The organism is Oceanimonas marisflavi, from assembly GCF_003049725.1.
Classification (GTDB): domain Bacteria; phylum Pseudomonadota; class Gammaproteobacteria; order Enterobacterales; family Aeromonadaceae; genus Oceanimonas; species Oceanimonas marisflavi.
On the sequence record NZ_QAGM01000009.1, the window covers coordinates 1 to 56252 of the forward strand.

Consider the following 56252-nt stretch of genomic DNA (forward strand, 5'->3'; position numbering starts at 1 on the left):
TGATTGCGCAGGTCGCCACGCTGATGCTGTGGCTGGTGGGATTCGAAGCGGAGCACCAAGGATGGCACCGGCGCTACCAAGCCAATACGGCGCAACGCCGGGTGCTGTCCTTTTTGACCTTGGGCAAGCAAATGTTGTTTCATGAACCCCGGCGAATAACAGGCTCGCTCCTGGAGCGAGCCCTGGCAGGACTGAGCCGGCTTTATGTACTTTCATTGGGTGTTTCGGCATGATCCCAAAAAACTGGGGAGCCCTCAGCGCGAAGGCGGGAGTCCATGATGGTTGCACAGGTTTAAACCTGTGCAGCATTCACTGGATGCCCGCCTTCGCGGGCATGACGGAAAAATGAAACATCGGCCCCGGATAACGGGGCTTTTTTGTGCCTGCAAACGTTGTCAGTTCATTTCATTTGTTGTTTAGCTACAGTTTTTTTGGTCTTTTTTTCACCCATCGAATCATTTTTTCATGTTATCGTCATACTTTGGTATGGCAGGACTCTCACGCCAAGCGCTTGTGCTGTATAGTATCTCCCGTTGTTTCCCATCTCCCGGTGCCCAGGCCGGGCAACCTCACTGAGCCGGAAGTTCAGATGAATACATTGGAAAAAATTACCAAAAATCTCGACAGTTTCAGCAAGTCTGAACGCAAGGTGGCAGAAGTGATCCTCGCTTCACCCCAGACCGCCATTCATTCCAGCATTGCCGCCCTGGCCAAGCTGGCGGACGTCAGCGAGCCCACTGTCAACCGTTTCTGCCGCCGCCTTGACACCAAGGGCTTTCCCGACTTCAAGCTGCACCTGGCCCAGAGCCTGGCCAATGGCACTCCCTATGTGAACCGCCATGTGGAAGAAGACGACGGCCCCGAGTCCTACACCGCCAAGATTTTCGAATCCAGCATGGCCTGCCTCGACTCGGCCCGCCAGAGCCTGGATCCCCAGGCGGTGAACCGCTGCGTGGATATTCTCACTCAGGCCCGCAAGCTGTCGTTCTTTGGTCTGGGCGCATCCTCCGCCGTGGCTCACGACGCCATGAACAAGTTCTTTCGCTTCAATGTGCCGGTACAGTGCTTTGACGATGTGGTGATGATGCGCATGAGCTGCATTGCCAGCGCCGAAGGTGACGTGGTGGTGCTGATCTCCCATACCGGCCGCACCAAGGCACTGGTAGAAGTGGCCCAGCTGGCCCGCCAGAACGATGCCGTGGTCATTGGTCTGACCGCCAAGGACTCTCCCCTGGCGAAGGAATGCAACGTGGTGCTGTCGATGGACGTGCCGGAAGACACCGATGTCTACCTGCCCATGGCCTCACGCCTGGCGCAGATGGTGCTGATCGATGTACTCGCCACCGGCTTTATTCTGCGCCGTGGCAGCCGTTTCCGGGAGAACCTGAAAAAAGTCAAGGAAGGCATCAAGAACTCCCGTTTTGACAGCCCGGGTTTCTGACCTTCACTGCTGCAATCAGCCGGGTGCCCATACACCCGGCCGATGTTAATTCGCTCCGAGAAATGTTAAAGCGACAACAGCACAATAAACCAGATGAATTGAGCACAAAAATCATCATCATCGTATCAGAACCTGAACAGAAACCTCTGAACGACCTTTGAAAACAAGGTGATTTAATAAAGTTTTTCTTTTTGTTTCATCATGTTGTCATCATCCTTCAGATTCACACCCAGACTTTCTGCGGCTGTCCTTGACCTTGATCAAGCTCATACGAAAACCCCTGCCTTTTTGTGATCCCGTCTACACTTTTCCTATGGCTTCGGTTATCATCGATAACAATTTCATAAACCAAGGACGAAGCGTCAGACCGTGAGTACACCATGGCCTTTCCAAAATTTGTCAGTTTCGGCTGAGGACGGAGCCGTATCACCTTTGACTGCCGACACTTTTCAAGCACTTTCATACCCAGACCCGTCTGGTCTGGTGCACAACTCTGTTTTATTCGTCGTACTCATTATTTCTTCCAACCGGAGTCTCTCATGTTAAGACGCACCAAGATTGTTACCACTTTGGGTCCGGCCACCGACCGCGACAACAACCTCGAAGGGATTATTGCCGCCGGCGCCAACGTGGTTCGTATGAACTTCTCCCACGGTACCCCGGAAGATCACATGAACCGTGCCAACCAGGTGCGGGAAATTGCCCGCAAGCTGGGCAAGCACGTGGCCATTCTGGGTGATCTGCAGGGCCCCAAGATCCGTGTTTCGACCTTCAAGGACGGCAAAATTCAGCTGAACATCGGTGACAAGTTTGTGCTCGACGCCGATCTGCCCAAGGGCGAAGGCAACCAGCAGAGCGTGGGCATCGACTATAAAGAGCTGCCCAGAGACGTGAAAAACGGCGACATTCTGCTGCTCGACGATGGCCGGGTACAGCTGCGGGTAGAAGGCGTGGACGGCAACAAGGTACTGACCGAAGTCACCGTGGCCGGCCCCCTGTCCAACAACAAGGGCATCAACAAGAAGGGCGGCGGCCTGTCTGCTCCGGCCCTGACCGACAAGGACAAGGAAGACATCAAGACCGCCGCCAAGATCGGCGTGGATTATCTGGCCGTGTCCTTCCCCCGTACCGGTGAAGACATGCGCATTGCCCGCGAACTGGCCCGTGCCGCCGGCAGCAATGCCAAGCTGGTGGCCAAGGTAGAGCGTGCCGAAGCCGTGGCCACCGACGCCGCCATGGAAGACGTGGTACTGGCGTCCGACGCCGTGATGGTGGCCCGGGGCGACCTGGGTGTTGAAATCGGTGATCCCGAGCTGGTGGGCGTACAGAAGAAGCTGATCCGCACCAGCCGCCGCCTGAACCGGGTGGTGATCACCGCCACCCAGATGATGGAGTCCATGATCACTGCCCCCCTGCCCACCCGGGCCGAGGTCATGGACGTGGCCAACGCCGTGCTCGACGGCACCGATGCGGTGATGCTGTCTGCAGAAACCGCCGCCGGTGACTTCCCGGTGGAAACCGTCAAGGCCATGGCCGAGGTGTGTCTGGGCGCCGAAAAGCACCCCAGCATCAATGTGTCCAACCACCGCATGAACTTCACTTTCACCTCGGTGGAAGAAACCGTGGCCATGTCCACCATGTATGCCGCCAACCACCTGCAGGGTGTGAAGGCCATCGTGGCCCTGACCCACTCCGGCACCACCCCGCTGCTGCTGTCCCGCATCAGCTCCGGCCTGCCGATCTTCGCCCTGTCTCAGGAAGAAAAAACCCTGTCCTGGGCCAACCTGTACCGCGGCGTGACCCCGGTCTATTTCAAGGCCGAAGAGAGCAAGAACATCTCCGAAATCTGCCGGGATGCCATCGCCACCCTGAAAGCATCCGGTCACGTCAGCAGCGGCGATCTGGTACTGCTGACCCACGGTGACATGATGGAAGTGGTAGGCAGCACCAACACCTGCAAGATCCTTACCGTCGAGTAAGACGCTTTCCCGCGGGAACGATGTAAAAAGGCCGGGCAAATTGCCCGGCCTTTTTTATTTGCCTGAAATTACCCTGCTTATTGCACCAGGGCCACGGCCTCCCGGGTCAGTCGGGCAATTTCGTCCCAGTTGCCGGCATTCACCAGCTTCTTGTCCACCATCCAGGAGCCGCCGCAGGCGATCACGCCGGGAATGGCCAGGTAGTCCTTGATGTTGTTCACGCCGATGCCGCCGGTGGGCATGATGGTGAGCTGGCCAAAGGGACCCAGCAGCGCCTTGATCATCTTGACGCCGCCGGAGGCTTCCGCCGGGAAGAACTTGACCGTGGTCAGGCCCATTTCCAGCGCCGCTTCAATGGTGCTGGGGTTGTTGATGCCGGGAATAATGGGCATGCCCAGCTCCTGACAGGCGCGCACGGTATTGGGATTGAAGCCCGGCGACACCACAAAGCTGGCGCCCGCTTCCTTTGCCGCCAGCACCTGCTCCCGGTTGAGCACGGTGCCGGCACCGATCAGCATGTCGGGCTGAGCTTCGCGCAGCAGGCGAATGGCCTCGGCGGCGGCGTCGGAGCGGAAGGTGATCTCCGCCGCCGGCAGGCCGTTTTCCGCCAGCACCTTGCCCAAAGGCAGAATGTCTTCGGCCTTGTCCACCGCGATCACCGGCAGAATTTTCAATTGCGCGATCTGTTCATTCAAAGAGGTCATGTCACTGTCCTGTTGGAGTAAAGTTCAGCCCTGCGGTGGCAGCGGCGGGAATAATGGCGCCCTTGTGGCGAATGACGAGTCCGGCCAGCGCATTGCCCTGCCGGCAACACTGCTCCGGAGACTGTTCCTGCAGGTAACCGGCCAGAAAACCGGCGTTAAAGGAGTCGCCGGCGGAGGTGGTATCCACCACCTGCTCCACCGGGGTGGTGGCCACGGCCAGCGGTGTGCTGTCGGCACCGGCGCTGTACAGCGCCCCGTCGGCGCCCAGCTTGACCACCACCTCGCGGCAGCCGGCCCGGTGCAATCGGGTCAGGGCCTGAGCCGGGCCGGCGTCCCCCCACAACACCTGTTCGTCGTCCAGGGTCACCAGGGCGAGATCGGTCAGCGCCAGCATGCGCTGATAGGCGCCGCGGGCTTCGTCAGCATCGGCCCACAGCGCGGGCCGGTAGTTGCTGTCAAAGGCGATTTGCACGCCCTGACGCTTGAGTTGCGCCAGCAGGCCAAACAGGACTTCCCGGTCTTCCGGCGGCAGTATCGCCAGGCTGATGCCGCTGAGATAGACCATGTCATAGCCGGCCAGGCGGCTGGCCACACCGTCAAACTCCGGGTGCTGCAGCAGATAACGGGCCGCCGACTGGTTGCGCCAGTAGAGAAAGGTGCGCTCGCCCTGATCATCGAGCTGAATAAGATACAGCCCGGGCTGGCGCTGCGCGTCGGTCAGCACCAGTCCGGTGCCCACCCCTTCCTGCCGCCAGCGTTCAACCATGCCCTGGCTGAGCGCGTCCCGGCCCATGGCGGTGACGTAATCCACCGCCAGGCTGCCCTGAGTGGTACGCGCCAGGTAGACGGCGGTATTGAGACTGTCGCCGCCATAGGCCTGCTCCATGGCGCCAAACGGCGCGCCATTGAGCTCGATCATGCACTCGCCGATGATTGCCAGCCGTTTCATGCGCCCTCTCCCGGCAAGCGGAAATAACGCTGGGCATTGTCAAAGCAGATATTGCGCACCATGGTGCCCAGCAACTCGATGTCATTCGGCACCTCGCCATTCTCCACCCAGTGGCCCAGCATGTTGCACAGAATGCGGCGGAAATACTCGTGGCGGGTAAAGGACAGAAAGCTGCGGGAGTCGGTCAGCATGCCCACAAACTGGCTGAGCAGACCGAGCTGGGATAGCTGCTCCAGCTGGCGCTGCATGCCGTCTTTCTGATCGTTGAACCACCAGCCGGAGCCGAACTGGATCTTGCCGGCCACCCCACCGCCCTGGAAGTTGCCGATCATGGTGGCGATCATCTCGTTGTCCCGCGGATTCAGGCAGTAGAGGATAGTCTTGGGCAACTCGCCGGTCACGTCCATGGCGTCCAGCAGACCGGCCAGCTCGGCGGCAAAGGGCCGGTCACCGATGGAGTCAAAGCCGGCGTCGGCGCCGAGCAGGCGGAACATGCGGCTGTTGTTGTTGCGCTGGGCGCCAATATGCAGCTGCATGGCCCAGCCCAGACGGGCGTATTGCCGGCCCAGCCACACCTGAACGGCGGTAGCGAACTGGGCCACTTCCAGCTCGGACAGGGTCTCGCCTGCCAGCCGGCGGCGCAGCAGTGCGTCCAGCGTGGCTTCGTCCGGTACCGGTGCGAAGCGCACGATCTCGATGCCGTGATCGGCGGCCCGGCAACCGTGAGCGGCAAAGTGCTCAAGGCGGCGGGTCAGGGCGGTGAGCAGATCGTCGAAGCGGCAGATTTCCACGTCGGCGGCCTGACCCAGCTCCTGCATATAATCGGCAAAGCCGTCCAGCTCGATCTTGAAGGCCCGGTCGGGACGCCAGCTCGGGGCCACCTCGATATCGAAGCTCTCATCCTCGGCGATGGCCTTGTGGTGCTCAAGCGTGGACAGGGGGTCGTCGGTGGTGCCCACCATGCGCACCTTCATCTGCCTGAGAATACCCCGGGCGGAAAAGCCCGGCTGGGCCAGCAGCTCATTGCCCTGCTGCCAGATGGTGTCGGCGGTGTCCGGGTTGAGTACGGTGCCGGTAATGCCAAAGGGCCGGCGCAGCTCAAGGTGGGTCCAGTGGTACAGGGGGTTGCCCAGGCACTGGGGCACGGTGCGGGCCCAGGCCTGAAATTTTTCATAATCCGACGCGTCACCGGTGATCAGCCGCTCTTCCACGCCGGCGGCGCGCATGCCGCGCCACTTGTAGTGATCCCCGTCCAGCCAGATCCGGGTCAGGTTGTCGAAGCGCTGATCCTCGGCAATGGCACGGGGGTCCAGGTGGCAGTGATAGTCATAAATCGGCTGCTCGCTGGCGTAGTCGTGGTACAACCGCTCTGCGGTGGCCGTATTCAGCAGGAAATCATCATTCAAAAATGCCTTCATCTCGGACTCCTGAAGCTTAAAGGGCCGCCACTGCGGCGCGGGCGCCCAGCGTCAGCAACTGTTGGTAGGCAGCGGTCACCGCCGCCACAAAACGGGGGTTGGCGGCCAGATCGGTGCCAAACACCGGCTCTACCGCCAGCAGCTCGGGCACCACGCTCACGTTCAGGCCATGGCGCTGGCAAATGGCCTGCAGCCGCCCGGCCAGGGGATCTTTCACCTCAATGGGCTGGCCCTGCTCATCGGTGCCGTGCACATAACGCATCCAGCCGGCAATGCCCAGGGCCAGATGACTGAAGTCGGTGCCGGCGGCCAGATGACAGCGGACGGACTGCAAAAAGCGCTGGGGCAGTTTCTGACTGCCGTCCATGGCGATCTGCCAGGTCTTGTGCTTGAGCTCGGGGTTGGCAAAACGCGCCAGCAGCGACTCGGCGTAGGCATTCAGATCCACCCCGGCCGGCATATCAAGCGTGGGCGCCTGCTCCCGGGTCATCAGCGCCAGGGCGGCGCGGCGATAGTGCTCATCGGCCATGGTCTCGTCGATATGCCGGTAGCCGCCCAGGTAACCCAGATAGGCGAGGAAGGAGTGACTGCCGTTGAGCATGCGCAGCTTCATTTCCTCAAACGGACGCACGTCCGCTACCAGCTCGGCGCCGGCCAGCTCCCACTGCGGCCGCCCGGCGACAAAGTGATCTTCGATCACCCACTGACGGAAAGGCTCACAGGCGATGCCGCAAGGGTCGGCCACCCCCAGCAGATCGGCGATTTCCGCCATGGTGTCAGCGGTGGCCGCCGGCACGATGCGATCCACCATGGTAGAAGGGAACGTAACCTGCTCCGCAATCCATGCGGCCAGCTCCTCGTCCAGCCGGCGGGCAAAGTCGAGCACCACCTGCCTGGCGACCCGGCCGTTTTCCGGCACATTGTCGCAGGACAAAATGGAAAAGGGCGCCAGCCCCCGCTCCTTGCGCAGTTTCAGTGCCTGCACCAGGTAGCCGATGGCCGACACCGGCCGGGCCGGACTGGCCAGATCCTGCTGGATCATGGCGTTGCCGGCGTCGAGCCGGCCGCTGGCCGGATCGGCGCAATAGCCCTTTTCGGTAATGGTCAGCGACACAATGGCCACCTGGGGCTCGGCCAGTTTCTCGAGCACGGCGTCGATGCCGTCGAGCCTGGGGTGCATGGCCTCGGTCACCACCCCGATCAGCCGGGAGTGAGTGCCGTCGGCGCCCTTTTCCACCACCGAATAGAGGTGATCCTGGCGGCGCAGGGCCTCGATTTCATCCATGCCGCTGAACAGCTTGACCACACACTGACCCCAGTCGCTGTCGCCCCGCTCGGCCACCAGGTGGGTAAAGAGTGCCTGGTGAGCCCGGTGAAAGGCGCCGAACCCCAGGTGCACCATTCGGGTTTTTAAATGACTACGGTCATAGGAAACCGGTATCACTTGTGAATTGAGCTCGGCATTGGCCACGGTGCTTGCAGGAGTAACCATTTAAAAACCTTTTGAATAGACAAATATTCGAGGAGCCTGCCGAGGCAGGCTCCCATGATGGCTCAGCGGCTGAAGAAAGCGCGCTTGAGAGCCAGCTCCACCCCGCGCACCTCGGCCAGGCCCTTGAGCCGGCCAATGGCGGAATAACCCGGGTTGGTCTTTTTCTTCAGATCGTCCAGCATCTGGTGACCATGATCGGGCCGCATGGGGATCAGCAGCTCGCGTCCTTCCTGCCGGCGGCGCTCTTCCTCTTCCAGAATGGCCTTGACCACTTCATACATGTCGACGTCACCATCAAGGTGCGCCGCCTCATGGAAGGTTTTGGGATTGTCTTCCCGGCAGGTGGCCCGCAGGTGAGTGAAGTAAATACGGTTGCCGAAACGCTTGATCATGTTGACCAGATCGTTGTCGGCGCGCACACCGTAGGAGCCGGTGCACATGGTAAAGCCGTTGGCGATGCTGTCGCTGACGCCCACCAGCCACTCCATGTCATCCACGGTGGAAACGATGCGCGGCAGACCGAGAATCGGCCGGGGCGGATCATCCGGATGCACCGCCAGGCGCACACCCACCTCTTCGGCCACCGGCACGATGTGGCGCAGGAACACGGCGAAGTGTTCCCGCAGCCGGGCCTTGTCGATGCCGTCGTAGTCCGCCAGATGGGCCCGGAACTGCTCCAGGGTGTAGCCTTCTTCGGCGCCCGGCAGACCGGCGATGATGTTGCGGGTCAGGCGCGCCTTGTCGTCATCGGACATGGCCAGGAAGCGCTTTCCGGCCTGTTCGATTTCCTCGCCGGTGTAATCGGCCTCGGCGCCCGGGCGCTTGAGAATGTGCAGCTCAAAGGCGGCGAATTCGATCTGATCGAAACGCAGCGCCCGGGAGCCGTCCGGCAGGGTGTATTCCAGATCGGTGCGGGTCCAGTCGAGTACCGGCATAAAGTTGTAGCACACGGTGTGAATGCCGCACTGGGCCAGATTGCGAATGGACTGCTGATAGTTCTCGATGTACTTCAGGTAATCGCCGCGCTGGGTCTTGATGTCTTCGTGCACCGGAATGCTTTCCACCACCGACCAGGTCAGGCCAGCCTCTTCAATCAGCTGCTTGCGGGCCTGGATTTCGTCGACCGGCCACACCTGGCCATTGGGGATATGATGCAGGGCAGAAACCACGCCGGTTGCCCCGGCCTGCCGGACATCGGCCAGAGAAACCGGATCGTCCGGACCATACCAACGCCATGTCTGTTCCATAATGGATTCCTCAAAGTTTGCAAAGGTATCAACACGCTGCCTCGGCCGGGTCATGACAGGCGGGGAGTACATCGTGTTCAATGTTGTTTTCCGTCGGCTGGACGGCAGCAGGCCTTCAGCCTGACTGAATTCACATTCGTTATTTCTCTGTGCGCCGCCACCGTACCGGAAGCCGGGTTCCGGCAGCGCCACTGCATGGTTATTTATTCACTGACGGGAGCCGGCACGGAATTAAACAGATAACCGTCGAAGTTCGGGTCTTCGATATCGGACAATTCCAGCAGGGTTTCCTTGACATGCTCCAGGTGCTGCCACATGGCCTGACGCGCCGCTTTGGCATTCTTGTGCTGCAGGGCCGCCAGAATTTTCAGGTGATCATCCAGCCAGGAACGGCGAAAACCGGTGTCGCTGATGCGCCGGTGCAGGGTCTGCCACATGGGGCTGTTCTGCCGGCGCAGCCAGAGCTGCTGAACCAGATCGATCAACACACTGTTCTGGGTCGCCTGGGCGATCAACAGATGAAACTGACGATCGCCTTCGCCTTCATCATTGCTGCCCGACTCCAGGGCCTGCCGCTCCAGCTCCAGGGCCTGACGCATCTGGGCGATATCATTCTTGGTGACTTGGGTGGCGGCAAAGGCGGCAATGTCGCTTTCAAGCAACTGCCGGGCCTGCAGCAACTCAAAGGGGCCCACATCATTGAGCACGCCGGCAGACAGGGGGGCATTGTTTCCCGCTGCCGTCTTGTCCGGCATGCGAATGACATACACCCCGGAGCCCTTGCGCACGTCTACCAGGTTCTCCAGCTCCAGCATGATCAGCGCCTCCCGCACCACGGTACGGCTGACCCCCTGCTGCTCGGCAATATCCCGCTCCGGCGGCAGGCGGTCTCCCACCCGGTAGCGACCGGACTCAAGCTCCTGCTTCAGTTTCAGTCCGATTTCCTGGTACAAGCGTTTCGCTTCAAACATGAGCACACCTTCGTGGCAGAATCATCCTGGGCGCCATTCTAGCAGAGCCGGCATGCCAGGCAAGAAATTGGTATACCAATCTCCTGCCCGGGAGTCACCATTACAGTTTGCGCAGTCCTTCCACCAGCTGATACAAGTCGGCGTCTTTCTCTTTCAGCTCGGTGTACATGGGCTCCACCGCCTGCTGGAAGGGGGCCTTGTCCACTTCGACAAACTCGACACCGGTTTTCTCGGCTGACTGACGCTCGGCCACTTCCGCTTCGGCCCAGATGGTTTTCATTTCCTGCATGGACTCGGCCGCAGCCTGGGTCAGGGCCTCACGCTCCATGTCGGACAGCTTGTTCCAGGAGGCGGTGGAGATCACCAGCACGTCCGGTACCATGGTGTGCTCGTCCAGGCTGAAGTACTTCACCACCTCGCTGTGGCGGTTCAGAGTCATGGACGGAATGTTGTTTTCCGCGGCATCCACCACGCCCTGCTGCAGGGCGGTATACAGCTCGCCAAAGGCCAGCGGGGTCGGGTTGCCACCCAGGTTCTTCACCATGGAGACAGCGGTGGGGCTGGGCTGAACCCGGACCTTCATGCCCTTCAGATCATCCGGGCTGGTGATCGGCTTGCTGGAATAAAAACTGCGGGCACCGGCATCATAGTAGGTCACGCCGATAAAGCCGTTATCGGCAGAAGAGTTGAGGATCTCCCGTCCGAGGTCACTTTCCAGCGCCCGGTAGTAATGATCGCGGTCGGTGAACAGGTAAGGCATGTTGAAGGCGCTGTAGGCCTTGGCAAAGGCTTCCAGCTCGGCCGCATTGGACTTGGCCATATCCAGGGCACCGTTCTGCACCAGTTCCAGCGACTCACGCTGGGAGCCGAGCTGGGCATTGGGGTAGATACGGATTTTCAGCTCACCGTCCGACAGCGCCTTGGCCCGCTTGGCCAGCAGCTTCATCGCCTGATGTACCGGCGTCGAGGTATCCTGATTATGACTGAGCTTGAGGGTGGTAGCCTGTACCCCGGCGCTGGCGGCCATGGTGCACCCGATAAGAGCTGCCAGAATTGATTTTTTTCCCATCATGAACTTCTCCTGAAATTGAATATCGCCACCTGGCTGGGCCGGCCTGTTCGCCAGCGGCCCTAAACATGGCCAACCAGAACGCCGATGTCAACCGTTTTTGGCTCAACCAAAACTCAATTGAAACCCTAACCTGTCACACCAATACAGCCTTGATCTGGATCACCATTTTTACTTTCCTTTTACGTACAATCTGCAGCACAATACCGCTCCCAAGCGATCAACACCTGATAAAGCTCAAAATACGTTCATTTTCACTGAGTCAATCAAAGGGCCATGATATGGAAAAACTCACAAAATTGGTCAACCAGACATTGTCATGGCTGATCATTGCGATTTCGGCCACCCTGTTGCTGTGTGTGGTCTGGCAGGTAGTCAGCCGCTACATACTGGGTACCCCCAGTACGGTGACCGACGAGATGGCCCGTTTTCTGTTTATGTGGGTGGGACTGCTGGGGGCGGCCTATGCCACCGGGCAGAAGCGTCATCTGGCCATCGATCTGCTGACCATGCGTCTGCGCGGCCAACGCAAGCTGCTTTCCGAGCTGGTGGTGCTGCTGGCCATGGGCGGTTTTGCCGCTCTGGTGATGGTGTACGGGGGCATGAACCTGGTAAACAAGACGCTGTCGACCGGGCAGATCTCGCCTTCCCTGGGGCTGCCGATGGGCTATGTCTATCTGTGCCTGCCGGTCAGTGGCCTGACCATCGTTTTTTACTGTGTCAGCGACGGACTGAGCAAGGTCGGTCAGCTGATGATGGCAAAAGCCTGATCAGCCATCCGGCTGCCCATTATTCACGAGGACTGTACTATGGAATGGCACCTTATCCTGACGCTGTTCGGATCCTTCTTTATCTTTCTGGCTCTGGGAATACCGGTTTCGTTTGCCATCGGTATTTCCAGCCTGCTGACCATTTTTCTCTCCCTGCCCTTTGATCCGGCCATTGCCGTGATCTCCCAGAAAATGGCCTCGGGCCTGGACAGCTTTACCCTGCTGGCCATCCCCTTTTTCATTCTCGCCGGCAACATCATGAACTCCGGCGGTATCGCCATGCGGCTGATCAACCTGGCCAAGGTCATGGCCGGCCGTCTGCCCGGCTCCCTGTCTCACTGCAATGTGCTGGCCAACATGATGTTCGGCTCCATTTCCGGCTCGGCAGTGGCCTCGGCGGCCGCCGTGGGCGGCACCATGGCGCCGTTGCAGCGCAAGGAAGGCTACAGTCCGGCCTACTCGGCGGCGGTGAATATTGCTTCCTGCCCCAGCGGCCTGCTGATCCCGCCGTCCAACACCCTGATCGTGTATTCCCTGGTGTCGGGCGGCACTTCCATCTCGGCGCTGTTCCTGGCCGGCTACCTGCCGGGCATTCTGATGGCGCTGGGCATCATGGTAGTGGCCGGCCTCATTGCCAAGCGCCGGGGCTACCCGGTGGATCAGCGCTCCAGCTGGCGTGACGTGGTGCGCCTGACCTGGGATGCCCTGCCTTCCCTGGCGCTGATCTTCATTATCATGGGCGGCATCATCTCCGGTATATTCACCGCCACCGAAGCCTCGGCCATCGCCGTGGTCTACACCCTGTTTCTGGCGGTGATCGTGTACCGGGAAGTGAAGGTCCGCGACTTGCCGAAAATCTTCCTCGACTCGGCCATCACCACCTCCATCGTGCTGTTGCTGATCGGCACCTCCATGGGCATGTCCTGGGCCATGGCCAACGCCGACATTCCCTACATGATCAGCGATGCGCTGCTGGCGGTGTCGGAAAACCCGCTGGTGCTGCTGCTGATCATCAACCTGATCCTGCTGCTGGTGGGCATCTTTATGGACATGACCCCGGCGGTGCTGATCTTCACCCCCATTTTCTGGCCCATCGCCATGGAAATGGGGCTGGATCCGGTGCACTTCGGCATCATGATGACCTTCAACCTCTGCATCGGCATCTGTACCCCGCCGGTGGGCAGCGCCCTGTTTATCGGCTGCTCGGTGGGGGATGTGTCCATCGACAAGGTGATCAAGCCCATGCTGCCCTTCTATGCGGTGCTGTTCCTGACGCTGTTGCTGGTGTCCTATGTGCCGGACATCAGTCTGTTCCTGCCCCGGCTGCTGCTGGGTTACTGATACCCCGTGCCGGTGGCCCTGCCACCGGCACCCTGCTCCTTCCGGCGCTCCCTCCGCACCCTGACGCCAACCAACAACGTCACTCGGGACTGAAAAGGACGTGTCCATGCTGGCCGTGATGTCAATTACCGCCCCCATTTTTATGCTGATCGCCCTCGGCTATGGTGCCGTGCGCCTTCGTCTGGTGCCTGGTGAGGCCCTGCCGGGAATGGGTCGTTTTGTGCTCTTCTTTGCCATGCCGGCGCTGATTTTCCATACCCTCTCCGAGCTCAGCGTTCACGAGGTGATCGAGCCCGGCTACCTGCTGGCCTATGCCGGCGGCTCCCTGCTGTTGCTGGCACTGGGGCTGGGGCTGACCATCCGGATCATGAAAAAGAAAGCCGTGTTGGGGGCATTGCAGTCGATGGGCATGGTGGTCCCCAACAGCGCCTTTTTTGGTTATCCGGTGCTGCTGCAGGTATTCGGCGAGGCGCCGGCCCGCGCCTTTGCCCTGGCGCTGCTGGTGGAAAACCTGCTGATCATTCCCCTAGCACTGGCGGTGCTGGAATTCAGTGCGCACCGGGAGCAGGGCGCCAGCCCGGGCAGGGTACTGCGTGCCCTGCCCGCCCGGATACTGAAAAACCCGCTGATCCTGGCCATCATGGCCGGTGCCCTTGCCTCGGCGATCGGGCTCACGCTGCCTGCACCTCTGGTAACCGGCCTGGAGCTGCTGGGCCGGGCTTCGGCGGCAGTGGCCCTGTTTGTGATTGGCGGCTCTCTGGTGGGCAGCACGCTGCGGGACAAGCTGAGCGACATGAGCCTGGTGATGCTGGGTAAGCTGGTGATGCACCCGCTGCTGGTGGCGCTGATGGTGTGGTGGCTGCCGCCGTTCGATCCGGATCTGCAACTGGCGGTGATCCTGATGGCCGCCATGCCGATGATGAGCATGTATCCCATCATCGGCGAGCAGTACGGCCAGCGCCGCTTTGCCGCCGCTACCCTGCTGCTGACCACCTGCGCCGCCTTTGTCAGCCTGTCGGTGATTTTGCTGCTGCGCTGAACAGCAGCGGCGGGCGCTGCGCTCAGGCGACCTCGGCCTTGGCGGCATTCGCCTGCCGCCGGCTCAGCACCCCGGGAGCGAAACTGTCCACCGCAATGGCGCGGCGGCGCAGCTCGTCGGCCTCCCTGAGCTGCTGCGCTTCGGTATCGGTGATCACCTTTGCCTGCCGCGCCTGCTCCAGCAGCGCCGTCAGCGCCGGCTTGCGCGGCAGCACACCGTCCTTTTGCGCCTTCATGATCTTTTTCTCCACGTCCGTCACCCGCACCATGGCCCTGAAGGCCGCCTCCACTTCGCCCAGCCCCGGCTCGTCTGCCGGCGGCAGATAACACAGGGCCGACAGCCGGTCACGCACCCCTCCCGGGGTCATCAGTTGTTTGCAAATGGCGTGAACGTGCTTGTCTGCCGGCATGGGGTAACGGTTGCCCAGGGGAAAGATCAGCGCCTTCAGAGTAAAGGCCACCGCCCGGTTGGGAAAATTCTGCAGAAAACCGCTCAGGGCCTCGCCAATCATATGCAGGTTGCGGCTCACGGCATAATGTACGAAGGGCAGCTCCCCGGCGGAGCGGCCGTTGTCCTCAAAGTACTTGAGGGTGGCGCTGGCCAGATACAGGTGGCTGAGCACGTCTCCCAGCCGGGCCGACAGCATTTCCCTGCGCTTGAGATCCCCCCCCAGCATCAGCATGGACACATCGGCGCACAGGGCCAGGGCCCGGCTCATGCGCCCGAGCTGGCGAAAGTAAACCGCGGTATCCCCGGATACCGGCGAGCCGTTGAAACGCGCGCCGGTCAGCCCCTGCCAGAGCGCCCCCAGGGCATTGCCGGCGGCAAAGCCGATATGCCCGAACAGCAGGCGGTCAAATGCCGCCAAGCCCGCCTCTTCGTCGGGATTGGCGGCGGCTTCCATTTCCTTCAGCACATAGGGGTGACAACGGGTGGCACCCTGACCAAAGATCATCAGGTTGCGGGTAAGAATATTGGCCCCTTCCACGGTAATGGCAATGGGCATGCCCATGTAGTTGTGGGCCAGGTAGTTTTTCGGCCCCATCTGAATGGCCTTGCCCGCATGCACATCCATGGCATCGTTGATCACGGTGCGGGCCATTTCGGTCATATGGTATTTGGAGATGGCGGTGACGATGGCCGGGCTCTCGTTCATGTCCAGGGCCCGGGTGGTCAGCCGCCGGGTGGCCTCCAGCTGGTAGGTCAGGCCACCGATGCGGGCCAGGGCTTCCTGCACCCCTTCAAAACGGCCGATGGACAAACCGAACTGCCTGCGCACCACGGCATAGGCACTGGTGCTGCGGGTGGCCAGGTGGCCGCTGGCAGTGCCCAGCGCCGGCAGTGAAATGCCCCTGCCCGCCGACAGGCACTCCACCAGCATGCGCCAGCCACGACCGGCATACTCGGGGCCGCCGATGATCCAGTCGAGGGGAATAAACACATCCTTGCCCTGAGTGGTGCCGTTAAGAAACGCCAGCCCCATGGGCAGGTGCCGGTCTCCGGTTTCCACCCCCGGGTGGGAGGTGGGGATCAGGGCACAGGTGATGCCGAGCTCTTCGGTGTCGCCCAGCAGGCCGTCGGGATCAAACAGCTTGAACGCCAGTCCCAGCACGGTGGCTCTGGGAGCAAGGGTAATATAGCGTTTGTCCCAGTTCAGCCGCAGGCCCAGCACTTGCTCGCCGTCATGCTCACCCATGCATACCACGCCGCTGTCGGGAATGGAGCCGGCGTCGGAGCCCGCTTCGGGACCGGTCAGGGCAAAACAGGGAATTTCGGTGCCATCGGCCAGCCCCGGCAGCCATCGCTGCTTCTGGGCCTCGGTGCCATAGTGCATCAAGAGCTCCCCCGGCCCCAGGGAGTTGGGCACCATCACGGTGACCGAGGCGCTGGTGCTGCGGCTGGCGATACGCGCCACTATGGTGGAGTTGGCAAAGGCAGAAAACTCAAGGCCGCCGTAAGACTCGGGGATAATAAGGGAAAAGAAGCCATGGCTGCGCAGATAATCCCACACCGGCTCGGGTAATTCTCTTTCTTCACTGACGATTTTATAATCGTCCAGCATGGCCAGCAGGGTTTCCACCTCGTTATCAAGAAAGGCCTGCTCCCGCTTGCTCAGCGTGGCCGGGCCATAGGACAGCAACCTGGACCAGTCGGGCCGGCCGCTGAACAACTCGCCATCCCACCACACGGATCCGGCTTCCATGGCCTCACGCTCGGTTGCCGACAGCGGCGGCAATACCTTTTTGAAGGTGGCAAACGCCGGGCTGCTTATCCATTTCTTGCGTAAACTCATCATGACCTCCTCAAGCGTCAGCTTGTGTCAATCGGTGCGGGCTTCCATGCCACTGGCCAGGTAGGGAATGACCCGGCGAACCAGGCCTTCCACGTCAATATCCTCATTGAAATCGTGCCTGGCGATGTCCCTGAGCGCCTCACTCGATGCCATGGTGAATACCACGGTACCCAGGGTAAAGTGCAGCCGCCAGAACAGTTCGGCGGACGACAAGGCCGGCGCCGCCCGCCGAATACACTGAGTGAAGTGCTCAACCACATCACCATAGTGATTGATGATAAACCAGCGCAAAAAGCCCTGATTGTCCATGTAGCCCCCCCCAGCAGCTGTAAAAAGATTTCCGGGCCGCGTCGGCGTACCCGGGTCAGTCCCATCAGGGGCGCCACAAAACATTCAAAGACCTGCTCCACCCGTATCTGAGACTGAGCCAGCAGCTGTATCAGGGCGTTATTCACTTCCGGCATAAACAGGCTGAGATAACGGTCCATCACCGCCTTGATCAGATCCTTTCTCGAGCCAAAATGATAGTTGACCGAGGCCAGATTCACGCCGGCGGCACGGGTGATCAACCGCAGCGAGGTGCCGTTAAATCCCTTTTCGGCAAAGAGCTCTTCGGCAGTATCCAGTATGTTCTGCTTGGTATCCCTGCGGGCCACCGGCTACCCCACCTCTGTTTAAAACACTTGTTTAAAATCTATGTTTGGTCCCCTTGCCTGTCAAGGCGTCAGCAGGGTGAATATTTTTTGTTCATTTTTTTGCGAGAAGGGGAACCTTTTTACGGTGTAACGTTCATACTTAATGCCACTGCAATTAAGCACTAAGTCTTGGCCCAGCGTTTTCGCTGGGCATTTTTTTTAAGGTACACTGGCACCATCATTCACCAGCCACTCTCACCATGAGCCTTAACGACGCCCCCGCCCATATTCAGCTTGCCGTTGATCTGATTGAACTGCTGGAAGTCAACGAGGTTAAGCCCGAGCTGGCGCTGGCCGCTCTGGCCATCGTTACCCGTGACTTTGAACGCAAGCTGGACGAGCAAACATCGCATGGCAACGACTGACGGCGCTGCCGCCCCCAATAAAAACGCCCCGTTGCGGGGCGTTTTACGTTTTACTTAGTGCTCTTCTTCGAGGTAAGCGTAACCTTCCAGTCCGGCGGAGAGCTCCTTGAGCAGCAGCGCCCGGGTTTCCTCATCCAGATCCGGGTGGCTGGCCTGCAGCTCGTACTGGGCGTTGATCACCGTGGGATCAATGTCCACATAACGCAGCAGCTCGGCCACGTTGCTGCCTTCCTTGATATTGATGATCTGCGGCTGTCCCTGCTCGTCCAGCACGACCTCGGCGCTGTGGGTATCGCCAAAGAGGTTGTGCATGTCACCGAGGATTTCCTGATAGGCGCCCACCAGAAAAAAGCCCAGATACTGGGGCTGGCCGGGTACAAACTCGGGCATGGGCAGCGTGGTTTCCACACCCTGACCGTCCACATACTGATCGATGGCGCCATCGGAATCACAGGTGATGTCCAGGATCACCGCCCGGCGGCTGGGTGGCCGGTCGAGGCCGTCCAGGGGCAGTACCGGGAAGATCTGATCAATACCCCAGGCATCGGGCAGCGACTGGAACAGCGAGAAGTTGACAAAGCACTTGTCCGCCAGCTTTTCGTTGAGCTCGTCCATAATGGGCCTGTGCGCCCGGTTTACCGGATCCAGCCTTTCCTTGATGCCGAGACAGATATTGAGATGCACTTCCTCGGCCCAGGCGCGATCTTCCAGGGTCATCATGCCCATGTTGTACTGCTCATGCACATCGGCCAGCTCCGCCACGGTATCGTGATAGATCTCCAGCAGCGGTGGATCTTCCCGGCACAGATCTTCCCAGGTTTCCCACATGTTGCCGAGCAGGAAAGGCGCATCTTCCGCCGGTGCCGCCGGCCTGGTGCTCTGGGCCGACTCAATGCTGATCACATTGGACACCAGCATGGCGTGATGGGCGGTAATGGCCCGGCCCGATTCACTGATGATGCGCGGATGAGGCAGATCGTATTCCCGGCACACGTTACCGATGCCCCAGACCACGTTATTGGCGTATTCCCGCAGGTTGTAGTTGGCCGAGCAGTAGCTTTGCGAACGGGTGCCTTCATAGTCCACACCCAGGCCGCCACCCACATCCACAATGTTCACCGGCACATCGAGCCGGCGCAGCTCGGCATAAAAACGGCCACACTCACGAATGCCTTTCTGAATGTCGCGAATATTGGCGATCTGGGAGCCCAGGTGAAAATGCAGCAGCTGCAGCCAGTCGATGCAGCCGGCGTCTTTCAGCCGGTTGACCAGCGCCAGCACCTGAGTGGCGCTGAGACCAAACTTGGACTTCTCGCCGCCGCTCGACTGCCACTTGCCGGCGCCCTGGGACGCCAGCCGGGCACGCACGCCCAGACGCGGAGAAACCTTGAGTTTGGCCGCTTCTTCCATCACCAGCGCCAGCTCGGAGAGCTTTTCGATAACGATGTAGACCTGATGGCCCATCTTGGTACCCAGCAGCGCCAGGCGCACGTATTCCTTGTCCTTGTAACCATTACAAACGATCACCGACTCGGTTTCGTGAGTATGGGCCAGTACCGCCAGCAACTCGGGCTTGGATCCGGCTTCCAGCCCCAGACGCGGCTTGTCCTTGTAGGCCTTGGTGACGGCATCGAGCACACCGCGCTGCTGATTCACCTTGATGGGATAGACGGTCAGGTAATCACCCTCGTAACCGTAATCTTCAATGGCACCGTTAAAGGCGTTGAACAGGGCGTCGATGCGGCTCTTGATGATATCGGGAAAGCGCAGCAGCACAGGGGCGGCGTAGCCCTCGGCCTTGAGCTGCTCTACTACCTCTGCCAGTACCACTTTTGCCTCGGGACGGGTCTTGTCGGGCGTGACACAAACACGCCCCTGCTCGTCAAGATGGAAAAAGCCGGCGCCCCAGTAAGGCAGGTTATATACCTTGAGCGCATCGTTTGCGGACCATTCTGCCATGCTCTTTGTCCCCTTTAATGTTCAGGGTCAGTAAAATCCGGGCCATGAGCCCGGTGCGATTTCAATTCGATTTTTCGCCAGTATAAGGCAAGTCGGGCCGGGTAAAAGCAGCTCATTCGACGCCGGCAAAAATCGGGAGGCGAGTGTACAACCCACGCCGGACGCTGACCAGTACTGATCCGGGCCGACGTGCACTTTATTGACGCCCCAGCCGCTCCAGCAAGGGACCGTGCTGATGCAAAAAATGCTGTCCGCAGCTGAACCCAAGCTGATAATCCCGATCCAGCTGGGCACGAGTCGAGCCCAGCACCCGGCTGTGCAAAGGTGCGGGGGGCGCAATTTCAAATACCCGGGCCCTGTCTGGTGGCCGGGTCATAAAACGATGAGCATCGTCGCAGCAACGCTGATAGGCACGCACTATCGCCAGCAGCTCACCGAGCCGGTCCCGTCCGAGCCAGCCTTCCAGCCGCCGGGCCCAGCTCAGACTGAAACGCATATCGCCGGGCTGAGTACGGATCACCACCAGTACACGGGCTCCCCGGCGCCAGGCCTCACGCACCGGAATGGCATCGGCCACACCTCCGTCGAGATAGCGCTCTCCCTGCCATTCCACACCGGCCCGGTACAACAGCGGAATGGCACTGGACGCCTTGAGGCCCAGCAACCAGTCGGTGTCGGCCGGATGAAAATAGTGGGGCAGATGATCCCGGGCCCGGGTGCTGCAAAACAGCAGCTCCCGCGCTCCCAGCCGCCGGTGTCCGGTCACCACATCAAGAGGCAGCTCGTGGCGCAGCACCTCAAAATACCAGTCCAGATCCACCAGGTCTCCCCCGCGGGCAAAGTGCAGCGGACGAAAGAAATCGGAACGGGTGGTGTAGTCGGTAATCACTTCTCTGGCGAAGCCACGACTGTGACAAACATAGGCAGACAGGTTCTGGGCGCCGGCCGAGGAGCCGATAAAGAGATCAAAGGGGTCAAAGTCCGCAGCCATAAAGGCATCGAGCACACCGGCGGTAAAGATGCCGCGCTGCCCTCCTCCTTCACAGATCAGGGCAAGTCGTCCCTGCCCCGCCTGATTGTCGGAGAGCAAGCCGGACAACTTTTTTACCTGTTCCGTTCGCTGCCTGAGCATGGACGACCCTGTCATCAGAGGATTATGCCGGGCCATGGGTGCCCGTTTATCTTGCGACCACCATATCGCTTTTCTTTTATTAAAGCGTACTGATGCAGTGCAGGGGGGATATTCGGCAACAAATACCGCAAAGGGCGGGTAAACAGACTCAGTGGCGGCGGTCGTTATGGCCGAGGTCGCGCTCGGGGGCAATGCGATCGCGAATGCGCTGCTTGATTTCCTTCGCTTCCGGAAAACCCTGGTCAGCCACCCGGCACCAGATAAGCTCTCCGTCCACCAGGATCTGAAACTGGCCCTTGTCACCGGGAATCAGCGCCACCTCACCCACATCATCAGCAAAGGTGGATAATATTTCCTGGGCCAGCCAGCCGGAACGCAACAGCCAGCGACACAGGCTGCAGTAACGAATTTCCACTCTGGGTTTCATGATACTTCCCTTAAACCTGCATGCCGGGCTCGGGCCCGGCATGCAATGAATGGTGTGTCAGCGCGACACGCCGCTCAGAAACTCCTGACGGGTAGCCTGCCGGCTTTTAAAAATACCGCCGAGGGAAGTGGTCGTCGTACTGCTGGTGGCATCCATGACGCCCCGCGCCTTGACGCAATAGTGGGTGGCAGTAATGCTGACGGCCACATCGTCCGACTCCAGCAGGGCCTGCAGCGCCACCAGCACCTGCTGGGTCAGCCGCTCCTGCACCTGAGGCCGGCGGGCAAAGAACTGCACGATGCGGTTGATTTTGGACAGGCCGATCACCTTGCCCCGGGGAATATAGGCCACGGTGGCGGTACCGTCTATGGTGACGAAATGATGTTCACAGGTACTGGTGAGCGTGATGTCACGCACCTGCACCATTTCATCGACCTGCATTTTGTTGTCAATCAGGGTGATCTTGGGAAAGTGGGCATAATCCAGGCCCGAGAAGATTTCCCGTACATACATTTTGGCAATACGCTGCGGGGTTTCGGCCAGGCTGTCGTCTTCCAGATCCAGTCCCAGTACATCCATTACCTGAGTCATCAGACCGGTAATTTGTGCCTGTTGTTCGTCCGTGGTCAGGTTGTTACTGCGCATGGGGGTTTCGAGACCCCGGGCTTCCAGGGCCGAGCGGACCCGGATGGCTGCATCGCTCAATGCGGTCATGATGATCTCCGTAGGATTTACAATCTGTTGGCATGTTAGTGCATTTGGTCTTTGCTGTGAATGATGGATAACACCCATTTTCGTTTGCATCCATATGACAATCACCCTCAGTGTCTGAAATAATAAAGCTCAACAACACATTCAGGGAGCCCGAACATGGCCATTCAAGATTGTTGCAGTCAACCCGGTTTACGCCCTTTTGAAGATGCCAGAGCCGATATGCTGGGCCAGCTGGACGCCGTTGCTGCGGCAGAGCTGGTATCGCTGGAGCAGGCCCTTAACCGTGTGCTGGCGGATGACGTAATATCACCACTGGATGTCCCCGCCTTTGCCAATTCAGCCATGGACGGCTATGCCCTGCGCGCCGAAGATGCCGCTTCTGACGGACTGGAGCTGATCGGCACCAGCCTGGCTGGCCACCCCTTCAATGACCGTGTCGGGCCGGGTCAGTGCGTACGCATCATGACCGGCGCCGCCCTGCCTCTGGGTGCCGACAGCGTGGTGATGCAGGAAAATTGTGAATCGGTTCACAACCGGATACACATTCGGGGCGGAGTGCGGCCAGGCCAGCATGTACGCCAGGCAGCGGAAGATCTGGCCCAGGGCGAAACCGTATTCAGGGCGGGCATGCGCATTAACGCCCGGGTACTGTCGGTGCTGGCGTCACTGGGGCTGGAACAGGTCAACGTACGCCGGCCACTGAAGGTGGCCCTGCTGTCGACCGGCGACGAACTCAAACGCCCGGGCGAGCTGCTGGCACCGGGGGAAATCTACGACTCCAACCGCATTGGTCTGGCCGCCATGCTGACCCGGCTGGGCGTGGACATCACCGATTACGGCATTATTGCCGATGATCCCGACCGTATTCGCGCCACCTTTGTTAAGGCCGCGGCCAGCCACGATGCGGTGATCACCTCCGGCGGCGTGTCGGTGGGTGATGCGGATCACACCAAAACCGTGCTGGAAGAAGTGGGCCGCATCGGTTTCTGGAAGCTGGCCATCAAGCCGGGCAAGCCTTTTGCCTTTGGCCACATTGACCAGTGCGCCTTTTTTGGCCTGCCGGGTAATCCGGTGTCGGCGGCGGTGACCTTTCATCTGCTGGTACGTCCGGCCCTGGCAAAACTGGCCGGTGAGCAGCTCGCCCCCACCGTTACCCTGCAGGCCACCGCCCTGATGCCTTTTAACAAGTCACCCGGACGGATGGACTTTCAGCGTGGCCGGGCAGAGCCTCAGGCCGATGGCAGCCTGGGCGTGGTGCCCGCCGGCTCACAAAGCTCGGCGGTGTTCAGCGCCATGGCCGAGGCCAACTGCCTGCTGCACCTCGAGCAGGACAGAGGCCGGGTGGAAACCGGCGAAACCGTGACTCTGGAGCTGATCGACGGGCTTTACTGGTAAATACAGGCAGGTTGGCTGTCATGCCGGGCTCGACCCGGCATTTTTTTACATCGAGGGGCCCTGTAGGCCCGGATTTATCCGGGCGAATCAGTGGCAGGCTGACAGCCTGTCTCTTGGTCACAAGTTTCCATCGTTTGCAGAACCATGCGCTTTCGTCGGACAAAGCGCACTGCTTCTCCGGCACGCCGTGAATACTTCCATGTAGGCTCCGTCGCGCCATCCCTGGCGCGAAGGGCTCGGCGAAGCAGACACCCTTTGCCCTCCTGGAGGTACTCTGAGCTGACTAGCCGCTTACAGGCAGCGTCGATGTTAACCGAAGCAGCAGTGGGGATTGCCGTAGCCGACCATTAAATGCCATGGATGGCATTTTCGAGCGTTACAGGGAGGTACTTGAAGCGTGTCGGCGGAGTGCAACCGCGCTGATGCTTCGAGCTGCAGCTTCAAGCTCCCGAAGGATTACCACTTGCTCGCCGCTTCGGTGTCGCTGTCTTTGGCATCCACCCAGCGCTCGCCATCGGTGGTGCGCTCCTTTTTCCAGAACGGCGCCCGGGTCTTGAGGTAGTCCATAATGAAATGGCAGGCCTCAAAAGCCGCCTCCCGGTGCTGGCTGGCCACGCCCACAAACACGATCTGATCCCCCAGCTCAAGGGCACTCACCCTGTGGATCACCCGGCAGTCCAGCAGCGGCCAGCGGCGTTTTGCCTCGGCCACAATTTTTTCCAGGGCGTGCTCAGTCATGCCCGGGTAGTGCTCCAGGGTCATGCCACTGACCGCATCGCCCTGATTCATGTCCCGTACCTTGCCCACAAAGGTGACCACGGCGCCGGTCTGATAAGACTGGCTCAGGGCGGCATATTCGGTGGCCAGGCAAAAGTCCTCGGTCTGTACCCGAATCATCTCAGCCTCCGGTGACCGGTGGAAAGAAGGCCACTTCGTCGCCGTCCTTGAGCATGGTGCCGGGGGTGGCCACTTCATGATTCACCGCCACCAGCAGACTATTGTCGGCCAGCACTTTGGCCCAGCTGGCATCGCGCCCGGCCAGGTGCTCCCGCAGGGCGTTCACATCGGCAAACTCCGCCGCCACATCCAGCGCATCCGTGCCCAGTTGTTCCCGCACGCGGGCAAAAAATACTACCTTGATCATTTGGCCTTGAACTCCCCGGACTTGCCGCCCTTTTTCTCCAGCAGACGCACGCCCTCGATCAGCATGTCTTTCTGTACCGCCTTGCACATGTCGTAAATGGTCAGCGCCGCCACCGAGGCGGCGGTCAGGGCTTCCATCTCCACCCCGGTCTGGCCGGCCAGCTTGCAGTAACTCTCAATGCGTACTCCGCTCCGCTCTCGGTCGGCGTCGAGTTTCACTTCCACCTTTGACAGCGCCAGCGGATGGCACAACGGAATAAGATCGGATGTTTTCTTGGCCGCCATAATGCCGGCGATGCGGGCGGTGGCGAACACATCGCCCTTGTGATGCCGGCCTTCCACAATAAGCGCCAGGGTCTCGGGCGCCATCAGCACCCAGGCCTCGGCCCGGGCTTCCCGGCTGGTGACTGCCTTGTCGCTTACATCCACCATGTTGGCCTCACCCGAGGCGTTGATATGAGTCAGCTCACTCATGACTTACACCAGATGCTGTACAAAGTTGCAGGGCTTGTGGCGGGCATCAAGCTGCTCCGCCAGAATGCCGTTCCAGCCGGTGCGGCAGGCGCCGGTGGAGCCCGGCAGGCAGAACACCGCCGTGCGGTTGGCCAGTCCACCCAGAGCGCGGCTCTGCACCGTGGAGGTGCCCAGCTCCTGATAGGTAATATGACGGAACAGCTCGCCAAAGCCGTCTACCACGGTATCGAGCAGCGGGGCCACCGCCTCGGGGGTGGTATCACGGCCGGTAAAGCCGGTGCCGCCGGTGATGATCACCACCTGTACCTCGGGGCTGGCAATCCAGCGGGACACCAGTGCGCGAATGTCGTACTTGTCATCCTTGAGAATGACCTTTTCCGCCAGCCGGTGGCCGGCACCGGTGAGGGCGTCCACCAGAAAACGACCGGACGTATCGGTGTCTTCGGTGCGGGTGTCGGAAACGGTAAGCACTGCAATGTTGAGCGGCACCCGCTCCTGGCTTGCATGACTCATGAATGTACCCCTTGATATCTTCAGTTGAAAACAATAACGGCCTGCATTGTTCGCCCCGGGGGCGTGACAGGTCAATAACAAAAAAGCCTGCGGCCATGATGCCAAAGGCTTTTTAATGCTTCATGGATCCAGATCAGAAAGCCTCTACACCACGCATGTCGGGCAACTGGCACGGCCACGCTGAAATGTCAGGGAATGCTCAGCCGCCGATGGAGGCCAGATGGGGCGTCATGCCGCTGAGGCCTTCGTGCAGGAAGTGAGTGGCCTTTTTGTCGGCCAGGGCCTCGCGCAGCCGCCGTTGCAGCGCCGCCTGCTGCCCTTCATGCTGCAGCAGATCCCGCAGATCCACGCCATATTCGCCAAACAGGCACAAATGCAGCTTGCCCAGCGACGACACCCTGAGCCGGTTGCAGCTGGCACAAAAATCTTTGGCATAGGGCATGATAAGACCGATTTCGCCCACATAGTCGGCGTGCCAGAACACCTCGGCCGGGCCGTCGTTATGGGCGCGTACCTTTTGCTGCCAGCCCGCTTCCAGCAGTTTTTCCTTGATGGCGGCCCCGCGCACATGGTGGCGTTCAAACAGCTCGTCCATCTCACCGGTCTGCATCAGCTCGATAAAGCGCAACTGAATGGGGTTTGACCTGATCCAGGCCAGAAATTCGCCCAGCTCACCGTCGTTGAGCCCGCGCATCAGCACGGTATTGACCTTGACCTGCTCAAAGCCGGCGGCAAAGGCGGCGTCAATGCCCGCCATCACCTCATGAAAGCGGTTCTGACCGGTGATCTGATGAAACATGCGCGGATCCAGGCTGTCCACGCTGACATTGATGGCATCGAGACCGGCACTGCGCCAGTCAGCCACCTGGTCGGCCATGCGGTAGCCGTTGGTGGTGGTGGCCACCTTGCGAATACCCGGCGTGGAGGCCACGGTTTCAATAATATCGGTAAAGTCCCGGCGCATGGAAGGCTCGCCACCGGTAATACGCACCTTGTTGGTGCCCATGGCGGCAAAGGCACGGGTGATATGACCAATTTCGCTCAGGGTGAGAAACGACTTGCGCCCATCGGGGCGGTAGCCATCGGGCAGGCAGTACTGACAGCGAAAGTTGCAGACATCGGTAACCGACAACCGCAAATAATGAAATTTGCGCGCGAACGCGTCTTGTAACTCAAACATAAACACCTTTCCAATACGGGAGGCGACGGCATTTCTGGCGGCACCCTGACGAACCCTGATGTGCGGTTCGAACGGTTCGGCAACCCTATCATGCAACGACTTAGGTCTACCGGACTCGGAGTTTGATAACAATTTTATGTACTTATTCTCGCCTTCACCTTAGGGGCAAACATTGATTCAGATCAAGCAGTATTTAAGCAGGATCACGAGTGTGTGAGGTTTACACATTTGAAGAATAATCGGGGGAGTGTCATCCAGAGCCTGTTTGCATATTGCGTCACGAAACCATACCAAAATGATAATTTTCGCATATCGCAACAGTGAATTTTGGCTGAAAATGGCCGCAAAGCCTTGTGGGACGGGGTTTTGAAAAGTTGGCACGATACTTTCATATATATAAACAGTCGTTTTTATCCCGTGCTCTCTTCAGCTCCCGCTGAAGTTCGGCCAACCCATTGGGTTGGCCATTTTTTTTGTCTGCTTACCGGCCTTCCCGCTGTGTTTTCACCTGTGGCAGGGTATCGGCCAACGCCTCTTGCCAGGCGTTCATCAGCAATGAAATTTCATCACCGTCCTGCCTGCGGCAGGCTGCCTCCAGTTTTTCTGCCAGGAACTGGCAACGCAGCGCTCCATAGCTGCCACAGGCCGATTTCAGGCTGTGGCACCAGCGGGCCATCTCTTCCGTGTCCTGCGCAGTAAATGCCCGGGCCAGGGATTCCCCCTGCTGCACTCCGTCTTCGGCAAACAACGCCAGCAATCGCGCCAGCGCGTCACTGCCCAGCTCCCGTTCCAGTTGCTCCAGCCGGGCAGGATCAAGCAAGGGCAGGCGCCGGTACAACCGCTGCCAGTCAGCCATTGTCGTCTCCCCAGCTTTGCAGCTTGCGGTAAATGGTGGACGGGCTGACTTCAAGCAGTGCCGCCGCCCGGGAGATATTCCCCTCACAGTGGGCAATGGTGCGCTCAATGGCCTGTCGCTCGATCACCGCCAGCGGCAAAATAGGCTGCGGCGTCTGCGCCAGCTCCCGCTCTGCGGCCGGCATCTCGGACAAGGGTCGGTCAAGGGGCGCGGGCAGCATATCGACGTCGATCCACTCTCCCCGGTGCAATACCACGGCATTACGGATCACGTTTTGCAGCTGGCGTACGTTACCCGGCCAGTGATAGGCCTGAAAACGATCCTTGGTCGTTTCTGACAGGCCCACAAACTCCTTGCCTTCTTCCCGGGAAGCCTGACGCACCAGGGCAGTGGCAATACTGATGACATCGGCCCCCCGCTCTCTGAGCGGCGGCAGGTGCACCGGGATCACGTGCAGACGGTAATACAGATCTTCCCGAAAGCGCCCCTGCTCCACTTCCACCAGCGGATCACGGTTGGTGGCACAGACAATGCGTACATCCACCTTGACGTGATTGGAGCTGCCCACCGGCTGAATAAGGCCGGTCTGCAAAAAGCGCAGCAGCTTGCTTTGCAGCTCCAGATCCATTTCGCAGATCTCGTCCATAAACAGGGTGCCCCCGTTGGCGCGGATCACGGCACCGTCCCTGTCCTGCAGGGCGCCGGTAAAGGCACCCTTGATATGGCCGAACAGTTCGCTTTCCATCAGATCCCGGGGAATGGCGGCACAGTTCAGGGCAATAAAGGGGCCCTCGGCCCGGCCACTGAGCTGGTGAATGGCCTCGGCACAGACTTCCTTGCCGGTACCGCTTTCACCGGTAATAAAAACAGTGGCGGTGCTGGGGGCCGCGTTTTCAATCAGCCGGTACACCTTCTGCATCGGCAGGCTTTCACCAATGAAGCCCTGAAAGCGCTCCCGCTCGATTTCGTGGCGGTATTGATTGACCAGCCGGTTGAGATGACGGAACTGCATGGTGTTGTGCAGGGTGACCTTGAGTCGCTCCGCCTCCACCGGCTTGCTGATAAAGTCGTGGGCGCCCAGGCGCATGGCGTCAACCGCCACATCCACCGAGCCATGTGCCGTCATCACTATGGTGGTGATATTCAGCTGCTCCTGGTGCAACCATTGCAAAATTTCCATGCCCGGCATATCGGGCAGGATCAGATCCAGTAACAAAATATCGGGGGGCTGGCGACGAATATGCTCCAGCGCCTGCTGGCCATTGCTGACCACGGTCAGCGACAAAGGCTCGTCCTGCAAAAACAACTGATACATGGCCGCCAGTGAAGGTGTATCTTCCACCATCAGGACATTCAGCCTTTCCTCTACCATTGCGTTTCTCTCGTTGTTTCCATACCAATTATTTTCAGCTTTGGGCTAAAAAGGGCTTGCCTCGCGGCAACTTAATGTTAACATTATTTCAACATTCGGTATGACTCATTTGTCACTCTTGTTGCCCGCATTTCCATACGTTAGCGCGATGTGAAAACGAAGCCTCTTTTTATGCCCGTGTGGCTGCTGCGAAACCAGGGTCGGATCTCCGCCCTGGTCTTTTTTTATGCTCAGGCCGGATTGTCGATATCGACAAAGTCCACCTCAAAACCGTGCTGGCTGGCCAGCCATTCGCCGAGTGCCTTAACACCATAACGTTCGGTGGCATGATGGCCCGCCGCAAAGAAATGCACCCCCTGCTCTCTGGCCGAGTGCACCGTCTGCTCCGACACTTCACCGCTGATAAAGGCATCCATACCCTGCTCCGCCGCCAGATCGATATAGCCCTGGCCACCCCCGGTGCACCAGCCAATGCGCCGGATCAGTTCCGGACCGGCATCTCCCACATGTAACACACTGCGACCCAGGCGCTGCTCAATGCGTGCCGCCAGCTCGGCACCGCTCACGGGCGGGTTCAGTTCACCGGCCATGGCCACCGACAGTTCATTGCCGGGCTCAAGCGGGCCGGTTACGCGAATACCGAGCAAACTGGCCAGCCGGGCGTTGTTGCCAAGCTCGGGGGCAATATCCAGCGGCAGATGATAGGCATAAAGATTGATGTCATGGCCGAGCAACGCCTTCAGCCGGCGGCGCTTGATGCCGCGCACCGGCTGGGACTCGCCCTTCCAGAAATAGCCATGGTGCACCAGAATGGCATCGGCATTCAGCTCAATGGCCCGGTCGATCAAGGCCTGACTGGCGGTCACCCCGGTCACGATATGGCGCACGTCTGCACGGCCTTCCACTTGCAGTCCGTTCGGGCAATAATCCCGAATGGCATTCACGTTCAGCTGCCGGTTGAGCAGCTGTTCGAGCTCGATATTATTCATGCCGGCTCCCGTTATTTGAAATGGGTCTATTGTAAAGCAAAAGAGGAGGGTTATGGGCCTTTTACTGGACGAGTTATTGGATCGGCTTGTCAACAACGAGGTGCGTGACCTGGCATGGGCCATCGGCAGCCCGGGTCTGTTGCCCGGTCTGCCAATGGCTCCTGACGACGACTGGTATGCCGGCTTGCTGGAGGAATACCATCCGCGCCTGCTGGCACTGGATCAGGATCCCGCCGTGCTGCACCGGCACTGCAGGCAATGTCGTCGTCTGGGTCAGTACTTTGAAGCCCTGTGGCACTTTTTTCTGCTCGATCACGCACGCTTTCAGGTGCTGGGCTATAACCGCCAGCAGGTCGTGGGCGGACGCACACTCGGGGCCTTTGATCTGCTGCTGTGGGATCACCGGCACCGGCGTATAGAGCACTGGGAGCTGGCCGTTAAGTTCTATTTGATCACCGACACTCAGGCGCCGCAGGACAGCGCCTTGGGCATCAACCCGTGCGACAGGCTGAGACGCAAGCTGGATCATATGCAGCAGCACCAGCTGCAGCTGAGCCGCCAGCCGGCCGTGCGCCGGGCACTGATGGCCGAGGGACTGATGCCGGAGCGCACCCGGCTGGTCATGAAAGGCAGGCTGTTCTATCCACTGGGCGCGCCCCTGCCCGAAGGCAATGACACCCATATTGGCAGATGGGGCCACAAGGCGCCGGGCACTGGCTTTGAGCCGCAACACAAGCTGGGATGGATGACCGGTGGCCGGTACACGGACGAATGCCGGGATCGGCAAAATTACCGGGACAAAAACGGTAACTGGTATGTAAAAGTAAACAAGAACTGGAACGAGAAAATACAGGAGAGAAAAATGGAGGCGCGTTCCGGAGTCGAACCGGACTGAACGGATTTGCAATCCGCTGCATAACCGCTTTGCTAACGCGCCTTTGCAGATTTGGAGCGGGAAACGAGATTCGAACTCGCGACCCCAACCTTGGCAAGGTTGTGCTCTACCAGCTGAGCTATTCCCGCATACAAGCTTTGACTTGATGTTTCAACAGCTGGTCGCTGTTGATGGAGTGGCATTATAGGCAGGCCGCTGAGCAATACAAGTCATTTTTCTCACATTTGCTTCATTTGCTTTTATTTTCAGCACCTTGGACAATTTTTGGCTGGCGGGGCACCTGCTGTCTGGTTACCCTTGGCGTCAGTCCCCGTTAAGGAGTTTTTTATGCGCCTGCTTCTGCTTGCCCTGCTCTGGCTGCCCCTGGCCCATGCCGATAACAGACCGCCTCCCGAGGCCGCCACCGGCTGGCAGGATCAGCCTCTGGTTCATGCCGGCAAGGCCATGGTGGTCACCGCCAATCCCCACGCCAGCCAGGCGGCACAGGACATGCTGGCCAGAGGGGGCAGTGCCGTGGACGCCATGATCGCGGCCCAGATGGTGCTGGCTCTGGTTGAACCCCAGTCTTCCGGGCTGGGTGGTGGCGGCTTCATGGTACACTGGCAGCAGGATACACGGAAAATTACCACTCTGGACGGACGGGAAACGGCCCCGCTGCAGGCCCCGGACACCCTGTTTCTCGATGAGAATGGCCAGCCTCTGGCATTTATGGATGCGGTGATCGGCGGTAAATCGGTAGGCACCCCCGGCACCGTAATGCTGATGTGGCAGGCCCACCAGCGTTTCGGCACCCTGCCCTGGCGCGATTTGTTTGTGCCCGCCATCACCCTGGCGCTGAACGGCTTTGATGTCTCTCCGCGGCTGGCCCGGCTGATCGCGCAAAACAGTGACAGCCTGCTTCGGGATGCCGACAGCCGCCACTATTTTTTTGATGACCAGGGCCAGCCACTCACCGCCGGCCACCGCCTTGTCAATCCTCTGCTGGCGGCCCTGCTCACCCGGATCAGCATTGAAGGTCCCTCCGCCTTTTACACCGGTAAAATGGCCCAGATGATGGTCAGCAAGGTGCAAAACGCCGGCTCACCCGGTTATCTTGCCCTGGAAGACCTGGCCCAGTACCGGGTTCAGGAACGCCCGGCCCTGTGCTTTCCCTACCGGCAATACAAAGTCTGCGGTATGGGGCCACCCAGCTCCGGCGCCCTGGCGCTGGGACAGATTCTGGGTATGCTGTCTCACTTTGAACTGAGCCGGATGGGCCCCACCTCACCAGACGCCTGGCGGCTGATTGCCGATGCCTCACGCCTGGCGTTTGCCGACCGTGGCCGCTACGCGACCGACAGTGATTTTGTACCGGTACCGGTCGAGGGCCTGCTCGACGCCAGCTACCTGGCCGAACGAGCCCAATTACTGAAAAACAGCCATCAGGCTCTGCCCGCCGTCACGCCGGGAACACCCAAAGGTCACTGGCCCACGTCTTCCGATGCTTCGCCCGAGTTTCCTTCCACCACGCACCTCAACATTATTGATGCCAGCGGCAACGCAGTGTCGCTCACCTCCACCATTGAAAATGCCTTTGGCTCCCGCCTGATGGTTCAGGGGTTTCTGCTCAACAATGAACTGACCGATTTTGCCTTTTCTCCCAGAATCAATGGAATACCGGTGGCCAACCGGCTGGAGCCGGGAAAGCGACCGCGCTCCTCCATGAGCCCGACCCTGGTATTTGACGACAGAGACCAGCTGCTGCTGGTGCTGGGCTCACCGGGCGGCAGCAGCATTATTGGCTATGTGCTGCACACCCTGATAAACGTACTCGACTGGGGCATGAATGTGCGTGAGGCCGTGCATCAGCCCCATGTGCTGCATCGGGGAGGCGTACTTGAGATGGAGCCCTTCGGCCGCAACCAGGCCCTGCTGCCGGCCATGAAGGCGCTCGGCTTTGACATTCGTACCACAGAGCTCAACTCCGGCCTGCATGTCATTATGCAAAATAACACGGGTCTGACAGGGGCTGCCGACCCCCGCCGGGAAGGGCAGGCGCTGGCCGCCGACTGAGTCACCATTCCGGAGAAGCCGATGAATACTGCCAACAGACAGGCCATATTGAAACTGCTTGTGCTGATCCCCACGGGGCGGGTGGTCAGCTATGGCCAGCTGGCCGATCTGGCGGGCCTTCCGGGACGGGCACGACTGGCCGGGCGTGTACTGCGGGAAAGCGACACTTCCGCCCTGCCCTGGCACAGGGTGGTGGCTGCTGATGGCCGTATCAGCCTGCCGGCCGGCAGTGCCGAGGCACAGGAACAACGGCAGCGGCTGTTGGCGGAAGGCGTGATCGTTACCGGCCGGCGAATAGACATGAAAAAGCACCAGTGGCGGCCCGACTTGGCCGCGCTGCTGATGCTGATGGACGGGTAAGGTGCAAATACGTCAATCCAGCTCGTCGAGCAGATCGCTCACATGTACCTGAAAAGGAATGGTTTCGTCTTCGCGCTGTAACAGCACCACTTCGTTATTGACGTCCACTTCCAGCACATACCCCGAACCTTCTGTGGTATGGCAGATCATGCCCGGCCTCACTTCACGAATATCCATATTCACTCCTGCTCAGGCTCGGCCTGATGTGGTTGCACTCGATTCCCTGTGCTCAAGAGTCCGGCGATATCAGCCCGACGCTAAGCCGGGCCCTGTCGTTACTTCTTGCCCTTCTGATGCTGCTGCCATTGACCGTCCACATAGTGAGCAGTCCAGCCGGTCGCTTTTTTATTGACCTCGGTCATCACATATTGTTCCTTGTTTTTGCGGCTGAAACGTACCATCGCCTTGTTGCCCTCCGGATCTTCAACCGGCGCCTCGGCCAGATAAAGGAACTTGGGTGGCAGCCTGTCCTTGAACCGCACCAGCTCTTCCACCAGCGGCGCCCGAGTCTCCCGGGATTTGGGAAAGTTGCTGGCAGCCATAAAGATGCCGGCGGCACCGTCGCGCAGCACAAAATAGGCATCGGACTGGCTGCAGGGCAGCTCGGGCAGATGCACCGGATCTTCCTTGGGCGGCGCCACTTCCCCGTTTTTCAGGATCTTGCGGGTATTCTTGCATTCCTCGTTGGTACAGGCCATGTACTTGCCGAAGCGACCATTCTTGAGCTGCATCTCACTGCCGCAACGGTCGCAGTCGATCACCGGCCCTTCATAGCCCTTGAGCTTGAACTGGCCCTGTTCCAGCTCATAGCCGTCGCAGTCCGGGTTCTGACCACACACATGCAGCTTGCGCTTGTCGTCGATCAGATAAGCATCCATGGCGGTACCACACTTGCCACAACGGTGCTTGGCGCGCAGGGCGTCGGTTTCCGCCTCTTCGTCGTTGGCCAGCACAAAGTCGTCACCGGGGATCAGGTTGATGGTCTGCTTGCAGCGCTCCTTGGGCGGCAGGGCATAGCCGGAGCAGCCCAGAAACACGCCGGTGGTGGCGGTGCGAATGCCCATTTTGCGGCCACAGGTGGGGCAGTCGATGTCGGTGAGCACCATTTCATTGGCGCGCATGCCGCCTTCCTCCGCCGGCCGCTCGGCCTTTTCCAGCTCTTCACTGAACTCGGCGTAAAAGGCATCAAGCACCTGGGTCCAGTTGAGCTGGCCGCCGGCAATTTCATCCAGCTTGCTTTCCATCTGGGCGGTGAAGTCGTAGTTCATCAGCTCGGCAAAGCTTTCCTGCAGCCGGTCGGCCACGATCTCGCCCATTTTCTCGGCATAGAACCGGCGGCTCTCCACCTTCACGTAGCCTCTGTCCTGAATGGTGGAGATGATGGATGCATAGGTGGACGGCCGGCCAATGCCGCGCTTTTCCAGCTCCCGCACCAGGGCCGCTTCGGTAAAACGCGCCGGCGGCTTGGTGAAGTGCTGCTTGGGGGTCAACTCGTTCAGGGTGAGGGTTTCGCCCTGCTGCACCGCCGGCAGCTCGGTGTCTTCGCCCTTGCGGCTTTGCGGCGCAAGCACCTTGGTCCAGCCGGCAAAGCGCAGAATGCGGCCCCGGGCCTTGAGCTCGTAGTCACCGGCACGCACCGTGATGGTGCTGCTGTCGTATCTGGCCGGGGTCATCTGGCAGGCCACAAACTGACGCCAGATCAGGTCATAGAGCCGCTTGGCGTCCGCCTCCATGCCTTCGAGCTGGTCGGCAGACAGGGCCACGTCGGACGGGCGAATGGCCTCGTGGGCCTCCTGGGCATTGGCCTTGGCGCCGTAGACATTGGGTGACTCGGGCAGGTAGTCGCTGCCGTGCTGCTGCTGAATAAAGTCGCGCACCGAGGCCACCGCTTCCTGGCTCAGGTTGGTGGAGTCGGTACGCATATAGGTGATGTAACCGGCCTCGTACAGGCGCTGGGCCAGCATCATGGTGCGCTTGACGCCAAAACTCAGCCGGGTGCTGGCAGCCTGCTGCAGGGTGGAGGTGATAAAGGGCGCCGGCGGCTTGCTCTGGGTGGGTCTGTCTTCCCGGGACGCCACCTCAAAGGCACTGCTCCGCAGGACGTCCACCGCCGCCATGGTGTCGGCCTCGTTGGTGGGCCGGAATTCCCTGCCCTGGTATTTGACCACCATCATCGACAGCGCCAGCTTTTGCTCATTGCTCAGGGCCGCCTGAATGTCCCAGTATTCCTCGGGTACAAAAGCCTTGATTTCGCGCTCTTTTTCCACGATGAGGCGCACCGCCACCGACTGCACCCGGCCGGCGGACAGGCCCCGGGCCACCTTTTTCCACAGCAGCGGCGACACCATGTAACCCACTACCCGGTCGAGAAAACGACGGGCCTGCTGGGCGTTGACCCGGTTCAGGTTAAGCTCGGACGGCTGGCTGAAGGCATCCTGAATGGCGGACTTGGTGATCTCGTTAAACACCACCCGCTTGAAGCGGTCGTCGTCACCGCCGATCAGCTCCTTCAGGTGCCAGGCAATGGCTTCCCCTTCGCGGTCCAAATCCGTTGCCAGATAAACGGTGTCGGCCTTCTCGGCCAGGGCCTGCAGCTCGCTGACCACCTTTTCCTTGCCCGGCAGCACCTGATAGTTGGCCTGCCAGCCGTGTTCGGGATCCACACCCATGCGGGCGATCAGCGCCTTGTGATCCTTTTCCTTTTTCAGCCGGGCCTTTTCTTCCGGGCTCAGGTTCTTGGTGTCGGTCTTGCGGGCAGCGGGCTTTTTGCCGGTGGCGGAGCCGGCGGTCGGCAGATCCCGGACATGACCGACACTGGATTTGACCACGTAGTTCCTGCCCAGGTACTTGTTGATGGTCTTGGCTTTGGCGGGCGATTCCACAATAACGAGAGATTTGCTCATAAAGCGCGTTGAGATCCTTAATGTCTGGCCCCGTTCGGGCGGGTCGGCGGCTCGGTAATGACGGCTGTATAAGTGATATAACCACAAAAAGCAAACGTACCGGGCCCGGGCCTGAAAAAATTTCAATGAATTTATATTTATTTATTAACGCCCTCACCTCAGCAGGAATCAACTGCTTTTTTACATCTTGTGCCTGTTCGCCCGCTTTTTATGCATCATTATTTCGGCGGCGTGTTCCACTGTTAAATTCCGGTTACAACTCCTTAAAAAATCCAAATATAATGGCCTGACGCAGCAGAATTGTGGTCATAAAAACCATTTTAAAGGAGATTGTAATGGTTGTTACCGAAGCGAACTTTGACGGTCTGGTCGGCCCCACTCACAATTACGCCGGCCTGTCCTGGGGCAATGTGGCCTCCGGCCGGCATGCCCGCAACAGTTCCAATCCTCGCCAGGCCGCCTTGCAGGGACTCGACAAGATGAAGGCGCTGGCCGACCTCGGCCTGGTGCAGGGTGTGCTTGCGCCGCAGGAGCGCCCCGACTTGGCCACCCTGCGCCGGCTGGGCTTTGGCGGCAGCGACGCCGAGGTGCTGGACAAGGCCTTTCGCGAGGCGCCGGGGCTGCTGGCGGCCTGCTGCTCGGCCTCGTCGATGTGGACTGCCAATGCCGCCACCGTGTCGCCCAGTGCCGACACCGCCGACGGCCGGCTGCATTTCACCCCCGCCAACCTGATCAACAAGTTTCACCGCTCCCTGGAGCACGAAGTGACCGGCCGCATTCTGCGCCGGGTGTTTGCCGACGAGCGCTATTTTCATCACCACGCCGCCCTGCCCGCCCACGATGACCTGGGGGATGAAGGCGCCGCCAACCATACCCGCCTGTATGACAGCCAGGGGCGCGGACTGGAGCTGTTTGTGTATGGCCGCCGCGCCCATCAGCCTGATGCCCCGGCGCCCCGGCGCTACCCGGCGCGCCAGACTCTGGAAGCGTCCCGGGCCGTGGCCCGGCTGCACGGCCTGAGTGAACACAACACCGCCTTTATTCAGCAGAATCCGGCGGTGATCGATCAGGGCGTATTCCATAACGACGTGATCGCCGTGGGCAACGGCAACGTGCTGTTTTATCATCAGCAGGCCTTTCTCGACACCCAAGGCATGCAGGACGAGCTGCGCCGCAAACTGCCCGACGCCGGGCTGCACTTTATCGAGGTCTCCGATGAGGACGTGCCGGTGGCCGATGCGGTGAAAAGCTACCTGTTCAACACCCAGCTGGTCACCCTGGCCCCCGGCCACATGGCGCTGATCGCTCCCACCGAGTGTGCCGATACGCCCAGCGTCAGCGCCTATCTCGAGCGACTGACCGCCATGAATACCCCGGTAAAGGAAGTGCGCTTTATGGACGTAAAGCAAAGCATGCAAAACGGCGGCGGCCCCGCCTGCCTGCGCCTGCGGGTAGCCATGAACGAGGCCGAGCTGGCCGCGGTCAACCCGGCCTGCCTGATGACGGATGAGCTGCACGGCCGCCTGAGCCAGTGGGTCAACCGCCACTACCGGGATCAGCTGAGCCCGGATGATCTGCGAGATCCGGCGCTGCTGACCGAGTCCCGCACCGCTCTGGACGAACTGACCCGGATCCTCAACCTGGGATCCGTGTATCCGTTCCAGCGGTAAATTTAAGCGGGGAATGGGGAATGGGGAATGGGGAGCTTACGGCTTACAGCTCCCCGAAGGGGTCAGCCAAAGGGCCGCTGACCCGCCTCATAAAGCTTCATCAGCGCCCGGCTGACGCCGGCCTCCGCCGCCTTGCCCAGCTTGTCCTTGAGCGTTTGTTTCGGCTTGTAATGCAGGCTGATAATACGCTTGTCGCTACTTTGCGCCAGCAGGTAGTCACTGCTGGTCTGCAGGCCGTCCACCAGTCCCAGTGCCTGTGCATCGCTGGCCAGCCAGTGTTCACCGGTGGCCACGCGATCCAGCTCCAGTCCGGGCCGGTTCTCGGCGATAAAGGCCTTGAAGCGCCGATGGATCACCTCCAGCTCTTCACGGAACTTGGCCCGGCCATGATCGTCATTTTCCCCGAACAGGGTCAGGGTGCGCTTGTATTCCCCGGCGGTATGCAGCTCAATGTCGATATCCCGGTTTTTCAGAAACTTGTTGAAGTTGGGCAGCTGGGCCACCACGCCGATGGAGCCGACAATGGCAAAGGGGGCGGCAATGATGCGCTCGGCCACGCAGGCCATCATGTAACCGCCGCTGGCGGCCACCTTGTCCACCGCCACCGTCAGCCTGAGGCCATGGCCTTTCAGCCGTTGCAGCTCGGCCGCCCCCAGACCGTAGCCGTGTACCACGCCGCCGCCGGACTCCAGCCGCACCAGCACTTCATCGCCGGGCTCTGCCAGCTGCAGCAGGGCGGTCACTTCACGACTGAGACCCGCTACTTCGTGGGCGTCCATGCTTCCCTTGAAATCAAGCACATAAAGGCGGGAACGGGCGTCACCCTGTTTTTTTTCCACCTTGTCCGCCTTCTGAAATTCCTGTTTCAGTGCCTTGCGCTCTGCATCGGTTACGGCGGTTTCCATACGCAGGCGCCGGGCCTGGCGACGCAGCGCGGCACTCAGATCCTTGACCCTGATGCTGTCGGCTCCCTGCTTCTGCCTGGCCGCAGCCCCGGCAATCAGGCCCACAATCACCGCCACGGCGGCCACCCAGGTAAGGACCTTGGCGGCGAACAGGCCATATTCATACAAAAATTCCACTGCCATTTCTCCTTAACAGATTGTTTGCGGTCATTGTAAAAGCCTCAAACAGGAACACCAATCGGCTTTTTTGCTTTCGGCACTGGCATCAGGCCCCGGAGTCTGGTTTGATCGGGCCACACTGAACCTCGCACAGAGAACAAGCCACATGCTCGATTACCAACCTGCTTCCGATTTGCTCAACAACAACGTCATTCTGGTGACCGGCGCCGGCGACGGTATTGGCCGTCAGGCCGCCCTGAGCTATGGTGCTCACGGCGCCACCGTGGTATTGCTGGGCAAAACGGTCAAGAAACTGGAGGCCGTTTACGACGAACTGCTTGCCCAGGGCAGCCCGGAGCCGGCCATTATTCCCCTGGATCTGACCGGCGCCACCAAGCAAAATTACCAGGACATGGCCGCCACCCTGCGCCAGCAGTTTGGCCGCCTCGATGGCGTGCTGTTCAACGCCGGTCAGCTGGGTGCTCTGGGACCGTTCGAAATGATCGGTGAAGACGAGTGGGACAAGGTCATGCAGGTCAATGTCAAATCCCAGTTTCTGATGACCCAGGCGCTGCTGCCGCTGCTGAAAGACAGCAAGCCCGCTTCCATCGTGTTCACCAGCTCAGGCGTGGGCAAGCAGGGCCGGGCCTACTGGGGCAGCTACGCCATTTCCAAGTTTGCCACCGAAGGCATGATGCAGGTGCTGGCCGCCGAACTCGACGGCTCCGGCGTGCGCGCCAACTGCATCAACCCGGGCGCCACCCGTACCCACATGCGGGCCCGCGCCTTTCCCGCCGAAGCCCCCTCCAGCCTGCGCACCCCCGCCGACATTATGGGGCCTTATCTCTACCTGATGGGCAACGACAGCCTGGAGGTCAACGGCCAGTCCATTGACGCCCAGCCCGACCGTATTCCCGGACAAACCAGCCAGAACTAATCTGTTATGGCTGACGCGCCTGCTGACAAGCCGGCAAAAATCAGCTAAAACTGAAGCTGATAACAGTCACCAAGGGGCCATGGCAAGGCCCCGCAACGGCAGGGCCAAGGCAGGCATTTCATTCATGTATCGTCCCAAAAGCACGGTTGAGCAGTGGCGTATCTTCCAGGCAGTGGTCGATTATGGCGGCTACGCTCAGGCGGCTGAAAAGCTGAACAAGAGTCAGTCATCCCTTAACCATGCGGTGGCCAAGCTGCAACAGGCGCTGGGTCTGGCGCTGCTGGAAGTACGTGGCCGCAAGGCCTGCCTCACTCCTCAGGGTGAGGTGTTTCTGCGCCGTTCGCGCAAGCTCACTCAGGATGTGGAAAGCCTGGAACGCCTGGCCGATATTCTCTCCAGCGGCTGGGAGCCGGTGCTGCGCATTGTGGTAGAGGCCTCCCTGCCCCGGGCGCCACTGTATCAGGCGCTGGCTGAATTCCGCCGCCAGTCCCGGGGCTGCCGCATTCATCTGGTCGAGACCCAGCCTTCAGGCTGCCAGACGGTGATCAACCAGCAGGCCGCCAACATGGTGTTTGCTTCACGCGCCTTTCCCAACATGACCTCCCTGCCCCTGGCCACCACGGTTTATGTCCCCGTCAGTGCGCCGGATCACCCGCTGGCCAGCCTGGCCGAGGTCGGCCAGACCGAGCTGGAACAACAGCTTGAACTGGTGCTGGCCGACGGCAACGAGCAGGAAGAGGGCTGGGCCCGGGGCGAACAGCGCTGGATCATCAATCACCTGCACGATGCCCTGTCCCTGCTGCGCCGGGGCGTGGGCTTTGCCTGGCTGCCCCTGGATGTGGTTTCACCCATGATAAACGACGGTGTGCTGGTGCGTCTCAACATGGCCAACCAGGCCCTGCGCAAACGCTTTACCCACCTGATCCTGCCCGGCACCACGCCGCCGGGGCCGGCCGCCAGCCTGTTGCTGGGTCTTATCCGCCAGCACTATGACGAGCAAACCGACCCCGGGAATGTCTGCTGATTGTTGCCAGCCCGCATTCGCTTCCTTATGCTCTTGGGCTCGCAGTTGACAAGGATTCCTCATGTTTGATTTCGATCAGTGGATAGACCGCCGCCCTACCCGGGCCCTCAAGTGGCTGAAATACGAAGGCACCAACATTCTGCCCATGTGGGTGGCCGACACCGAGTTCAAGGCCCCGCCCGCCGTGATTGAAGCCCTGAGCGAACGGGTTGAACACGGCATTTTCGGTTACAGCCGCCCCACCCCGGCACTCACCGAGCTGATTATCGAGCGCCTGCGCGAGCGCTATGGCTGGGACATTCAGGCCGACTGGCTGGTATACATGCCCGGCGTGGTGCCGGCACTCAACCTGGCCTGCCAGACCTTCAGCGAGCCCGGCAGCAACATTCTGATGCCCAAGCCCATCTATTATCCGTTCCTGCACGCCCCGGGCTTTCACGGCCGCAAGGCGGCGCATGTGGAAATGGTGGAAAAGGACGGCCGCTGGCTGCTCGATCTCGAATCCCTGGAGCGTCAGGCCCAGGACAGCGACCTGCTGCTGTTCTGCAACCCCCATAATCCGGGCGGCACCATCTACACTCAAGACGAGCTTCAGGCCATCAACGATATCGCCAAACGCCACAACCTGGTGGTGTGCTCCGACGAAATTCACTGCGATCTGCTGCTGGACGAAGGCAAACCCCACGTGCCCTATGCCGCCATCGACCAGGACGCCGCCGACCGCAGCATTATTCTGATGGCCCCCAGCAAAACCTTTAACATAGCCGGCCTGTGCTGCTCCTTTGCGGTGGTGCCCAACCCCGAACTGCGCACCCGTTTTATTCGGGCCGCCCGTGGCATCATGGCCGATGTTAACCTGCTCGGTTTTGTGGCCGCCGAAGCCGCCTATGCCGATGGCGAGGAATGGCTGCAGGCCCAGCTTGAGTACCTCCGTCAGAACCGGGATCTGCTGGTGGAGCGCCTGAACGGCGTGCCCGGCATCAAGGTATTGCCTCCCGAGGCCACCTACCTGGCCTGGATCGACATCAGCGGCCTTGAGCTGGATGATCCCATCGGCTTCTTTGAACAAGCCGGTGTAGGCCTCTCTCCCGGTGGCCAGTTCGGCGGCAGCAACTTTGTGCGGCTGAACTTCGGCTGCCCCCGGGCCATGCTCGATGAAGCCCTGCATCGCATGATTGCCGCCATCAACAGCCGCTGAACCCGCGCCCTTCCCCTGCAAGGCCGGCATGAGTACATGCCGGCCTTTTTCATACTCGGCCAAACCATACTCAAAAGACACCTTTATTCTCGCCTTGTGAAGTATTTTTTTGCTATCTTTTAATGGCTTAGCAAAACAACAAATACGGGTTACTGAACCTTCAGACAAGGAAAAGGAACTATGTCGATCAAAAAAACCATCAGTGGCGTGGCGGCAGTCATGAGCCTGGGACTGGGCGCCGGTGTACCCGGTGCCCTGGCCGTGGAGCAGAGCTTTATCACCATAGGTACCGGCGGCGTGACCGGGGTTTACTACCCCACCGGCGGCGCCATCTGCCGGCTGGTCAATCAGGGCCGGGCCGAGCACGGCATTCGCTGCTCGGTGGAAAGCACCGGTGGCTCCCCCTATAACCTGAACTCCCTGCGCTCCGGCGAGCTGGAAGTGGGCATTGCCCAGTCGGATCTGGAATACCAGGCGCTGAATGGCGAAAGCGGCTTTGCCGAGCAGGGTGCCTTTGAGGATCTGCGCGCCGTGTTCTCCCTGCACGGTGAGGCGGTGACCATAGTGGCGCGCAAGGATGCCAACATCAAAACCTTTGAGGATCTCAAGGGCAAGCGGGTCAATATCGGCAACCCCGGCTCCGGCCAGCGCGACACCATGGAAGTGTTGCTGAAGGCCTATGGCTGGACCCAGGACGATTTCAGCCTGGTATCCGAGCTGCGCCCGGCCGAACACGGCCAGGCCCTGTGTGACAACCGTATCGACGCCTTTGTGTATGTGGTCGGTCATCCCAACGGCTCCATCAAGGAAGCCACCACCGCCTGCGAGGCCAACCTGGTGTCGGTACAGGGCGAAGTGGTCGACAAGCTGATCGCCGATAACGCTTATTATCGTCACATTACCATTCCCGGCGGCGAATATGCCGGCTCCGACGAAGACGTACACACCTTTGGCGTGGGCGCCAACCTGGTGACCAGCGCCAAGGTACCGGAAGCCCAGATTTACCAGCTGACCAAGGCGGTATTCGACAACTTTGACCAGTTTGTGCGCCTGCATCCGGCCTTTGCCAACCTCAAGAAAGAGGAAATGGTCAAGGACGGCCTGAGCGCCCCGCTGCACCCCGGCGCCCTGAAATACTACAAGGAAGCCGGCCTGGCCGAGTAATCCGGCCCTGCACCGGGAAGCCCTGCTTCCCTCACTGTTTCGGTCAGGATAAATCCGGGGCGGCAAGCATGTGTCTTGCCGCCCCGGCTTGCTGTATATCCCTGGCACTTGGAGGAAAAGTCCATGTCCCACCCGCCTCAGGACAATACACAAAAACAGCTTGATGAGATGCTGGCCCAGGCCGATACCGGCGGCCGGCACCCCACCGGGTTTGGCCACTGGGTGCTGCTGCTGGTGCCCCTGTGCTGGGCCCTGTTTCAGCTGTGGTATGTCTCGCCTCTGCCCTTTATGTTCAACATCGGTATTTTCAATGATACCGAGGCCCGCTCCATTCACCTGGCGTTTGCGGTGTTTCTGTCGTTCACCGCCTTTCCCGCGCTGACCCATTCCCCCCGGGATCGCATTCCCTGGCATGACTGGCTGCTGGCCCTGGTGGGTGCCTTTTGTGCCGCCTACCTGTTTCTGTTTTACCGGGAGCTGGCCGGCCGGCCGGGCCTGCCGATCATGCAGGATCTGGTGGTGGCCTGTATCGGCATGCTGCTGCTGCTGGAAGCCACCCGCCGTGCCCTGGGTCCGCCACTGATGGTGGTGGCGGCAATTTTCCTGTTTTACACCTTTGCCGGCCCCTGGATGCCGGACGTGATCGCCCACCGCGGCGCCAGCCTGGCCCGCACCGTCACGCACCAGTGGCTGACCACCGAAGGGGTATTTGGTGTGGCGCTGGGGGTATCCACCTCCTTCGTGTTTATGTTTGTGTTGTTCGGCTCCCTGCTGGAGCGGGCCGGCGCCGGCAACTACTTTATCAAGCTGGCCTTTTCCCTGCTCGGCCACCTGCGCGGCGGCCCGGCCAAGGCGGCGGTGGTGTCGTCGGGGCTGTCGGGGCTGGTGTCGGGCTCCTCCATTGCCAACGTGGTGACCACGGGCACCTTTACCATACCGCTGATGAAACGGGTTGGTTTTCCCGCTACCAAGGCCGGTGCCGTTGAGGTGGCCGCCTCCACCAACGGCCAGCTGACGCCGCCCATTATGGGAGCCGCCGCCTTTCTGATGGTGGAGTACGTGGGCATTTCCTATATCGAGGTGATCAAGGCGGCCATTCTGCCGGCGCTGATCTCCTACGCCGCCCTGATTTACATTGTGCATCTGGAAGCGGTCAAGGCCGGCATGCAGCCCCTGCAACAACGGCGCAAGGTCACCCTGGCCCAGCGTCTGCTTGGCTTTCTGACCATGGCCATTGGCATGATGGTGCTCACCGCCGTGATTTATTACGGCATTGGCTGGACCAAGACCCTGTTTGGTCCTGCGGCCAGCTGGGTGCTGAGTGCGCTGGCGCTGATCATTTATCTGGCGCTGGTGGCCTGGTCGGCCCGGCTGCCGGATCTGGTGATTGACGATCCCGACAATCCGGATATTCATATGCCCGAGCCCGGCCCCACCTTCAAGTCGGGCATGTATTATCTGCTGCCCATTGTGGTGCTGGTGTGGTGTCTCACCGTGGAGCGGCTGTCGCCGGGACTGTCAGCCTTCTGGGCGACCCTGTTCATGATGTTTATTGTGGTCACCCACAAGCCGCTCAAGGCCATGTTCCGCAAGGAAGCGTCTGAAGGCATGCTGAGAGAAGGCACCTTTGATCTGTTTATGGGGCTGGTGACCGGTGCCCGCAACATGATTGGTATCGGTGTTGCCACCGCCGCCGCCGGCATTGTGGTGGGCACGGTCACCCTCACCGGTATTGGCCTGGTGATGACCGAGTTCGTAGAGTTTATCTCCGGCGGCAGCCTGCTGCTGATGCTCATTTTCACCGCCGTGATCAGCCTGCTGCTGGGCATGGGCCTGCCCACCACCGCCAACTACATAGTGGTATCCACCCTGATGGCACCGGTGATCGTCAACCTGGGCGCCCAGCATGGGCTGATTGTGCCGCTGATTGCCGTGCACCTGTTCGTGTTCTACTTTGGCATTCTCGCCGACGACACCCCGCCGGTGGGGCTGGCGGCCTTTGCCGCCGCCGCCATTGCCAAGGCGGATCCGATAAAAACCGGTATTCAGGGTTTTACCTACGACATTCGTACCGCCATTCTGCCCTTTATGTTTATCTTCAACACTCAGCTGTTGTTGCTGGGCATCGACAGCTGGGGCGGACTGTTGCTCACCATCGCCAGTGCCCTGGCGGCCATGCTGCTGTTTGCCGCCGCCACTCAGGGGTTCTGGCTGGTTAAAAGCCGCTGGTGGGAAACCCTGGCGCTGTTGCTGGTGGCGTTTACCCTGTTCCGGCCCGGTTTCTTCTGGGACAAACTGTTTCCGCCCATGGCCGTGTATAACGCCAGCCAGTGGGAACAGGTGGTGGAAAGCCTGCCGGAGAATGAGTCGATCATTCTGCAACTGGGAGGCAAGAACCTGTTTGGCGAGCCGGTGAACAAAATCGTCAGGCTGAACTTTGATGCCGAGCGGCAAAGTGCGGCCGAGCGACTGGCCAGTACCGGCATCAGCAGCCTGCGCACTCTGGATGACAAGGTCATTATCGACATGGTGGACTTCGGCAGCCAGGCCGAGCGGCTGGGGGTAGACTTCGATCTGGAGATCAAAGCCCTGCAACGGCCATCGGACCGGCCCGACAAGGAGTGGATGTTTATTCCCGCTCTGGCTCTGGCCGGACTGGTAGCCTGGGCACAACGCCGGCGGCGCAGACCGGAACAGGCCTGATGCAAAAAGCCCGCTGCAAATGCAGCGGGCTTTTTTATGGTCTGGCGGAGGAGGTGGGATTTGAACCCACGGTGGGCTATAAACCCACGCCGGTTTTCAAGACCGGTGCATTCAACCACTCTGCCACCCCTCCTGACCCGACGCATCATACTGTGTGCCATGCCGGGCTGTAAAGGGTGTGCTGGTTCAATTGCTTTTCAAATCATCACTTTGCGTATTTTTTGAAACTTCTTCCCGGGGATGTTTGAGAAAATAGTCCCGCAGAAACTGTTCATCCAGGGGAGACAGGTCGAAATGGTTGCTGGCTTCGGCAATGGTGTCCTGATCTATGCGGGGCTGCTCCGTGAGCCAGCGCAGCGCCTTGCGCAAGGATTCATGCTCGCTCATGGATCCCTCCTTGCATATAGGTTATGCGTATTTTTCATCGAGGATGGCTTTAATTTGATATGCATTATAAATACAATTTAACCGCTCGTTTTATAAGCATAGATTATAAAAATTCTCATACCAACGAGGTTTCGATGCATTTTAAACACCGTCTTCGCGACGCCACCCTGGCCGGGCTGGCCGGTTTTGTGGCCGTTATCTGTCTGAGTTACCTGAAAGACTGGACCCACTTTATGGTGCTGAGTGCGCCCATGGGCGCGACCCTGGTGCTGTTGCTGCTGCTGCCCTCGGCCCCTCTATCACGTCCCAAAAACGTGATTCTGGGGCACCTGCTCACCACCTGCATCACCATTGCCGGCCTTGAGCTTATTCCCGATCCCCTGCTAGGCCTGGGCGTGTGCTTTGGCCTGAGCCTGACGCTGATGGTGCTGACCGATACTCTGCATCCCCCCGCCGGCGCCAACCCCATTCTGATTTATCTGGCGGGTGCTCACCTGGCCCCCATTGACTTTATTCTGCCCACCCTGATGAGCACCCTGTTTGTGGTCGGCTTTGCCAGCACCTATCACTATGTGTTTACCCACAGGCGCTATCCGTTCGGACCCAGGGTACGCAAGGACAAGGAAGAGCCGGCCGCGTCTTCCGCGCCCGATACCACGCCGGCGCCCGTTCGGCAGCCCAAATAAAAAGGAGCCGATAGGCTCCTTTTTTAATTCACGACTCACTCAGAAGTGCCATTCCAGCTGGAAAGTCGGTGCGTGAGTGTCTACACCCGGTACACCATTGTTACCGAATTTGTTATTCCAGTATTCGTAGCCCACACCGGCCCACAGGGTATTGCTCTTGTCAAAGGCCAGCTGACCCACATCCACCATCAGGGAAGGACGCGCCAGAATCTCGTAATCGGTACCCTGCCCCTTGGGCGTGTTGTAGTTGGCAAAGCCCTGGAACTTCATGGGCACCGGACCGGCATTAAAGGGCAGGCCCCACGCCACGTTATAAATGGTGTAATCATTGAAGGTCACATCACGCTGACCAGCTGGCTTAAAGCCATTATGATTTCGCTCGTGAGCATAGAATATGCTGAAGTCCAGGAAGCCCTTGGGCACGGCAAACTTCAGGGTCGGACCGACCACCAGCAGCTGTTTGCGCGGCGCAAATTCAGTGTTTTTAGTGTTCAGGTCGAAGCCGGCAGACAGGGCCACTTCCTTAACCGGGCCAAAGCTCAGATCTTGGTCAAAAATTTTACCCAAATGCAGCTGATGGCGGTAGGTCAGATAGGCTTCCAACGCCCCATCATTTTCATTTGGATTGTTGAAATCATTAGCAGGATCATTTTCATCGGACTGCAGCACATCCAGATTAAAGAAGTTCTGGCCATAGGCATAGCCGCTGGCGTGGGTCAGCTGCAGAACATGCTTTTGCACATCTTTAGTGTTATTCGGCTCGGTAAATTCGGTGCCGTAACGATAGCCGATATAGGTATCTGACCAGGTGGCGGCGCTCAGCTGAGGAGCGGCAGAAACGGCCAGGGCCAGGGCAGACAGGGTGAAAACGCGCTTGCAGGTGTGCTTCATAACCGTGATTCCTTCACATGGTTCAAAGGGTGAATCCTGACGTAAATACAAAATAATATTTTTTTATGCTTTTTGTATTTCACATTTCAGCGGTAGAAATGATTACACAGGAGTACACCAAAAATCTACAATTTGTTTACAAAAGTAAAGCTGGTGTCAAAAAAATCCCATTGCCACCCTTCACTCAGCCCAGTTGTTCCTCACTCAGGCGTACCGGCTTCACCATCAGCGCTGCCCGCTGGCCCGGCGCCACGGCGGCATTGGGAAACACCACCGCTTCTCCGTCCGCCTGCGCCAGCCAGCGGCTCTCCCCGTCCGCTGCCAGCAGAGCGCCAGCCTCAAACGGGGTGAAATTGGGTACATCCTTGCTAAAGTTAAGCCGAAAATGTGAACTCTGCTTGATGATTTCCTGACTGACTTCAAACACTTCAAGCCGTGCAGGATCCAGCGCCGGCGGCTGCCAGCCGGGCTCAGACACCAGCGCGGTCAGGCAGTGCTCCATTTCCGCTACCATGGCGGGATCGTTTTCACCAAAAGGCATGACCTTGCCCAGCTCAAGGGTAAAGGCCTGAGCGCCAAAATGACGGGCGCTGAAATAACTGAAAGTGGTGGTGGGCGCCTGCGACAACAAAATGGTGTTGATGCCGGCGGCCTGCAACAGCGCCAGCTGGGCGCGGCTGTAGGGAGCCCCATGGGTAAAGGGATGCACGGCGAATTTTTCATGCCGTGAAGGCCGAATGGCGGTATGCAGATCATAATGCAGACGTTCGCTGCCGTTACGGGCTTCAAAAAAGCGCCTGACATACTCCTCAAGCGCCGCCGCCCGCTGCCGCTCCCGGTTGGCAACGGCTCCCCTGGCATGGGCCCCCGAAAACAGGCGGTTGAGATTTTCTTCCAGCTCCCGCACGCCGGCGTTCATCGCCGCCGGGTTGCCAAAGATCAGCAGCACCCGCTGCCGGCAGCGCAACCGGCCCGAGACCAGCTGTTGCAACAGCCGCTCACACAGCTCGATGGGGGCGGTTTCATTACCGTGAATGCCGCAGGAGATGATCAGATCCCGCCCTCCCGGTGCATCCGGCTCCAGACAAAGCACGCCCGTGTCCCATACCTCGGCGCGGGTGCCGTCGGGCAGCGCGGTGCTGAAAGACGCCAGATGCCAGGGGTGTTGCCTGCTCAGACCAAGAAAGTCGTCAAGTCGGTGTTCAGTCATAGATACCTCCAAAAATCCATTTCATTGCCATATATATTAACGCAATAAAACATGATTTCAGTATCAAAATCTAAAACTGATTTTTGCGGCGGCGCCGCCGGTCTTCGAAGGTGGAAAACTGCAGGCCGGCAGTGATGGCCGGCCTGGAAGGAAAGCGGGCTTAAACGCCGGCCTGGGCAAAAACGTCGCTGACCAGGGCGCGCGCTTCGCTGATCAGCTGCTCCAGATGCGCTTCGCTGCGAAAGCTTTCGGCATAGATCTTGTAGACCTGCTCGGTACCGCTGGGCCGGGCGGCAAACCAGCCCTGCTCCGTGACCACCTTGAGCCCGCCAATGGCGGCACCGTTGCCGGGGGCGGCAGTGAGGCAGGCAACAATGGCATCACCGGCCAGGGTGTCGGCCTGCACATTGTCGGGGCTCAGCCCGGCCAGCACTTGCTTCTGCTCATGACTGGCAGGCGCATCTACCCGCCGGTAATGGGGCCTGCCCAGCTCTTCGGTGAGCATGGCGTAATACTGATGCGGGGTCTTGCCGGTCACCGCCAGCATTTCCGCCGCCAGCAGAGACGGAATAAAGCCGTCCTTGTCGGTGGTCCAGACGCCACCATCCCGCCGCAGGAATGAAGCACCGGCGCTCTCTTCGCCCACAAAGGCCAGTTTGCCGTCCATCAGGGGCTGTACATACCACTTGAAGCCCACCGGCACTTCCATCAGCGGCCGGCCCAGACTGGCTGCCACCCGATCGATAATGGATGAAGACACCAGGGTCTTGCCCACCGCCAACTCAGCCTGCCACTGGGGCCTGTGGGTAAACAGGTAGTGAATGCACACCGCCAGGTAATGGTTGGGGTTCATCAGTCCGTCGGCGTCGACGATGCCGTGGCGGTCGTAGTCCGGATCATTGCCGCAGGCGATATCGAACTGGTCTTTCAGCGCCAGCAGGTTTTGCATGCTGAAAGGGCTGGAGCAGTCCATGCGGATCTTGCCGTCATGATCCAGCGGCATAAAGCCAAAGTCGGCATCCTGACGCTCGTTGACCAGGGTAATGTCGAGGCCATGGCGCTCGGCAATGTGCGGCCAGTAGGCCAGCCCGGAGCCACCCAGGGGATCCACGCCGATGCGAATGCCGGCGGCGCGAATGGCGGCCATGTCGATCACCTGCTCCAGATCATTCACATAGCTCGCCACATAGTCGTGGGGCACGGCCTTTGCCTGGGCCCTGGCAAAGGGCAGCCGTTGCACACCGGCATTGCCGGCCGCCAGCAGCTCGTTGGCCCGTTGCTGAATGCGGGCAGTGGCCTCGGCGCTGGCCGGGCCGCCGTCGGCGCCGTTGTACTTGATGCCGCCATCCCGGGGCGGATTGTGGGACGGGGTGATCACAATGCCATCGGCCACATCACCGCCTTCGGCCCGGTTATGGCCAAGAATGGCATGAGAGATCACCGGCGTGGGGGTATATCCCCCCCCCTGCTGAACTCTGACTTCCACGCCATTGGCCACCAGCACTTCCAGCGCGGCGCCAAAGGCTGCTTCCGACAGGGCATGGGTATCCATACCGAGAAACAGCGGGCCGTTAATGTCCTGGTCCCGGCGGTATTCGGCCACCGCCTGACAGATGGCGTGAATATGGGCCTGGTTAAAGCTGGTATCCAGGGCCGAGCCTCTGTGACCGGACGTGCCGAACGCCACTCTCTGGGCGGCCACGGCGGCATCGGGCACCAGCTGGTAAAAAGCGGCCATCAGTTGGGGAATATTGACGAGATCGCCGGCTTCAGCCGGCTGGCCCGCTCTGGGATGCGTGCTCATGTTTCGATCCTTGATATTATTCAGATACTCTGGCTGACCCGCTCAATCAGCCCGTGGGCATAGCCCATGGCGGCCATCAGCTGTGCCACAATATTGCGCTTGCGGCCGGTATTGGTATTGGTGATCACCCAGTAGGGGCTGCCCTCGATGGCACGGGGCTTGGTGGTGTTGCCCGCCGCCAGCAGGGCGGCTTCGGAGTCGGCAAAATAGATGCGCTTGCGGCCCTTGATATCGGATGCCTGAGCGAAGGCCACCGGGTTTTCCCGGTACAGCACCGACAGTATGGTCATAAAGCGTTCAATGGCCGAGTCCTGAGCCGCAAGGGCGCCGGAGTCGAGCATGCGCCGCACCCCTTCGCCCTGCACACCGGCGGCAGCAGGAGCAGCCGGAGGCGCAGCGGCACCGGCCTGGTTTTCAAGTTTCAGCAGGCGGCGCAGTATGTCCGAGGCGCTCTCACCAATATGCCGGGTGTTACTGGCGATATAACGGTAAAGCTCTTCATCCACCTCTATGGTTTTCATCATTTTTTCTGGCATATCCACTCCCAGTGAAGAGTGGGCGATTATACATGGAGCCGGGGCCCGGCCCAAGCGGGTTGCGCCCGGGAGTGACCCGGGCAACAATATGGCCACTTTGTCTTTCAACCGAAGGCGTGCTTTCATGCAACTGAACTATCGTCGCCAGGGCCAGGGCATGCCGGTCATGCTGGTACACGGCCTGTTTGGCAGCCTGGACAACCTCAACGGCCTGAACCGGGCCCTGAGCGAATATTTTGACGTGATCACCGTGGATCTGCGCAATCATGGCCAGTCTCCGCGCAGCGATATCATGAGCTACGCCGCCATGGCGGAAGACCTGCTGGAGCTCAGCGAACGGCTACAGCTGGATCAGCCCGCCATGGTGGGACATTCCATGGGCGGCAAGGCGGTGATGATGGCTGCAGGACTGGCCCCCGACAGCGTGCGGGGCCTGGTGGTGGCCGACATGGCGCCGGTGGCCTACCAAGAGGCGCGTCATCAGGAAGTGTTTGCCGGCCTGCAGGCGGTGATCGATGCCGGCAGCCAAAACCGCAGGGAAGCCGAAGCCGTGCTTGCCGAACACGTCGCCATCGCCGGCGTTCGCCAGTTCCTGCTCAAGTCCTTCGTGGCCGGTGAGGCCAACTGGCGCTTTAACGTGGCCGCGCTGAAAAACGCCTACCACAACATCATGGGCTGGCCCGGGCTGCCCGCGCCCTTTGAAGGACCTGTGCTGTTTATCAAGGGCAGTGAGTCCGACTACCTGCTGCCCGAGCACCAGCCCGAGGTGCAGGCCCAGTTCCCCCATGCCCGGGCCCGGGTAATACAAAATGCCGGCCACTGGCTGCATGCGGAAAAACCGCAGGCATTCAACCGCCTGGTGCAGGATTTCCTGCTCTCTGTCAGTTAACAGCCTTTGGGGCTTTGTGCTATAGTGGCGCCCATTCTCAACGGTCGGTCAACATCATGTCATTGGATCAAATCGAGCTGCTGGAAAGCCTGGGCCTGAAGCTGTTTTTCTTGCTTATTTTTTTGCTGATCGGGCTGGCAATCCATGATGTGCTCAAGCGCGGTAACGTGCCCAAATTTGGTCGCTTTGTGGTCTGGCTGGTGCTGTTTCTCGGCTGTGCCGGCTTTGTGGCCAAGGGGATTATCGAAGCTGCCTGGGAAAGCGGTGGTCTGGGTTGATCCATGGCCAAGCAAGAAGCAGACAGAACCACACTGGATCTGTTCGCCGACGAACGTCGGCCCGGCAGACCCAAAACAAACCCCCTGCCCCGGCAGGCTCAGCTCAAGCTCAACAAGCGCAACCAGCTCAAGCGGGATCGTGAACGCGGTCTTCGGCGTATTGAGCTCAAGGTGGACGAGCAGCTGTTCAGCAAACTCAATGTTCTGGCCAATGAACGCCGGCTCAGCCGAGCCGAACTCATCCAGGCCCTGCTGCTGCAGCAACTGGCACAGCAGGATCAGGACTAGGGCCAGGTTTCAACAACACTATTTCTCAACAGGTACGGCATAATTATGGCAAGTGTAGGTCTGTTTTTTGGAAGTGATACCGGCAATACCGAAGCCGTGGCAAAGATGATCCAGAAAGAGCTGGGCAAACATCTGGTCGAGGTTCACGATATTGCCAAGAGCACCAAGGAAGACATCGCCGGTTTCGATCTGCTGTTGCTGGGCATTCCCACCTGGTATTACGGCGAGTCCCAGGCCGACTGGGACGACTTCTTCCCCGAACTGGAGCAAATCGACTTCAACGACAAGCTGGTTGCCATTTTCGGTTGTGGCGATCAGGAAGACTACGCCGAGTATTTCCTCGATGCCATGGGCACCCTGAAAGACATTATTGAACCCAGAGGTGCTATCATCATCGGCCACTGGCCCACCGAAGGATACGACTTTGAAGCATCCCGCGCGCTGGTGGACGACGCCCATTTTGTGGGCCTGGGCATCGATGAGGATCGCCAGCCCGAGCTGACCCAGGACAGGGTCAAGTCCTGGTGCAAACAGGTCTATGAAGAAATGTGCCTGAAAGAGCTGGAAGCATAACGCGACAATCCGGGTCTTTAAGGGATGCGCCGGGCGCATCCCTTTTTTGTGCAACAAGAGTATGATTCCGGTTAACACCAGATTAAGAGAACCAAGTAATGAAGCTGTTAAGTATCATGCTGCTCACCCTGCTCCTGCCATTATCCCTGGCCCAGGCAGCAGTGCGCCCCCTGCCTCTGCCCGCAGACAAAGGCCAGCCGGTAGGGCAAATTCTGATCCATACCGCTCAGGAAGGCGATACCCTCGCCGCCCTGGCGCGCTATTACGGAGTCAGTCCCATTCTGATCATGGCTGCCAACCCGGATCGGGATCTGCTGCTGCTGCGCCCCGGTGACCGGGTGGTGATCCCCAATCAGATGCTGCTGCCCCGGGCAGAAACCCAGGGCATTGTCATCAACCTGGCCGAACTGCGTCTGTATTACTATCCGGAAAATGAAGATCAGGTGTATGTGTTTCCCATCGGTATCGGACGGGTAGGCCGGGCCACGCCTGAAATGGTCACCTCCATTTCCCAGATGCGGGAAAATCCGACCTGGACGCCGACGGCCAATACCCGGCGTGAATACGCTGCCAAGGGCATTGCCCTGCCCGCCGTGGTGCCGGCCGGCCCGGATAACCCTCTGGGGGACTACGCCATGCGCCTGGCCTATGGCAGTGGTGAATACCTGATCCACGGCACCAATGATCCACTGGATGTAGGCCTGCGCTCCAGTGCCGGTTGCATTCGCATGTATCCGGAGCATGTAGAGTGGTTGTTCAGTCAGGTGAACAAGGGCACCCGCGTGCAGATCGTCAACCAGTCGCTGAAGGTCAGCACCGATGAGTATGGCCAGACCTTTGTGGAATCCCACGAGCCCCTCACTCCGGAAGGTGAGGTGGATACCCGTCCCATCGATATGAGCGAGCTGGCACCGCTGCTGCAGAACGGCCTCGACAGAAGCACGCTGGAACGCATTATCAGCCAGCAGCAGGCCACACCACAGCTGGTGGGGCAGAGCCTTTACTGAAAACGGAAAAAGCGCTTGCGAGCGCTTTTTCATACTATAAAAAAAGGCCTGACATTCGTCAGGCCTTTTTGATATCTGGATGGAACTGTTACTTGGTGTAACGGCCCATTTGATCCAGACGAGAGTTGGCGCGATCGGCAGAAGCGCGGGCTTCGGCAACGTCGGCAGCCAGACGATCAATCTTGGCAGCGTTGGACTGCTGGCCCTGCTGAACAGCCTGAACGTCCTGAGACAGCATGTCCAGTTTCTCTTCCAGAGCGGTAGTAGAGCTACAACCGGCCAGCATCAGAGCACCAACAACACCACCAACCATCATCATTTTATTACGCATTACCTGCTCCTTGTTTTAAATGGGAGTCAAAAAGACCACATTGGCGAGCTAAGTATGAACGAAGTTCAGCACTTATCGCAAATTATTTTATAGACCATGACATTAGGAATTTTTGCTTAACATCATGATTCAGCGATTGTTTGCCGATTTTTTACGCAAATAGTGCATTTGCTCCATTTTGCCATCGAATCGCCGTTTTCATTCCTAAATATTAATAGGAAATCCGGGGAGATACTCATCGCACGGTGCGTTGCACGTCGGATTTCGTCGAGTCTGGCACCGGTCTGAGCCGGGGTTCACCATACTCAAATAACACCTTCTGCTTGCCCTGATGGTCTGCGGGCCCCGGTTTTGCGGCTGTATCGGAATTCGGGTTGCCTTTGGCGGCAGGAAGACGCAGAATTAACACTAATACCCAAATGAAATGCGAATCGTTGATTTTATGGCCGACAACAATCAAGCACTGAAAAAAGCAGGACTCAAGGTAACGCTCCCCCGGGTCAAGATCCTTGAGCTGCTGCAACAACCCGAAACCCAGCATGTCAGTGCCGAAGAGCTGTACAAGCTGCTGATCGATCAGGGCGAGGAAATCGGCCTGGCCACCGTCTATCGCGTGCTGAACCAGTTCGACGATGCCGGCATCGTCACTCGCCATCACTTTGAAGGCGGCAAGTCGGTGTTTGAACTGGCCACCCAGGAGCACCACGACCACCTGGTGTGCCTCGACTGCGGCAAGGTCATCGAGTTTCACGACGAGGTCATTGAGCAGCGGCAACGCGACATTGCCACTCAGTTCAATATCAAGCTGACCAATCACAGCCTGTATCTCTACGGTCACTGCAACAACGATCAGTGCGACCATAACGACGAATAAGCCGTTACGGACACAAAAAAGCCGCAGTGTTTCAGCTGCGGCTTTTTTGTTTTTATGGCCCGGGCTTGCCCGGGCCAGCAGCGTCAGACGCCTTCCTTGCCCCAGGAGTCACGCAACGCCACCGTGAGGTTGAACACCAGCGCGTCAGACTCACTGTCACGGCAGAAGTAGCCTTCCCGCTCAAACTGGTAGGCCCGCTCCGCCGGTGCCGCCGCCAGTGAGGCTTCTACCACGGCGTTGCTCAGCACCTGCAGGGAATCCGGGTTCAGGGCCGCCTCAAAGGACTCGGCCGCCCCCGGATTGGGCACGCTGAACAGGCGGTCGTAGAGACGCACCTCGGCAGGCACGCCGTGACTGGCGGATACCCAGTGGATCACGCCCTTGACCTTGCGGCCGTCGGCGGGATCCTTGCCCAGGGTCTCGGGATCATAGCTGCAGTAGATGGTGGTAATGTTGCCGGCATCATCCTTTTCCACCCGCTCGGCCTTGATCACATAGGCATTGCGCAACCGCACTTCCTTGCCCAGCACCAGACGCTTGTATTTCTTGTTGGCCTCTTCCCGGAAATCCGCTTCGTCGATGAAAATTTCCCGGGTAAAGG

General features: G+C 59.6%; 53 protein-coding genes, 3 tRNA genes, 2 pseudogenes and 1 riboswitch (1 of these 59 running past the window's edge). Of the genes and pseudogenes, 24 read left to right on the plus strand and 34 right to left on the minus strand.

The features are described from left to right. The 3 genes and pseudogenes from DA373_RS07340 to pyk form a co-directional block, all read left to right on the plus strand. A pseudogene (locus tag DA373_RS07340) lies at positions 1–233 on the plus strand (hypothetical protein); the annotation flags it as partial. A 356-nt stretch (positions 234–589) separates the two neighbouring features. Further along, positions 590–1441, plus strand: coding sequence for a MurR/RpiR family transcriptional regulator (locus DA373_RS07345; protein WP_107851672.1), 852 nt, complete (start codon positions 590–592; stop codon positions 1439–1441). A 539-nt stretch (positions 1442–1980) separates the two neighbouring features. Further along, the gene (gene pyk, locus DA373_RS07350; protein ID WP_107851673.1) at positions 1981–3420 is read left to right on the plus strand and encodes a pyruvate kinase; all 1440 of its coding nucleotides are present in this window, start codon (positions 1981–1983) and stop codon (positions 3418–3420) included. A 77-nt stretch (positions 3421–3497) separates the two neighbouring features. On the opposite strand, the gene DA373_RS07355 is transcribed toward pyk, so the two are convergent. The 7 genes from DA373_RS07355 to DA373_RS07385 all read right to left on the minus strand — a co-directional run bounded on the left by DA373_RS07355 (position 3498) and on the right by DA373_RS07385 (position 11273). Further along, a complete protein-coding gene (locus DA373_RS07355) occupies positions 3498–4124 on the minus strand; it encodes a bifunctional 4-hydroxy-2-oxoglutarate aldolase/2-dehydro-3-deoxy-phosphogluconate aldolase (RefSeq protein ID WP_107851674.1) in 627 nt (208 codons plus the stop codon). A gap of 1 nt (position 4125) precedes the next feature. Then, the gene (locus tag DA373_RS07360; RefSeq protein WP_107851675.1) at positions 4126–5073 is read right to left on the minus strand and encodes a sugar kinase; all 948 of its coding nucleotides are present in this window, start codon (positions 5071–5073) and stop codon (positions 4126–4128) included. Beyond that, entirely contained in the window at positions 5070–6491 is a 1422-nt protein-coding gene (uxaC, locus tag DA373_RS07365; RefSeq protein WP_107851676.1) for a glucuronate isomerase, read from the minus strand. Before uxaC ends, DA373_RS07360 begins: the two co-directional genes overlap by 4 nt. A 16-nt stretch (positions 6492–6507) precedes the next feature. Continuing rightward, positions 6508–7983 carry a mannitol dehydrogenase family protein gene (locus DA373_RS07370; RefSeq protein WP_107851677.1) on the minus strand — a complete coding sequence of 492 codons (1476 nt, stop codon included), beginning with the start codon at positions 7981–7983 and terminating at the stop codon, positions 6508–6510. Between the two features lie 62 nt (positions 7984–8045). Next, on the minus strand, positions 8046–9230 hold the full coding sequence (gene uxuA, locus DA373_RS07375; protein WP_107851773.1) for a mannonate dehydratase: 1185 nt from the start codon (positions 9228–9230) through the stop codon (positions 8046–8048). Positions 9231–9433: 203 nt separating this feature from the next. Further along, a complete protein-coding gene (locus DA373_RS07380) occupies positions 9434–10201 on the minus strand; it encodes an FCD domain-containing protein (RefSeq protein ID WP_107851678.1) in 768 nt (255 codons plus the stop codon). A 100-nt stretch (positions 10202–10301) separates the two neighbouring features. Further along, the gene (locus DA373_RS07385) at positions 10302–11273 is read right to left on the minus strand and encodes a TRAP transporter substrate-binding protein (RefSeq protein WP_107851679.1); all 972 of its coding nucleotides are present in this window, start codon (positions 11271–11273) and stop codon (positions 10302–10304) included. 278 nt (positions 11274–11551) lie between these two features. Between DA373_RS07385 and DA373_RS07390 the strand changes: the two genes are divergently transcribed. The 3 genes from DA373_RS07390 (at position 11552) to DA373_RS07400 (ending at position 14420) form a co-directional block, all read left to right on the plus strand. After that, the gene (locus tag DA373_RS07390) at positions 11552–12040 is read left to right on the plus strand and encodes a TRAP transporter small permease (RefSeq protein WP_107851680.1); all 489 of its coding nucleotides are present in this window, start codon (positions 11552–11554) and stop codon (positions 12038–12040) included. Positions 12041–12079: 39 nt separating this feature from the next. Further along, positions 12080–13381 (plus strand): TRAP transporter large permease, encoded by a 1302-nt coding sequence (locus DA373_RS07395; RefSeq protein ID WP_107851681.1) that lies wholly within the window; start codon positions 12080–12082, stop codon positions 13379–13381. Positions 13382–13487: 106 nt separating this feature from the next. Further along, positions 13488–14420 carry an AEC family transporter gene (locus tag DA373_RS07400; RefSeq protein WP_107851682.1) on the plus strand — a complete coding sequence of 311 codons (933 nt, stop codon included), beginning with the start codon at positions 13488–13490 and terminating at the stop codon, positions 14418–14420. A gap of 22 nt (positions 14421–14442) precedes the next feature. On the opposite strand, the gene DA373_RS07405 is transcribed toward DA373_RS07400, so the two are convergent. Beyond that, complete coding sequence (locus DA373_RS07405; RefSeq protein WP_107851683.1) at positions 14443–16713, minus strand: acyl-CoA dehydrogenase; 2271 nt, start codon at positions 16711–16713, stop codon at positions 14443–14445. Positions 16714–16740: 27 nt separating this feature from the next. Further along, positions 16741–17369, minus strand: a pseudogene (locus tag DA373_RS16620) (TetR/AcrR family transcriptional regulator). Between the two features lie 239 nt (positions 17370–17608). Between DA373_RS16620 and rsmS the strand changes: the two are divergent. Continuing rightward, entirely contained in the window at positions 17609–17773 is a 165-nt protein-coding gene (rsmS, locus tag DA373_RS07415; RefSeq protein WP_107851684.1) for a pleiotropic regulatory protein RsmS, read from the plus strand. Between the two features lie 54 nt (positions 17774–17827). Here rsmS and speA read toward each other — a convergent pair whose 3' ends face one another. The 4 genes from speA to folE all read right to left on the minus strand — a co-directional run bounded on the left by speA (position 17828) and on the right by folE (position 22005). After that, a complete protein-coding gene (speA, locus tag DA373_RS07420; protein WP_107851685.1) occupies positions 17828–19732 on the minus strand; it encodes a biosynthetic arginine decarboxylase in 1905 nt (634 codons plus the stop codon). 196 nt (positions 19733–19928) lie between these two features. Further along, on the minus strand, positions 19929–20831 hold the full coding sequence (locus DA373_RS07425; RefSeq protein WP_232821221.1) for a patatin-like phospholipase family protein: 903 nt from the start codon (positions 20829–20831) through the stop codon (positions 19929–19931). 181 nt (positions 20832–21012) lie between these two features. Beyond that, the gene (locus DA373_RS07430) at positions 21013–21291 is read right to left on the minus strand and encodes a SelT/SelW/SelH family protein (protein ID WP_107851686.1); all 279 of its coding nucleotides are present in this window, start codon (positions 21289–21291) and stop codon (positions 21013–21015) included. Between the two features lie 57 nt (positions 21292–21348). Then, the gene (gene folE / locus DA373_RS07435; RefSeq protein ID WP_107851687.1) at positions 21349–22005 is read right to left on the minus strand and encodes a GTP cyclohydrolase I FolE; all 657 of its coding nucleotides are present in this window, start codon (positions 22003–22005) and stop codon (positions 21349–21351) included. 156 nt (positions 22006–22161) lie between these two features. Between folE and moeA the strand changes: the two genes are divergently transcribed. Then, positions 22162–23400, plus strand: a complete 1239-nt coding sequence (gene moeA, locus DA373_RS07440) for a molybdopterin molybdotransferase MoeA (RefSeq protein ID WP_107851688.1) — start codon at positions 22162–22164, stop codon at positions 23398–23400. A 456-nt stretch (positions 23401–23856) separates the two neighbouring features. Here moeA and moaE read toward each other — a convergent pair whose 3' ends face one another. From moaE to DA373_RS07480, 8 genes are all read right to left on the minus strand, one after another. After that, on the minus strand, positions 23857–24297 hold the full coding sequence (gene moaE, locus DA373_RS07445; RefSeq protein WP_107851689.1) for a molybdopterin synthase catalytic subunit MoaE: 441 nt from the start codon (positions 24295–24297) through the stop codon (positions 23857–23859). A gap of 1 nt (position 24298) precedes the next feature. Beyond that, the gene (gene moaD, locus DA373_RS07450) at positions 24299–24544 is read right to left on the minus strand and encodes a molybdopterin synthase sulfur carrier subunit (RefSeq protein ID WP_107851690.1); all 246 of its coding nucleotides are present in this window, start codon (positions 24542–24544) and stop codon (positions 24299–24301) included. Further along, entirely contained in the window at positions 24541–25017 is a 477-nt protein-coding gene (gene moaC, locus DA373_RS07455; protein WP_107851691.1) for a cyclic pyranopterin monophosphate synthase MoaC, read from the minus strand. The genes moaD and moaC overlap by 4 nt, the downstream gene beginning before the upstream one ends. Before the next feature lie 3 nt (positions 25018–25020). Continuing rightward, positions 25021–25530: a molybdenum cofactor biosynthesis protein B gene (moaB, locus tag DA373_RS07460; protein WP_107851692.1), complete on the minus strand. Its 510-nt coding sequence runs from the start codon at positions 25528–25530 to the stop codon at positions 25021–25023. 199 nt (positions 25531–25729) lie between these two features. Continuing rightward, positions 25730–26710, minus strand: coding sequence for a GTP 3',8-cyclase MoaA (gene moaA / locus DA373_RS07465; RefSeq protein ID WP_107851693.1), 981 nt, complete (start codon positions 26708–26710; stop codon positions 25730–25732). Further along, a riboswitch (molybdenum cofactor riboswitch) is annotated at positions 26698–26843 on the minus strand. Its footprint overlaps the gene before it by 13 nt. Positions 26844–27191: 348 nt before the next feature. After that, positions 27192–27566 (minus strand): Hpt domain-containing protein, encoded by a 375-nt coding sequence (locus DA373_RS07470; RefSeq protein WP_107851694.1) that lies wholly within the window; start codon positions 27564–27566, stop codon positions 27192–27194. Beyond that, on the minus strand, positions 27559–28938 hold the full coding sequence (locus DA373_RS07475; protein WP_198650265.1) for a sigma-54-dependent transcriptional regulator: 1380 nt from the start codon (positions 28936–28938) through the stop codon (positions 27559–27561). The genes DA373_RS07470 and DA373_RS07475 overlap by 8 nt, the downstream gene beginning before the upstream one ends. A gap of 230 nt (positions 28939–29168) precedes the next feature. Beyond that, positions 29169–29927: a Nif3-like dinuclear metal center hexameric protein gene (locus DA373_RS07480; protein WP_107851695.1), complete on the minus strand. Its 759-nt coding sequence runs from the start codon at positions 29925–29927 to the stop codon at positions 29169–29171. Between the two features lie 52 nt (positions 29928–29979). Between DA373_RS07480 and DA373_RS07485 the strand changes: the two genes are divergently transcribed. Beyond that, positions 29980–30822: a DUF1853 family protein gene (locus DA373_RS07485; protein ID WP_107851696.1), complete on the plus strand. Its 843-nt coding sequence runs from the start codon at positions 29980–29982 to the stop codon at positions 30820–30822. Here the strand turns inward: DA373_RS07485 and DA373_RS07490 are convergent. Together DA373_RS07490 and DA373_RS07495 are read right to left on the minus strand one after the other, a co-directional pair. After that, positions 30791–30864: transfer RNA gene (locus DA373_RS07490), tRNA-Cys, on the minus strand. The two genes, DA373_RS07485 and DA373_RS07490, sit on opposite strands and share 32 nt — an antisense overlap. A 10-nt stretch (positions 30865–30874) precedes the next feature. Next, positions 30875–30950, minus strand: a tRNA-Gly gene (locus DA373_RS07495). Between the two features lie 199 nt (positions 30951–31149). Between DA373_RS07495 and ggt the strand changes: the two genes are divergently transcribed. Next, positions 31150–32874: a gamma-glutamyltransferase gene (gene ggt / locus DA373_RS07500; protein WP_107851697.1), complete on the plus strand. Its 1725-nt coding sequence runs from the start codon at positions 31150–31152 to the stop codon at positions 32872–32874. A 21-nt stretch (positions 32875–32895) separates the two neighbouring features. Then, positions 32896–33234 carry an MGMT family protein gene (locus DA373_RS07505; protein WP_107851698.1) on the plus strand — a complete coding sequence of 113 codons (339 nt, stop codon included), beginning with the start codon at positions 32896–32898 and terminating at the stop codon, positions 33232–33234. A gap of 12 nt (positions 33235–33246) precedes the next feature. Here DA373_RS07505 and DA373_RS16390 read toward each other — a convergent pair whose 3' ends face one another. Both DA373_RS16390 and topA read right to left on the minus strand, forming a co-directional pair. Then, complete coding sequence (locus DA373_RS16390) at positions 33247–33411, minus strand: hypothetical protein (RefSeq protein WP_198650266.1); 165 nt, start codon at positions 33409–33411, stop codon at positions 33247–33249. 98 nt (positions 33412–33509) lie between these two features. Next, positions 33510–36137 carry a type I DNA topoisomerase gene (gene topA, locus DA373_RS07510; RefSeq protein WP_107851699.1) on the minus strand — a complete coding sequence of 876 codons (2628 nt, stop codon included), beginning with the start codon at positions 36135–36137 and terminating at the stop codon, positions 33510–33512. A 335-nt stretch (positions 36138–36472) separates the two neighbouring features. Here topA and astB point away from each other — a divergent pair, with 335 nt between their 5' ends. Further along, a complete protein-coding gene (astB, locus tag DA373_RS07515) occupies positions 36473–37807 on the plus strand; it encodes an N-succinylarginine dihydrolase (protein ID WP_107851700.1) in 1335 nt (444 codons plus the stop codon). A 62-nt stretch (positions 37808–37869) separates the two neighbouring features. Here astB and sohB read toward each other — a convergent pair whose 3' ends face one another. Further along, positions 37870–38889 (minus strand): protease SohB, encoded by a 1020-nt coding sequence (gene sohB, locus DA373_RS07520; RefSeq protein ID WP_107851775.1) that lies wholly within the window; start codon positions 38887–38889, stop codon positions 37870–37872. 148 nt (positions 38890–39037) lie between these two features. On the opposite strand from sohB, the gene DA373_RS07525 reads away from it, so the two are divergent. The 5 genes from DA373_RS07525 to DA373_RS07545 all read left to right on the plus strand — a co-directional run bounded on the left by DA373_RS07525 (position 39038) and on the right by DA373_RS07545 (position 45897). After that, positions 39038–39808 (plus strand): YciK family oxidoreductase, encoded by a 771-nt coding sequence (locus DA373_RS07525; RefSeq protein WP_107851701.1) that lies wholly within the window; start codon positions 39038–39040, stop codon positions 39806–39808. Positions 39809–39932: 124 nt separating this feature from the next. Continuing rightward, positions 39933–40832 (plus strand): LysR family transcriptional regulator, encoded by a 900-nt coding sequence (locus tag DA373_RS07530; protein ID WP_107851702.1) that lies wholly within the window; start codon positions 39933–39935, stop codon positions 40830–40832. 61 nt (positions 40833–40893) lie between these two features. Continuing rightward, positions 40894–42030 (plus strand): MalY/PatB family protein, encoded by a 1137-nt coding sequence (locus tag DA373_RS07535; protein ID WP_107851703.1) that lies wholly within the window; start codon positions 40894–40896, stop codon positions 42028–42030. Between the two features lie 180 nt (positions 42031–42210). Continuing rightward, positions 42211–43194: a TAXI family TRAP transporter solute-binding subunit gene (locus tag DA373_RS07540; RefSeq protein WP_107851704.1), complete on the plus strand. Its 984-nt coding sequence runs from the start codon at positions 42211–42213 to the stop codon at positions 43192–43194. 123 nt (positions 43195–43317) lie between these two features. Beyond that, on the plus strand, positions 43318–45897 hold the full coding sequence (locus DA373_RS07545) for a TRAP transporter permease (protein ID WP_107851705.1): 2580 nt from the start codon (positions 43318–43320) through the stop codon (positions 45895–45897). 42 nt (positions 45898–45939) lie between these two features. Here the strand turns inward: DA373_RS07545 and DA373_RS07550 are convergent. Both DA373_RS07550 and DA373_RS07555 read right to left on the minus strand, forming a co-directional pair. After that, positions 45940–46030, minus strand: a tRNA-Ser gene (locus DA373_RS07550). A gap of 53 nt (positions 46031–46083) precedes the next feature. Then, entirely contained in the window at positions 46084–46284 is a 201-nt protein-coding gene (locus DA373_RS07555; RefSeq protein WP_107851706.1) for a hypothetical protein, read from the minus strand. Between the two features lie 134 nt (positions 46285–46418). Here DA373_RS07555 and DA373_RS07560 point away from each other — a divergent pair, with 134 nt between their 5' ends. After that, entirely contained in the window at positions 46419–46970 is a 552-nt protein-coding gene (locus DA373_RS07560) for an HPP family protein (RefSeq protein ID WP_107851707.1), read from the plus strand. 39 nt (positions 46971–47009) lie between these two features. Here DA373_RS07560 and DA373_RS07565 read toward each other — a convergent pair whose 3' ends face one another. The 4 genes from DA373_RS07565 to seqA all read right to left on the minus strand — a co-directional run bounded on the left by DA373_RS07565 (position 47010) and on the right by seqA (position 51411). Then, on the minus strand, positions 47010–47861 hold the full coding sequence (locus tag DA373_RS07565; RefSeq protein ID WP_107851708.1) for an outer membrane protein OmpK: 852 nt from the start codon (positions 47859–47861) through the stop codon (positions 47010–47012). A gap of 184 nt (positions 47862–48045) precedes the next feature. Further along, positions 48046–49071 (minus strand): succinylglutamate desuccinylase, encoded by a 1026-nt coding sequence (gene astE / locus DA373_RS07570; RefSeq protein WP_107851709.1) that lies wholly within the window; start codon positions 49069–49071, stop codon positions 48046–48048. 160 nt (positions 49072–49231) lie between these two features. Further along, a complete protein-coding gene (gene pgm, locus DA373_RS07575) occupies positions 49232–50875 on the minus strand; it encodes a phosphoglucomutase (alpha-D-glucose-1,6-bisphosphate-dependent) (protein ID WP_107851710.1) in 1644 nt (547 codons plus the stop codon). A gap of 20 nt (positions 50876–50895) precedes the next feature. After that, positions 50896–51411, minus strand: coding sequence for a replication initiation negative regulator SeqA (gene seqA, locus DA373_RS07580; RefSeq protein WP_408635764.1), 516 nt, complete (start codon positions 51409–51411; stop codon positions 50896–50898). Positions 51412–51535: 124 nt separating this feature from the next. Between seqA and DA373_RS07585 the strand changes: the two genes are divergently transcribed. The 5 genes from DA373_RS07585 (at position 51536) to DA373_RS07605 (ending at position 54446) form a co-directional block, all read left to right on the plus strand. Further along, positions 51536–52300 (plus strand): alpha/beta fold hydrolase, encoded by a 765-nt coding sequence (locus DA373_RS07585; RefSeq protein ID WP_107851711.1) that lies wholly within the window; start codon positions 51536–51538, stop codon positions 52298–52300. A gap of 56 nt (positions 52301–52356) precedes the next feature. Continuing rightward, the gene (locus tag DA373_RS07590) at positions 52357–52578 is read left to right on the plus strand and encodes a DUF2788 domain-containing protein (protein WP_107851712.1); all 222 of its coding nucleotides are present in this window, start codon (positions 52357–52359) and stop codon (positions 52576–52578) included. A gap of 3 nt (positions 52579–52581) precedes the next feature. After that, entirely contained in the window at positions 52582–52866 is a 285-nt protein-coding gene (gene ybfE, locus DA373_RS07595) for a LexA regulated protein (RefSeq protein ID WP_107851713.1), read from the plus strand. Between the two features lie 45 nt (positions 52867–52911). Further along, entirely contained in the window at positions 52912–53439 is a 528-nt protein-coding gene (gene fldA / locus DA373_RS07600; protein ID WP_107851714.1) for a flavodoxin FldA, read from the plus strand. A 98-nt stretch (positions 53440–53537) separates the two neighbouring features. Next, positions 53538–54446 carry a L,D-transpeptidase family protein gene (locus tag DA373_RS07605; RefSeq protein WP_107851715.1) on the plus strand — a complete coding sequence of 303 codons (909 nt, stop codon included), beginning with the start codon at positions 53538–53540 and terminating at the stop codon, positions 54444–54446. An 88-nt stretch (positions 54447–54534) separates the two neighbouring features. Here the strand turns inward: DA373_RS07605 and DA373_RS07610 are convergent, their stop codons facing one another. Beyond that, a complete protein-coding gene (locus DA373_RS07610) occupies positions 54535–54777 on the minus strand; it encodes an LPP leucine zipper domain-containing protein (RefSeq protein ID WP_019935707.1) in 243 nt (80 codons plus the stop codon). Positions 54778–55219: 442 nt separating this feature from the next. Between DA373_RS07610 and fur the strand changes: the two genes are divergently transcribed. Next, complete coding sequence (gene fur, locus DA373_RS07615) at positions 55220–55651, plus strand: ferric iron uptake transcriptional regulator (RefSeq protein ID WP_107851777.1); 432 nt, start codon at positions 55220–55222, stop codon at positions 55649–55651. An 83-nt stretch (positions 55652–55734) separates the two neighbouring features. Here the strand turns inward: fur and glnS are convergent, their stop codons facing one another. Continuing rightward, positions 55735–56252, minus strand: the final stretch of a protein-coding gene (gene glnS, locus DA373_RS07620) for a glutamine--tRNA ligase (RefSeq protein ID WP_107851716.1). 1144 nt of this gene lie beyond the right edge of the window; 518 of the gene's 1662 nt are visible here — the last part of the coding sequence; its start codon lies off the right edge, out of view; its stop codon occupies positions 55735–55737.

What these genes read in the sequence shown, in the direction of transcription:
- DA373_RS07380 (WP_107851678.1), bottom strand. Translation starts at nt 10,201, where the DNA reads ATGTTTGAAGCGAAACGCTTGTACCAGGAAATCGGACTGAAACTGAAG.
- DA373_RS07370 (WP_107851677.1), bottom strand. Translation starts at nt 7,983, where the DNA reads ATGGTTACTCCTGCAAGCACCGTGGCCAATGCCGAGCTCAATTCACAA.
- DA373_RS07605 (WP_107851715.1), top strand. Translation starts at nt 53,538, where the DNA reads ATGAAGCTGTTAAGTATCATGCTGCTCACCCTGCTCCTGCCATTATCC.
- DA373_RS07555 (WP_107851706.1), bottom strand. Translation starts at nt 46,284, where the DNA reads ATGAGCGAGCATGAATCCTTGCGCAAGGCGCTGCGCTGGCTCACGGAG.
- DA373_RS07385 (WP_107851679.1), bottom strand. Translation starts at nt 11,273, where the DNA reads ATGATGGGAAAAAAATCAATTCTGGCAGCTCTTATCGGGTGCACCATG.
- moaC (WP_107851691.1), bottom strand. Translation starts at nt 25,017, where the DNA reads ATGAGTGAGCTGACTCATATCAACGCCTCGGGTGAGGCCAACATGGTG.
- moaD (WP_107851690.1), bottom strand. Translation starts at nt 24,544, where the DNA reads ATGATCAAGGTAGTATTTTTTGCCCGCGTGCGGGAACAACTGGGCACG.
- DA373_RS07430 (WP_107851686.1), bottom strand. Translation starts at nt 21,291, where the DNA reads ATGAAACCCAGAGTGGAAATTCGTTACTGCAGCCTGTGTCGCTGGCTG.
- astB (WP_107851700.1), top strand. Translation starts at nt 36,473, where the DNA reads ATGGTTGTTACCGAAGCGAACTTTGACGGTCTGGTCGGCCCCACTCAC.
- DA373_RS07405 (WP_107851683.1), bottom strand. Translation starts at nt 16,713, where the DNA reads ATGAGTTTACGCAAGAAATGGATAAGCAGCCCGGCGTTTGCCACCTTC.
- DA373_RS07610 (WP_019935707.1), bottom strand. Translation starts at nt 54,777, where the DNA reads ATGCGTAATAAAATGATGATGGTTGGTGGTGTTGTTGGTGCTCTGATG.
- DA373_RS16390 (WP_198650266.1), bottom strand. Translation starts at nt 33,411, where the DNA reads ATGGATATTCGTGAAGTGAGGCCGGGCATGATCTGCCATACCACAGAA.
- pgm (WP_107851710.1), bottom strand. Translation starts at nt 50,875, where the DNA reads ATGAGCACGCATCCCAGAGCGGGCCAGCCGGCTGAAGCCGGCGATCTC.
- DA373_RS07345 (WP_107851672.1), top strand. Translation starts at nt 590, where the DNA reads ATGAATACATTGGAAAAAATTACCAAAAATCTCGACAGTTTCAGCAAG.
- DA373_RS07565 (WP_107851708.1), bottom strand. Translation starts at nt 47,861, where the DNA reads ATGAAGCACACCTGCAAGCGCGTTTTCACCCTGTCTGCCCTGGCCCTG.
- topA (WP_107851699.1), bottom strand. Translation starts at nt 36,137, where the DNA reads ATGAGCAAATCTCTCGTTATTGTGGAATCGCCCGCCAAAGCCAAGACC.
- DA373_RS07475 (WP_198650265.1), bottom strand. Translation starts at nt 28,938, where the DNA reads ATGGTAGAGGAAAGGCTGAATGTCCTGATGGTGGAAGATACACCTTCA.
- DA373_RS07540 (WP_107851704.1), top strand. Translation starts at nt 42,211, where the DNA reads ATGTCGATCAAAAAAACCATCAGTGGCGTGGCGGCAGTCATGAGCCTG.
- DA373_RS07505 (WP_107851698.1), top strand. Translation starts at nt 32,896, where the DNA reads ATGAATACTGCCAACAGACAGGCCATATTGAAACTGCTTGTGCTGATC.
- DA373_RS07590 (WP_107851712.1), top strand. Translation starts at nt 52,357, where the DNA reads ATGTCATTGGATCAAATCGAGCTGCTGGAAAGCCTGGGCCTGAAGCTG.
- moaE (WP_107851689.1), bottom strand. Translation starts at nt 24,297, where the DNA reads ATGATTCGGGTACAGACCGAGGACTTTTGCCTGGCCACCGAATATGCC.
- DA373_RS07395 (WP_107851681.1), top strand. Translation starts at nt 12,080, where the DNA reads ATGGAATGGCACCTTATCCTGACGCTGTTCGGATCCTTCTTTATCTTT.
- moeA (WP_107851688.1), top strand. Translation starts at nt 22,162, where the DNA reads ATGGCCATTCAAGATTGTTGCAGTCAACCCGGTTTACGCCCTTTTGAA.
- DA373_RS07485 (WP_107851696.1), top strand. Translation starts at nt 29,980, where the DNA reads ATGGGCCTTTTACTGGACGAGTTATTGGATCGGCTTGTCAACAACGAG.
- uxaC (WP_107851676.1), bottom strand. Translation starts at nt 6,491, where the DNA reads ATGAAGGCATTTTTGAATGATGATTTCCTGCTGAATACGGCCACCGCA.
- DA373_RS07360 (WP_107851675.1), bottom strand. Translation starts at nt 5,073, where the DNA reads ATGAAACGGCTGGCAATCATCGGCGAGTGCATGATCGAGCTCAATGGC.
- DA373_RS07480 (WP_107851695.1), bottom strand. Translation starts at nt 29,927, where the DNA reads ATGAATAATATCGAGCTCGAACAGCTGCTCAACCGGCAGCTGAACGTG.
- DA373_RS07535 (WP_107851703.1), top strand. Translation starts at nt 40,894, where the DNA reads ATGTTTGATTTCGATCAGTGGATAGACCGCCGCCCTACCCGGGCCCTC.
- DA373_RS07545 (WP_107851705.1), top strand. Translation starts at nt 43,318, where the DNA reads ATGTCCCACCCGCCTCAGGACAATACACAAAAACAGCTTGATGAGATG.
- fldA (WP_107851714.1), top strand. Translation starts at nt 52,912, where the DNA reads ATGGCAAGTGTAGGTCTGTTTTTTGGAAGTGATACCGGCAATACCGAA.
- DA373_RS07525 (WP_107851701.1), top strand. Translation starts at nt 39,038, where the DNA reads ATGCTCGATTACCAACCTGCTTCCGATTTGCTCAACAACAACGTCATT.
- astE (WP_107851709.1), bottom strand. Translation starts at nt 49,071, where the DNA reads ATGACTGAACACCGACTTGACGACTTTCTTGGTCTGAGCAGGCAACAC.
- uxuA (WP_107851773.1), bottom strand. Translation starts at nt 9,230, where the DNA reads ATGGAACAGACATGGCGTTGGTATGGTCCGGACGATCCGGTTTCTCTG.
- moaB (WP_107851692.1), bottom strand. Translation starts at nt 25,530, where the DNA reads ATGAGTCATGCAAGCCAGGAGCGGGTGCCGCTCAACATTGCAGTGCTT.
- moaA (WP_107851693.1), bottom strand. Translation starts at nt 26,710, where the DNA reads ATGTTTGAGTTACAAGACGCGTTCGCGCGCAAATTTCATTATTTGCGG.
- DA373_RS07400 (WP_107851682.1), top strand. Translation starts at nt 13,488, where the DNA reads ATGCTGGCCGTGATGTCAATTACCGCCCCCATTTTTATGCTGATCGCC.
- pyk (WP_107851673.1), top strand. Translation starts at nt 1,981, where the DNA reads ATGTTAAGACGCACCAAGATTGTTACCACTTTGGGTCCGGCCACCGAC.
- DA373_RS07530 (WP_107851702.1), top strand. Translation starts at nt 39,933, where the DNA reads ATGTATCGTCCCAAAAGCACGGTTGAGCAGTGGCGTATCTTCCAGGCA.
- speA (WP_107851685.1), bottom strand. Translation starts at nt 19,732, where the DNA reads ATGGCAGAATGGTCCGCAAACGATGCGCTCAAGGTATATAACCTGCCT.
- DA373_RS07470 (WP_107851694.1), bottom strand. Translation starts at nt 27,566, where the DNA reads ATGGCTGACTGGCAGCGGTTGTACCGGCGCCTGCCCTTGCTTGATCCT.
- DA373_RS07390 (WP_107851680.1), top strand. Translation starts at nt 11,552, where the DNA reads ATGGAAAAACTCACAAAATTGGTCAACCAGACATTGTCATGGCTGATC.
- ybfE (WP_107851713.1), top strand. Translation starts at nt 52,582, where the DNA reads ATGGCCAAGCAAGAAGCAGACAGAACCACACTGGATCTGTTCGCCGAC.
- folE (WP_107851687.1), bottom strand. Translation starts at nt 22,005, where the DNA reads ATGACCGCATTGAGCGATGCAGCCATCCGGGTCCGCTCGGCCCTGGAA.
- DA373_RS07585 (WP_107851711.1), top strand. Translation starts at nt 51,536, where the DNA reads ATGCAACTGAACTATCGTCGCCAGGGCCAGGGCATGCCGGTCATGCTG.
- seqA (WP_408635764.1), bottom strand. Translation starts at nt 51,411, where the DNA reads ATGCCAGAAAAAATGATGAAAACCATAGAGGTGGATGAAGAGCTTTAC.
- rsmS (WP_107851684.1), top strand. Translation starts at nt 17,609, where the DNA reads ATGAGCCTTAACGACGCCCCCGCCCATATTCAGCTTGCCGTTGATCTG.
- DA373_RS07355 (WP_107851674.1), bottom strand. Translation starts at nt 4,124, where the DNA reads ATGACCTCTTTGAATGAACAGATCGCGCAATTGAAAATTCTGCCGGTG.
- fur (WP_107851777.1), top strand. Translation starts at nt 55,220, where the DNA reads ATGGCCGACAACAATCAAGCACTGAAAAAAGCAGGACTCAAGGTAACG.
- ggt (WP_107851697.1), top strand. Translation starts at nt 31,150, where the DNA reads ATGCGCCTGCTTCTGCTTGCCCTGCTCTGGCTGCCCCTGGCCCATGCC.
- DA373_RS07560 (WP_107851707.1), top strand. Translation starts at nt 46,419, where the DNA reads ATGCATTTTAAACACCGTCTTCGCGACGCCACCCTGGCCGGGCTGGCC.